55 protein-coding genes (1 of these 55 only partly in view) are annotated in these 56316 nt (G+C 72.3%); 26 read left to right on the top strand and 29 right to left on the bottom strand.

The window, feature by feature from the left end:
- Positions 1-291 carry the 3' portion of a (d)CMP kinase gene (gene cmk, locus NYZ98_RS32020; RefSeq protein WP_262847341.1) on the top strand. It extends 345 nt beyond the left edge of the window, so only the last 291 of its 636 coding nucleotides appear in the window; its start codon lies beyond the left edge, outside the window; it ends in the stop codon at positions 289-291.
- A 156-nt stretch (positions 292-447) separates the two neighbouring features.
- Positions 448-1839, top strand: a complete 1392-nt coding sequence (der, locus tag NYZ98_RS32015; RefSeq protein WP_380706368.1) for a ribosome biogenesis GTPase Der — start codon at positions 448-450, stop codon at positions 1837-1839.
- 44 nt (positions 1840-1883) lie between these two features.
- Here the strand turns inward: der and NYZ98_RS32010 are convergent, their stop codons facing one another.
- The 3 genes from NYZ98_RS32010 to NYZ98_RS32000 form a co-directional block, all read right to left on the bottom strand.
- Entirely contained in the window at positions 1884-3434 is a 1551-nt protein-coding gene (locus tag NYZ98_RS32010) for an MFS transporter (RefSeq protein ID WP_262847329.1), read from the bottom strand.
- Between the two features lie 5 nt (positions 3435-3439).
- Positions 3440-4129 (bottom strand): LppX_LprAFG lipoprotein, encoded by a 690-nt coding sequence (locus NYZ98_RS32005; protein WP_262847328.1) that lies wholly within the window; start codon positions 4127-4129, stop codon positions 3440-3442.
- A gap of 159 nt (positions 4130-4288) precedes the next feature.
- Positions 4289-4783 (bottom strand): MarR family winged helix-turn-helix transcriptional regulator, encoded by a 495-nt coding sequence (locus NYZ98_RS32000; protein WP_262847327.1) that lies wholly within the window; start codon positions 4781-4783, stop codon positions 4289-4291.
- A gap of 137 nt (positions 4784-4920) precedes the next feature.
- On the opposite strand from NYZ98_RS32000, the gene NYZ98_RS31995 reads away from it, so the two are divergent.
- Positions 4921-5955 (top strand): cation diffusion facilitator family transporter, encoded by a 1035-nt coding sequence (locus NYZ98_RS31995; RefSeq protein ID WP_262847326.1) that lies wholly within the window; start codon positions 4921-4923, stop codon positions 5953-5955.
- Here NYZ98_RS31995 and NYZ98_RS31990 read toward each other — a convergent pair.
- Entirely contained in the window at positions 5888-7285 is a 1398-nt protein-coding gene (locus NYZ98_RS31990; RefSeq protein ID WP_262847325.1) for an aminopeptidase P family protein, read from the bottom strand. The genes NYZ98_RS31995 and NYZ98_RS31990 overlap by 68 nt on opposite strands.
- A 181-nt stretch (positions 7286-7466) precedes the next feature.
- Here NYZ98_RS31990 and NYZ98_RS31985 point away from each other — a divergent pair, with 181 nt between their 5' ends.
- The 3 genes from NYZ98_RS31985 (at position 7467) to NYZ98_RS31975 (ending at position 9072) form a co-directional block, all read left to right on the top strand.
- On the top strand, positions 7467-7895 hold the full coding sequence (locus NYZ98_RS31985; RefSeq protein ID WP_262847324.1) for a CBS domain-containing protein: 429 nt from the start codon (positions 7467-7469) through the stop codon (positions 7893-7895).
- Between the two features lie 51 nt (positions 7896-7946).
- Positions 7947-8135: a hypothetical protein gene (locus NYZ98_RS31980; protein ID WP_262847323.1), complete on the top strand. Its 189-nt coding sequence runs from the start codon at positions 7947-7949 to the stop codon at positions 8133-8135.
- A gap of 379 nt (positions 8136-8514) precedes the next feature.
- The gene (locus tag NYZ98_RS31975) at positions 8515-9072 is read left to right on the top strand and encodes an ATP-binding protein (RefSeq protein WP_262847322.1); all 558 of its coding nucleotides are present in this window, start codon (positions 8515-8517) and stop codon (positions 9070-9072) included.
- A 68-nt stretch (positions 9073-9140) separates the two neighbouring features.
- On the opposite strand, the gene NYZ98_RS31970 is transcribed toward NYZ98_RS31975, so the two are convergent.
- The gene (locus NYZ98_RS31970; RefSeq protein WP_262847321.1) at positions 9141-12422 is read right to left on the bottom strand and encodes a S8 family serine peptidase; all 3282 of its coding nucleotides are present in this window, start codon (positions 12420-12422) and stop codon (positions 9141-9143) included.
- A 380-nt stretch (positions 12423-12802) separates the two neighbouring features.
- On the opposite strand from NYZ98_RS31970, the gene NYZ98_RS31965 reads away from it, so the two are divergent.
- On the top strand, positions 12803-13057 hold the full coding sequence (locus tag NYZ98_RS31965; protein WP_262847320.1) for a Smr/MutS family protein: 255 nt from the start codon (positions 12803-12805) through the stop codon (positions 13055-13057).
- A gap of 68 nt (positions 13058-13125) precedes the next feature.
- Here NYZ98_RS31965 and NYZ98_RS31960 read toward each other — a convergent pair whose 3' ends face one another.
- Positions 13126-13857: a class I SAM-dependent methyltransferase gene (locus tag NYZ98_RS31960; RefSeq protein ID WP_262847319.1), complete on the bottom strand. Its 732-nt coding sequence runs from the start codon at positions 13855-13857 to the stop codon at positions 13126-13128.
- 133 nt (positions 13858-13990) lie between these two features.
- Here NYZ98_RS31960 and NYZ98_RS31955 point away from each other — a divergent pair, with 133 nt between their 5' ends.
- Positions 13991-14620 carry a pyridoxamine 5'-phosphate oxidase family protein gene (locus NYZ98_RS31955; protein WP_262847318.1) on the top strand — a complete coding sequence of 210 codons (630 nt, stop codon included), beginning with the start codon at positions 13991-13993 and terminating at the stop codon, positions 14618-14620.
- Between the two features lie 123 nt (positions 14621-14743).
- Entirely contained in the window at positions 14744-15436 is a 693-nt protein-coding gene (locus NYZ98_RS31950) for a siderophore-interacting protein (protein ID WP_262847317.1), read from the top strand.
- Positions 15437-15494: 58 nt separating this feature from the next.
- Here the strand turns inward: NYZ98_RS31950 and NYZ98_RS31945 are convergent, their stop codons facing one another.
- The 4 genes from NYZ98_RS31945 to NYZ98_RS31930 form a co-directional block, all read right to left on the bottom strand.
- A complete protein-coding gene (locus NYZ98_RS31945) occupies positions 15495-17918 on the bottom strand; it encodes an FtsX-like permease family protein (RefSeq protein WP_262847316.1) in 2424 nt (807 codons plus the stop codon).
- Entirely contained in the window at positions 17915-18619 is a 705-nt protein-coding gene (locus NYZ98_RS31940; protein ID WP_262847315.1) for an ABC transporter ATP-binding protein, read from the bottom strand. The genes NYZ98_RS31945 and NYZ98_RS31940 overlap by 4 nt, the downstream gene beginning before the upstream one ends.
- Complete coding sequence (locus NYZ98_RS31935) at positions 18616-19140, bottom strand: PadR family transcriptional regulator (RefSeq protein WP_262847314.1); 525 nt, start codon at positions 19138-19140, stop codon at positions 18616-18618. Before NYZ98_RS31935 ends, NYZ98_RS31940 begins: the two co-directional genes overlap by 4 nt.
- Positions 19141-19261: 121 nt before the next feature.
- Positions 19262-19966 (bottom strand): GntR family transcriptional regulator, encoded by a 705-nt coding sequence (locus NYZ98_RS31930; RefSeq protein WP_262847313.1) that lies wholly within the window; start codon positions 19964-19966, stop codon positions 19262-19264.
- A gap of 204 nt (positions 19967-20170) precedes the next feature.
- On the opposite strand from NYZ98_RS31930, the gene NYZ98_RS31925 reads away from it, so the two are divergent.
- From NYZ98_RS31925 to NYZ98_RS31910, 4 genes are read left to right on the top strand one after another with little or no spacing between them, the layout of a single operon-like run.
- Complete coding sequence (locus NYZ98_RS31925) at positions 20171-20971, top strand: N-acyl homoserine lactonase family protein (RefSeq protein ID WP_262847312.1); 801 nt, start codon at positions 20171-20173, stop codon at positions 20969-20971.
- A 13-nt stretch (positions 20972-20984) separates the two neighbouring features.
- Complete coding sequence (locus NYZ98_RS31920) at positions 20985-22271, top strand: hydroxyacid-oxoacid transhydrogenase (RefSeq protein ID WP_262847311.1); 1287 nt, start codon at positions 20985-20987, stop codon at positions 22269-22271.
- Positions 22272-22280: 9 nt separating this feature from the next.
- Entirely contained in the window at positions 22281-22688 is a 408-nt protein-coding gene (locus tag NYZ98_RS31915; RefSeq protein WP_262847310.1) for an FmdB family zinc ribbon protein, read from the top strand.
- A complete protein-coding gene (locus NYZ98_RS31910) occupies positions 22685-25630 on the top strand; it encodes an FAD-binding and (Fe-S)-binding domain-containing protein (RefSeq protein WP_262847339.1) in 2946 nt (981 codons plus the stop codon). Before NYZ98_RS31915 ends, NYZ98_RS31910 begins: the two co-directional genes overlap by 4 nt.
- Positions 25631-25739: 109 nt before the next feature.
- Here NYZ98_RS31910 and dhaM read toward each other — a convergent pair whose 3' ends face one another.
- The 3 genes from dhaM to dhaK all read right to left on the bottom strand — a co-directional run bounded on the left by dhaM (position 25740) and on the right by dhaK (position 27876).
- Positions 25740-26132 carry a dihydroxyacetone kinase phosphoryl donor subunit DhaM gene (gene dhaM / locus NYZ98_RS31905; protein WP_262847309.1) on the bottom strand — a complete coding sequence of 131 codons (393 nt, stop codon included), beginning with the start codon at positions 26130-26132 and terminating at the stop codon, positions 25740-25742.
- 70 nt (positions 26133-26202) lie between these two features.
- Complete coding sequence (gene dhaL / locus NYZ98_RS31900) at positions 26203-26832, bottom strand: dihydroxyacetone kinase subunit DhaL (RefSeq protein ID WP_262847308.1); 630 nt, start codon at positions 26830-26832, stop codon at positions 26203-26205.
- A 51-nt stretch (positions 26833-26883) separates the two neighbouring features.
- Positions 26884-27876: a dihydroxyacetone kinase subunit DhaK gene (gene dhaK / locus NYZ98_RS31895; RefSeq protein WP_262847307.1), complete on the bottom strand. Its 993-nt coding sequence runs from the start codon at positions 27874-27876 to the stop codon at positions 26884-26886.
- Between the two features lie 210 nt (positions 27877-28086).
- Between dhaK and NYZ98_RS31890 the strand changes: the two genes are divergently transcribed.
- The 8 genes from NYZ98_RS31890 (at position 28087) to NYZ98_RS31855 (ending at position 37058) form a co-directional block, all read left to right on the top strand.
- Positions 28087-29028 carry a carbohydrate kinase family protein gene (locus NYZ98_RS31890; protein ID WP_262847306.1) on the top strand — a complete coding sequence of 314 codons (942 nt, stop codon included), beginning with the start codon at positions 28087-28089 and terminating at the stop codon, positions 29026-29028.
- Positions 29025-30335: an alpha-glucosidase/alpha-galactosidase gene (melA, locus tag NYZ98_RS31885; RefSeq protein ID WP_262847305.1), complete on the top strand. Its 1311-nt coding sequence runs from the start codon at positions 29025-29027 to the stop codon at positions 30333-30335. The genes NYZ98_RS31890 and melA overlap by 4 nt, the downstream gene beginning before the upstream one ends.
- A 99-nt stretch (positions 30336-30434) precedes the next feature.
- Entirely contained in the window at positions 30435-31739 is a 1305-nt protein-coding gene (locus tag NYZ98_RS31880) for an ABC transporter substrate-binding protein (protein ID WP_262847304.1), read from the top strand.
- A 2-nt stretch (positions 31740-31741) separates the two neighbouring features.
- Positions 31742-32650, top strand: coding sequence for a carbohydrate ABC transporter permease (locus NYZ98_RS31875; protein WP_262847338.1), 909 nt, complete (start codon positions 31742-31744; stop codon positions 32648-32650).
- Positions 32647-33552: a carbohydrate ABC transporter permease gene (locus NYZ98_RS31870; RefSeq protein WP_262847303.1), complete on the top strand. Its 906-nt coding sequence runs from the start codon at positions 32647-32649 to the stop codon at positions 33550-33552. Before NYZ98_RS31875 ends, NYZ98_RS31870 begins: the two co-directional genes overlap by 4 nt.
- A 170-nt stretch (positions 33553-33722) precedes the next feature.
- Positions 33723-34496 (top strand): cyclase family protein, encoded by a 774-nt coding sequence (locus NYZ98_RS31865; protein WP_262847302.1) that lies wholly within the window; start codon positions 33723-33725, stop codon positions 34494-34496.
- Positions 34493-36208 (top strand): thiamine pyrophosphate-binding protein, encoded by a 1716-nt coding sequence (locus NYZ98_RS31860; RefSeq protein ID WP_262847301.1) that lies wholly within the window; start codon positions 34493-34495, stop codon positions 36206-36208. The genes NYZ98_RS31865 and NYZ98_RS31860 overlap by 4 nt, the downstream gene beginning before the upstream one ends.
- A gap of 115 nt (positions 36209-36323) precedes the next feature.
- Positions 36324-37058 (top strand): lysophospholipid acyltransferase family protein, encoded by a 735-nt coding sequence (locus NYZ98_RS31855; RefSeq protein ID WP_262847300.1) that lies wholly within the window; start codon positions 36324-36326, stop codon positions 37056-37058.
- Here the strand turns inward: NYZ98_RS31855 and NYZ98_RS31850 are convergent.
- The 4 genes from NYZ98_RS31850 to NYZ98_RS31835 are packed head-to-tail and all read right to left on the bottom strand — an operon-like array spanning position 37055 to position 40225.
- Positions 37055-37339: a type II toxin-antitoxin system RelE family toxin gene (locus tag NYZ98_RS31850; protein WP_262847299.1), complete on the bottom strand. Its 285-nt coding sequence runs from the start codon at positions 37337-37339 to the stop codon at positions 37055-37057. The two genes, NYZ98_RS31855 and NYZ98_RS31850, sit on opposite strands and share 4 nt — an antisense overlap.
- Complete coding sequence (locus tag NYZ98_RS31845; protein WP_262847298.1) at positions 37336-37623, bottom strand: type II toxin-antitoxin system Phd/YefM family antitoxin; 288 nt, start codon at positions 37621-37623, stop codon at positions 37336-37338. The genes NYZ98_RS31850 and NYZ98_RS31845 overlap by 4 nt, the downstream gene beginning before the upstream one ends.
- 50 nt (positions 37624-37673) lie before the next feature.
- Positions 37674-39299: an L-glutamate gamma-semialdehyde dehydrogenase gene (pruA, locus tag NYZ98_RS31840; RefSeq protein ID WP_262847297.1), complete on the bottom strand. Its 1626-nt coding sequence runs from the start codon at positions 39297-39299 to the stop codon at positions 37674-37676.
- A gap of 8 nt (positions 39300-39307) precedes the next feature.
- The gene (locus tag NYZ98_RS31835; RefSeq protein WP_262847296.1) at positions 39308-40225 is read right to left on the bottom strand and encodes a proline dehydrogenase family protein; all 918 of its coding nucleotides are present in this window, start codon (positions 40223-40225) and stop codon (positions 39308-39310) included.
- A gap of 94 nt (positions 40226-40319) precedes the next feature.
- Here NYZ98_RS31835 and NYZ98_RS31830 point away from each other — a divergent pair, with 94 nt between their 5' ends.
- Positions 40320-41393, top strand: coding sequence for a PucR family transcriptional regulator (locus NYZ98_RS31830; RefSeq protein ID WP_262847295.1), 1074 nt, complete (start codon positions 40320-40322; stop codon positions 41391-41393).
- On the opposite strand, the gene NYZ98_RS31825 is transcribed toward NYZ98_RS31830, so the two are convergent.
- Positions 41378-42475, bottom strand: coding sequence for a family 16 glycosylhydrolase (locus NYZ98_RS31825; protein WP_262847294.1), 1098 nt, complete (start codon positions 42473-42475; stop codon positions 41378-41380). The genes NYZ98_RS31830 and NYZ98_RS31825 overlap by 16 nt on opposite strands.
- Positions 42476-42585: 110 nt before the next feature.
- On the opposite strand from NYZ98_RS31825, the gene sthA reads away from it, so the two are divergent.
- Entirely contained in the window at positions 42586-43989 is a 1404-nt protein-coding gene (gene sthA, locus NYZ98_RS31820) for a Si-specific NAD(P)(+) transhydrogenase (protein WP_262847293.1), read from the top strand.
- A 49-nt stretch (positions 43990-44038) separates the two neighbouring features.
- Here sthA and NYZ98_RS31815 read toward each other — a convergent pair whose 3' ends face one another.
- From NYZ98_RS31815 to NYZ98_RS31795, 5 genes are all read right to left on the bottom strand, one after another.
- Positions 44039-44737: a hypothetical protein gene (locus tag NYZ98_RS31815; protein WP_262847292.1), complete on the bottom strand. Its 699-nt coding sequence runs from the start codon at positions 44735-44737 to the stop codon at positions 44039-44041.
- A 25-nt stretch (positions 44738-44762) separates the two neighbouring features.
- Positions 44763-45095, bottom strand: coding sequence for a hypothetical protein (locus NYZ98_RS31810; RefSeq protein ID WP_262847291.1), 333 nt, complete (start codon positions 45093-45095; stop codon positions 44763-44765).
- 250 nt (positions 45096-45345) lie between these two features.
- The gene (locus tag NYZ98_RS31805) at positions 45346-46527 is read right to left on the bottom strand and encodes a glycosyltransferase (protein ID WP_262847290.1); all 1182 of its coding nucleotides are present in this window, start codon (positions 46525-46527) and stop codon (positions 45346-45348) included.
- A 438-nt stretch (positions 46528-46965) separates the two neighbouring features.
- Positions 46966-47295, bottom strand: a complete 330-nt coding sequence (locus NYZ98_RS31800) for an STAS domain-containing protein (protein ID WP_262847289.1) — start codon at positions 47293-47295, stop codon at positions 46966-46968.
- A gap of 199 nt (positions 47296-47494) precedes the next feature.
- Entirely contained in the window at positions 47495-49390 is a 1896-nt protein-coding gene (locus NYZ98_RS31795; RefSeq protein ID WP_262847288.1) for a SpoIIE family protein phosphatase, read from the bottom strand.
- Between the two features lie 140 nt (positions 49391-49530).
- Between NYZ98_RS31795 and NYZ98_RS31790 the strand changes: the two genes are divergently transcribed.
- Positions 49531-50253 carry a GAF and ANTAR domain-containing protein gene (locus tag NYZ98_RS31790; RefSeq protein ID WP_262847287.1) on the top strand — a complete coding sequence of 241 codons (723 nt, stop codon included), beginning with the start codon at positions 49531-49533 and terminating at the stop codon, positions 50251-50253.
- 202 nt (positions 50254-50455) lie between these two features.
- On the opposite strand, the gene NYZ98_RS31785 is transcribed toward NYZ98_RS31790, so the two are convergent.
- The gene (locus NYZ98_RS31785; protein WP_262847286.1) at positions 50456-50869 is read right to left on the bottom strand and encodes an STAS domain-containing protein; all 414 of its coding nucleotides are present in this window, start codon (positions 50867-50869) and stop codon (positions 50456-50458) included.
- Between the two features lie 179 nt (positions 50870-51048).
- Here NYZ98_RS31785 and NYZ98_RS31780 point away from each other — a divergent pair, with 179 nt between their 5' ends.
- Positions 51049-51831 (top strand): SigB/SigF/SigG family RNA polymerase sigma factor, encoded by a 783-nt coding sequence (locus tag NYZ98_RS31780; RefSeq protein ID WP_262847285.1) that lies wholly within the window; start codon positions 51049-51051, stop codon positions 51829-51831.
- A gap of 163 nt (positions 51832-51994) precedes the next feature.
- The gene (locus tag NYZ98_RS31775) at positions 51995-52495 is read left to right on the top strand and encodes an ATP-binding protein (protein ID WP_262847284.1); all 501 of its coding nucleotides are present in this window, start codon (positions 51995-51997) and stop codon (positions 52493-52495) included.
- 323 nt (positions 52496-52818) lie between these two features.
- Here the strand turns inward: NYZ98_RS31775 and NYZ98_RS31770 are convergent, their stop codons facing one another.
- The 5 genes from NYZ98_RS31770 to NYZ98_RS31750 form a co-directional block, all read right to left on the bottom strand.
- A complete protein-coding gene (locus NYZ98_RS31770; RefSeq protein ID WP_262847283.1) occupies positions 52819-53238 on the bottom strand; it encodes a CBS domain-containing protein in 420 nt (139 codons plus the stop codon).
- A 38-nt stretch (positions 53239-53276) separates the two neighbouring features.
- Positions 53277-53468 carry a hypothetical protein gene (locus NYZ98_RS31765; RefSeq protein WP_262847282.1) on the bottom strand — a complete coding sequence of 64 codons (192 nt, stop codon included), beginning with the start codon at positions 53466-53468 and terminating at the stop codon, positions 53277-53279.
- A 3-nt stretch (positions 53469-53471) separates the two neighbouring features.
- Positions 53472-54626 (bottom strand): hypothetical protein, encoded by a 1155-nt coding sequence (locus NYZ98_RS31760; RefSeq protein WP_262847281.1) that lies wholly within the window; start codon positions 54624-54626, stop codon positions 53472-53474.
- Between the two features lie 6 nt (positions 54627-54632).
- On the bottom strand, positions 54633-55580 hold the full coding sequence (locus NYZ98_RS31755) for a hypothetical protein (RefSeq protein WP_262847280.1): 948 nt from the start codon (positions 55578-55580) through the stop codon (positions 54633-54635).
- 250 nt (positions 55581-55830) lie between these two features.
- On the bottom strand, positions 55831-56262 hold the full coding sequence (locus NYZ98_RS31750; RefSeq protein ID WP_262847279.1) for a hypothetical protein: 432 nt from the start codon (positions 56260-56262) through the stop codon (positions 55831-55833).
- Positions 56263-56316 lie beyond the last annotated feature (54 nt).

Below are 56316 nucleotides of genomic sequence, written 5' to 3'. Positions count from 1 at the left end.
GACATAGTGGTGGAGGGCCGCGACATCGGCACGGTGGTGGCCCCCGGCGCGCCGGTCAAGGTCTACCTCACCGCGAGCCCCGAGGCCCGCGCCCGGCGGCGCAACGCCGAGCTGGCCGGCACCACCGTCGAGGCGCAGCGGGCCGAGATGGCCCGCCGTGACACGCTGGACTCGACGCGCAAGGCCGATCCCCTGGTGATGGCGGCCGACGCGGTGGAGCTGGACACCACGGAGCTCAACCTCGACGAGGTGATCTCCGAAGTGCTGAGACTTGTGAAAGAACGCACCTGAACCGGGTGCCGGTATTTGTGGAAAAGCGCACCTGAATCGGTGACGCCGCGGGGCGGGTGGAGACGCCACCACCCCGCCGAGCCGCCGAAAGGGTGGGCACCAATGGAAACGGACGTGCGTGACGTGACGGGGGACTACGGCGACGAGGCCGGCTGGATCGAGGCCCACATCGCGGAATTCGACGACGACGGGGCGGCCCTGGAAGAGGAGCCGGACTCCGGCCCGCTGCCGGTGGTCGCCGTCGTCGGCCGGCCCAACGTGGGCAAGTCCACGCTGGTCAACCGCATCATCGGCCGCCGCGAGGCGGTCGTGGAGGACGTGCCGGGCGTGACCCGCGACCGCGTCACCTACGAGGGCACCTGGCGGGGCCGCCGGTTCACCCTGGTCGACACCGGCGGGTGGGACCCCGACGCCACGGGCATGGCGCTGCGCATCGCCGAGCAGGCCCAGGTCGCGGTCGAGCTGGCCGACGTGATCCTTTTCGTCGTGGACGCGACGGTCGGGGTCACCGACGCCGACGAGACCGTGGCGGCCGTGCTGCGCCGCTCGGGCAAGCCGCTGGTGCTGGCCGCCAACAAGGTGGACGACCAGCGCATGGAACTGGAGGCCGCCAGCCTCTGGTCACTCGGCCTCGGCGAGCCGCAGCCGGTCTCGGCCCTGCACGGCCGTTCCAGCGGCGACCTGCTCGACATCCTGCTGAACATCATGCCCGAGGCGCCGCCGCAGCGGTTCGGCGTCGAGCGCGGCCCCCGCAGGATCGCGCTGGTCGGCAAGCCCAACGTCGGTAAGTCCTCCCTGCTGAACAAGCTGGCGGGCGAGGAGCGGGTGCTGGTCGACCCCATGGCCGGCACCACCCGCGACCCGGTCGACGAGCTGATCGAGCTGGGCGGCAAACCCTGGCGTTTCGTGGACACCGCCGGTATCCGGCGCCGCGAGCGCGTGCTGCAGGGCGCCGACTTCTACGCCGGCATGCGCACCAAGGCCGCGCTCGAGCGCTCCGAGGTGGCCGTCGTGCTCATCGACGCCTCCGACGTGCTCACCGAGCAGGACCTGCGGATCATCAGCATGGTGATCGAGTCGGGCCGTTCCATGGTGGTGGCGTTCAACAAGTGGGACCTGGTCGACGAGGACCGGCGCTACTACCTGGAGCGCGAGATCGACCGCCAGCTCGTCCGCGTCCCGTGGGCGCTGCGGGTCAACATCTCCGCCAAGACCGGGCGGCACGTCGACCGGCTGGTCCCGGCGATCGAGCGCGCCCTGGACTCGTGGAGCACCCGTGTGCCGACCGCGCGGCTGAACACCTTCCTCGCCGAGCTGGTCGCGGCCACCCCGCCGCCGGTCCGCAGCGGCAAGCAGCCCAAGATCCTTTTCGCGACGCAGGCGTCGACCGAGCCGCCGAAGTTCGTGCTGTTCACCTCGGGCTTCCTTGAGGAGCCCTACCGCCGCTTCATCGAGCGCCGCATCCGCGAGGAGTGGGGCTTCGCCGGGTCCCCGGTCGAGGTCACGATGCGGATCCGCGAGAAGCGCGGCGCCCCGAAGAGGAAGTGACCGCACGGCCCGCCGCGCGATGACCGCCCCGGGTCCCCGGGGGGTCAGGACGCGGGCGGGGCCGCGCGTCCGGGGAGCGCCAGGGCGACGACGGCGCCGGCGGCGCACAGGATCGCCGTCAGCAGGAAGATCTCGGTGTACTCGGTGTGCAGCGCCGCGCTGACCTTGGCGGTGTACGCGGCCAGGAGCCGCGCGTACTCCGCGGGCTCCACGCCGAACGGCAGCGGGGTGTCCAGGTGGGCGGTCAGCGACTGGAAGCGGTGGAAGCCCCAGGCCGAGAGCCCGGCCAGCCCGAGCAGCATGCCCATCATGCGCGCCACCACGACCGAGGCCGAGCTCACCCCGTGCCGGTCGGGCGGGGTCACGCGCAGCACGGCCGAGGAGATCGGCGCGATGACGGCGCCGAGGCCGAGCCCGGCGATGATCAGGTCGGCGTCCACGCGGGGGATGCCCAGCGGGTAGGTGGCCGAGGCCAGGTCGAGGGGCCAGCGCGAGATCAGCAGGTACCCGGCGAAGGCGAGCGCCAGGCCGGCGACCGCGACGGCGCGCTCGCCGAGACGTCGGGCCAGCACGCCGCCGGCGAACGCCGCGACGGCCAGCGCCACCAGGAACCTCGACAGCACCAGCGCCCCGCCCACGGTGTCCTTCCCGAGCAGCGTCTGCGCGGTGAACTGCACGTCGACCAGGGTGACCAGCAGCGCGGCGCCGGTGAGGAAGGCGGCGGTCAGCGACGCGGCGAACGGGCCCCTGCGCACGCCGGTCATGTCCATCAGCCGCGTCGGCGAGCGCCGCTCCCACAGGACGAACACCACGATCGCCACCACTCCGGCCGCGAGGGCGGGCACGCCCCAGGCGGGCAGGACCGCCTTGTCGGGCTCGGGGTTGTACAGCCCGGCCACCAGCAGGCCGAGCGCCAGCGCGAGCAGCAGCCCGCCCACGACGTCGACGCGCGCCCGTGGGCCGTCCCCCGGCGCCTTGGGCGGCACCGTCCGGTGGACGGCGACCGCGGCGAGCAGTGCGAGCGGGATGTTCACCCAGAAGATGCCGCGCCAGCCGACGAGGGCGGCCACCCCGGCCCCGTACAGGGGCCCAAGGACGCTTCCCAGCTCCTGCGCGGCCCCCACCGCCCCGAGGGCCACCGGGCGGGCGTGCTCGTCCCACAGGTCCCCTACCAGGGCCATCGTGATGGGCAGCAGGGCGCCGCCCGCGATGCCCTGGAGGGTGCGGCCGGCGGTGAGCATCGGGACGGACGCGGCGACCGCGGTCAGCGCCGAGCCGGCCGCGAAGCCGGCCAGGCACGCGTGGATCAGCGGGCGGCGGCCGTACCGGTCGGAGAGCTGGCCGAGCAGCGGCATCGCCGCGATGTAGCCGAGCAGGAAGCCGGTGACGATCGGGGTGGCCCGTTCGAGGTGGTTGAGCGGCACCCCCACGTCCTCGGCGATGTCGATCAGGACTGTGACCACGACGTAGGCGTCCAGCGCGGCCAGCAGCACGGCGGTGCCGCCGACGCCCAGCGCCACCCGCCGGGCGGCCTCCGGGGAGCGGACGGGCGCGGCGGTCCGGTCGGAGGGGCCGGTGCGGCCGGACGCGGTCATCGGGCTCACTTCGCCGGGGCGGTGATCGTCACGGGCGCGTCGTAGTCGGCGAAGGTGACGATCACCGTGCCGCTGTTGGCGCCGCCTCCGAGGGGCAGGCTGGCCTTCAGCAGGCGAGCGGTCGCCTTGTCGACCCACACCTTGCCGTTCACCCCCTGGTTCACCCCCGGCACCAGGGTGACGACGACCTGCTGGGGCAGGGTGACCGCGACGCGGTAGGCGTCCACGCCGCCGACGGCCTCCTCGGCCTCGGTCTTGGCCTCGGAGGCGCTGGACAGCAGCCGCGCCACCCCCCGGTCGGGGTCCAGGATGGCCGAGGGGTCGTAGATGGCGGCCAGTTCCTTGCGGGTCATCGTCTGGTAGCCGCCGGTGGGGCCCTTGAAGTAGACGGTGTCACCGGTCAGGACGAAGGCGAGCTCCTGGAGGCTGCCGAGGACGTCGATCTGGATGGTGCCCTTGGCGTCGGCCTGCCGGGTGAGGGAGCCTTCTGCGTGCTTGACCGGCACGGGGGGCTTGCCCTCGGTCGCGATCGTGAAGGCGACGGTCTTGACCGCCCGTGTCGCCTCCGCGGACCTTTTCATCAGGTCCGGCCCGCCGGGCAGGGCCGCCGCGCCGGGCGCGGAGGTGCACGCCACGACGACGCAGAGGGGGACGAGGAGCTGCGCGAGGATCCACGGCACCCGGGAACGGGGCATTCCCGTAACGGGTAGGCGGAAGCGGGGCAGCCACGAGGGGAGCGACCTTTTCACCACAGCCCGGATGCTAGCGACCGTTGGCCGGGCCGCAGCACTGTTCCGGGTATCGGTTTGGGGTCGTCCCCCGCCAGGGCCTCGGCGTCCGCCCTCACCGGAGGGCTAGGCCCGTTCCTCGGCCCGCAGGCGCATGAGGTGGTCCACGACGGGCGCGTACGCCGTCTCCAGCGCGTCGATCAGCTCGGGGGCCAGCCGGTCGATGAAGTGGTAGCGGACGTTGGCGACGTGCATGGGGGCGACCCGCTGGATGGTCTCCCAGCCGTGCTCGGTCAGCACGGCGAAGGTGCCCCGGCGGTCGTCGGAGCAGCTCTCCCGGCTCACCAGGCGGGTGGCCTCCATGCGGGCGATCTGGTGGGACAGCCGGCTGCGTGACTGGATCGTCGCCTCGGCGAGATCGCTCATCCGCAGGCGGTGCCCGGGGCTCTCGGACAGGTTGACCAGGATCTCGTAGTCGTTCAGCGACAACCCGAACTCCTGGAGCTCGCGGTCGAGCCGGTGCTCCAGCAGTTTGTGCGAGGCCAGGTGGGCACGCCAGGCACGCTGCTCACCGCTGCTCAGCCAGTTGGGGTCGAGGTCGTCGGATTCAGCCGTGCTCATGCATGTGAATCTATATCTCCCGGAGGTCAACCACGTGCATCCCGCTGGCCAAACGCCGTGATTGCCGGGATATGTCCGGGAACAAACTTTCCCCCGTACAACTGGTACGGAAGGGCATGGGAGGGAAGACGGGCGGAATGAGCGACAAGGCGGAGGCGGGTGACGGGGGCGGCAGCTTCCTCACGGTTCTGGTGGCGGCCGGGATCAATCTCGCGATAGCGATGGCCAAGCTGGTGGCCGGGCTGCTCAGCGGCTCCTCCGCGATGCTGTCCGAGGCGGCGCACTCCGCCGCCGACACGGTGACCGAGGTGCTGCTGCTGGTCGCCGTCAAGCGCGGCGAGCAGCCCGCCGACGGCCGGCACCCCTTCGGGTACGGCAAGGCCGGGTTCTTCTGGGCGCTGATGGCGGCGGGCGCGACGCTGGTGATCGGCGCCGGCTTCTCGATCACCCACGGCGTGCAGACCATCAGGAACGGGGAGGAGCTGGGCGACCTCGTCGTCTCCTACATCGTCCTGGCGATCTCCTTCGTGCTGGAGGGCATCTCGTTCTTCCGCGCGGTCCACCAGGTGCGCGCCGAGGCCAGGCGCTGGAGCGTCACCCCGCGGCGGTACGTCGCCCACACGCCCGACACGGCGGTCAAGGCGGTCGTCTTCGAGGACTCCGCGGCCCTGGTGGGCATCGTCATCGCCGCGTTCGGGCTCCTGGGCTTCCAGCTCACCGGCTCGCCGCTGTGGGACGGGGTGGCGTCGGTGCTGATCGGCGTGCTGCTGCTCGGCGTCGCCCTGCACCTGATCGCCGCGAACGCCTCGCTGCTCATCGGCCAGGCGGCGCCGCCGGTCATCCAGCGCGAGGTGCGCGAGGAGCTGGAGTCCCGCCCGGAGGTCAGCGGGGTCGAGGAGCTGCTGACCATGATGCTCGGCCCCAACGACGTGCTGGTGGCCGCGAAGGTCGACTTCGTGGACGAGTGCACCGGCGAGCGGCTGGAGCAGGTGGCCGACCAGATCGAACACCGGCTCACCGAGCGCTTCCCGGAGATCTCCCACGTGTTCCTCGACCCCACCCCCGGGCGCGACGCGGGGCGGGCGAACGGCGGGCCGCCCGAGGTCAGCCCAGCAGGCCGCCCATCCACGACTCGACCTCGCCGGGACGGCGAGGCAGGGCCGACGACATGAGCCGGGCGCCGTCCTCGGTGACGACCAGGTCGTCCTCGATGCGCACGCCGATGCCCCGGAACTCCGGCGGCAGCGTGAGGTCGTCCGGCTGGAGGTACAGGCCGGGCTCGACGGTGAGCACCTGGCCGGCCGCGAGGACGCCGTCGAGGTAGACCGACGAGCGGGCCTTGGCGCAGTCGTGCACGTCCAGGCCGAGCATGTGCCCGCTGCTGCACAGCGTGTAGCGGCGGTGCAGGTCGTCGCCGGTGGACTTCAGCACCCCCCACTCGCGCAGTCCTTCGGCGATCACGGCCATCGCGGCCCGGTGGAAGTCGCGGAACCGGGCCCCGGGGCGCAGGGTGGCGATGGCGGCCGTCTGCGCCTCGTACACCAGCTCGTAGACCTGCCGGTGGATCGGGCCGAACCGGCCGGAGACCGGCAGGGTGCGGGTGACGTCGGCGGTGTACAGGCCGTCGCTCTCCACGCCCGCGTCGAGCAGCAGCATCTCGCCGGGGGACAGGCGGCCGTCGTTGCGGATCCAGTGCAGCACGCAGGCGTGCGCCCCGGAGGCGGCGATCGAGTCGTAGCCGGTCGCGTTCCCCTCCAGCCGGGCCCGCAGCCCGAAGATCCCCTCGACGTACCGCTCGCCACGGGGGTGCGCCAGGGCCTGCGGGAGGGCCCGCACCACGTCCTCGAAGCCGCGCGCGGTCGCGTCCACCGCGTGCTGGAGCTCGGCGATCTCCCACTCGTCCTTGACCAGCCGCGTCTCCGACAGGAACGAGGCGAGCTCGTCGTCGCCGTCGTGCGGGGCCATCAGGGCGTCCACCGTGGCGTCGACGCCCCGCAGCACCCGCGCCGGGCCGGTGAGCGCCTCCGGCAGGCGGCCGATCGGGGCGCACCCGATCTGGTAGAGCGCCTCGGCCTCCTCCAGCGTGGGCCGGGCGCCCACCCAGAACTCGCCGTACCTGCGGTCGCGGTAGAACTCCTGCCCGGCGGTGCCCTCGGCCGAGCGGGGCGAGCGGGGGCGGGTGAACAGTGTGGCCTCGCCCGAGGGGGCGATGACGAGCACGTCGTCAGGCTCCCTGGCCCCGGTGAGGTAGGCGAAGGCGCTGTGGGCGCGGAAGCGGTGGTCGGAGTCGTTGCTGCGCGTCTTGAGCGTCCCCGAGGGGACGACGAGCCGCTCCCCGGGGAAGCGCCGGACGAGCGCGGCCCGGCGCTCGGCGGTGTAGGCGGCCAGCGGCGGCCGTGCCGGGGCGGGGAGGGGGGTGTCCTCCCAGCCGTCCTTCATGAACGCGGCCAGGGCCTCGGAGACGGGCAGGTCGTGGCTTCCGGTGTTCAGTTCGTGGCGCATCGCGGTCCTCGTGCGGGGAAGTGGCCTGAGGCATGCTACTCATCGCCTCCCGGCACGGAACCGCCCGCCCGGCCGTCTCTGATCAAAACGGTCTTTATCGCTACATGTGCTTAGCGGCGGCGTTAGGTGGGGAAGTCAGAGGTACTCTAGCCCGGCCTCCGAGTTTGACGAGGTGGTGTCGATGCTCATCAGCGCGATCCTGCGAGGTAAGGGAACAACGGTGGCCACGGTCCGGCCGCAGGCCACCGTGACCGAGCTGCTGGCGGCTCTGTCCAAGCACAACGTCGGCGCCGTCGTGGTGTCCGAGGACGGGATGACCATCGTCGGCATCGCCTCCGAACGCGACGTGGTCCGCCAGTTGCACCTGCGCGGCCCCGGCGTCCTCGACGAGCCGGTGTCCACGATCATGACCACGGCCGTGCGGACCTGCCCGCCCGACGCCGACGTCGAGGACCTGCGCAGGACCATGACCGACCACCGGATCCGGCACCTGCCCGTCGTCAGCGAGGGGCGGCTGGCGGGCATCGTCAGCATCGGCGACGTGGTCAAGAGCGCCATCGAGGAACTGGAGACCGAGAAGGCGGCCCTCGTCGACTACCTGCACAGGTAACCCCCCATCGGCCCCGAGAGGAACACCGGTCCCGGCGGGCGGGCCTACATCGTGTCGATATCGGTCCCCGCCGAGGAGTTCCGGGAGCGGCTCGCCGCGATCCCCGGCGCGGTCCTGGTCCAGGAGCTGCCGCGCCACGCTGTGGTCGTCGTGCTCGGATCCCGGTCGCAGGCCCGCGCCCTGTGGGCCCTGCCCGGGGTCACCGCCGTCCGGGAGGACCGCCCGGAACATCTCGCCTGAACGGCCCCCGTGCCGTGGACCGGGGGCCGGTAGGGGTGGAGGACCGGCCCGCCGGGGGGTCATGGTGGTCGGAAAGAGGTCCGCCGCTCCCGCGGGCGGACGTCCCGGCACCGGAGCGCGCGCGGGATCATGAACCGGGCGAAGGCCCGGTGCCCATCGCGTCCCGCGAGAAAAAAATTGAAACGGGCTTTTTACCTTGTTCGGTAATGCCGGTCACGGGTATCGATAAACCAGTGCCTGTCATTTACCGGTCATCTTCCGGGTTGCCGGACCGGTCGAAGAGCACTCGGTCACGGGGGCGATATCAGCACGTGCCTGGTTTCTCTGGCAGGCCGAAAAGAAAGTGGCTGGTCCATAATTCCACGGACGGGGACGAGTAATGCGTGATCGAAGCGGCGGCCCTCCACAGCCGGGAGGCCTGTACCGAATGGTGGTGCCGGGTGGGGGCCCGTCGTACCCCGAAAGCCTGCGGCGGGCGGTCGTCTCGGGCGGCGGCCAGACGAGATCGGACGAGCACGCGCCACGGCACGGTGAGCCGCCCTCGGGCGAATGGCGCCGGCGGTTCCCCGGGGAGGCCGCCTCCGTACCGGCGGCCCGGGCCTGGGTGCGCGAGTTGTTAGCCGGGCACGTCGCGGGCGCTGCCCTCGACGACGTCCAGCTCCTGTTGTGCGAAGTGGTGACCAACGCGGTGGCGCACTCGACGTCGGGGCGGGCGGCGGGCGGGCAGGTGACCATATGGGTGGCCTGCGCCTCCCGCGCGGTCCACGTGGAGGTCGCCGACGCCGGGTCGGCCACGAGCGCGCCGGTCGCCGGCATCGCGGCGGCCGACAGCGACGGCGGCAGGGGCCTGTGGCTGGTCGACATGATCGCGACCGCGTGGGGGTCGCGTCACGACGGGGAAATGGGCAGGACGGTCTGGTTTCAGGTCACGGCGTAGCCGGCGGGCCGTCCGGATGGGTACCGGACGGCCCGTTGATCAGTTCACGGTCGTGAGGCGGATCGGGATCACTGGACGGTGATCTTGTCCACCTCGATGGTGATGCCCTTCACCTCAGGGGTCGAGGTGGCCGTGGTGACCGAGCCGGTCCCCGTGCTGACCCCCTTGAGTTTCAGGGTGTAGGTGAGCTTGCCGCCGGGCGCGCCCGGGGTGCTGCTCACGCGGTAGTCCTGGGTCGGCGGCCCGGAGATCTGGCCGCCGGCGGTGCCGTCGGCGTTCTCCGCGCCCACGGTCAGCCCGAACGAGGGCCCCGGGTCACCGGGCAGGTTGGACGGGTCGTAGGCGTAGGTGATGTCCTCGGCGCCGTTGACGCCGATCCACTGCTGGAACACCTTCAGCCCGGTCTCGCCGAACAGGTGCACACGCCACTCGATGACGAGCCAGGTGTCCACGCCATCGGTGAGCGTACTGGCGTAGATGCCCGGCGCCCCGGTGCCGTCCAGGTCCGTCCAGTAACCGGCCAGGACGTTGTTGGGCGGGTCCACGTCCGGCAGCGTCTGCGGCTGGAAGTTGACGTCGGCCGACCCGTTGGTCCCGCCCACGACGCTGTAGCCGTCGGAGACGATGCCGATCCGGGTGTAGCTCTTGCCGGCGTAGGTGAAGGCGGGGACGGTGAAGTTGACCGACTCCTCGTCGCCGATCGGGGTCGGCGTGATGCCGAAGGCGTCCAGCGGCAGGTAGCCCGCGGGGCCGGTGCCCGGGGCGATGCCCGGCTTGTCGGGCTGGCGCGCGGCCAGCGTGGTCTTGGTCGTCGCGATCTGGGTGCCGATCTTGGTGGCCCCGGTCACGCTGTTGAGCCGCAGCCTGCCGTCGAGCGTGGTGAGCGCGGTGACCTCGGCGTCCTTCAGGGTCGTGTTCTCCACCGAGACCGTGCAGGTGGACTCACCGGTGTTCTTGACGATCGTGCTCGGCGTGCAGGTCTGGTCGACCGGCACCGCGCCCTCCTGGCGGAAGAACGCGACGGGCAGGTGCAGGTTGTGGCTGCCGCCGGTCTGCTTCAGGTTCACCTGGCCGAAGTACTGACCGTCGGGCAGCTCCGGCGCGGTGATCACGATGGTCAGCTTGACGCTCTTGCCCGCCTTGACGCTGAAGATCGGGGGCAGCACCGCGATGCCGGCCCCGCTGGGCGCGGTCCCGGTGGCGGTGTAGGTGAGCGTCTTGCTGGTGACGTTGGTGAAGGTGCGCTTGGCCGTGATGATCCCCGGCATGGTCGGCGCGTTCACCGACGGGATGTTGAGGTCGATCCGGTTCAGCGGGTCGGTCGCGGAGGCGAGGTAGTTCGCGGCGGTCTCGTCCAGGGTGAGCCCCGGGTCGCCCGCCTTGGTGAGGTCGATCCGGCCGCCGCCGTAGTCGAACGGGTCGGCCGGGGTGACCCGGTCCTCCTTGGTGACCGAGGTCTTGGCCGTGGTCTCCAGCGCCGACTTGACCTGGCCGGGCGACCAGGTCGGGTGCAGCGCGAACAGCAGCGCGCCGGCCCCGGCCACGTGCGGTGAGGACATCGACGTGCCGGCGATCACCTGGTAGAGGTTGCCCGGAGGGCCTTCCAGGGGGGACTCGGGCGTCGGGGTCTGGCCCGCCAGGATGTGCAGGCCGGGCGCGGTGACGTCCGGCTTGAGGAAGTCGCCGCCCGGTCCCCGCGAGGAGAACGAGGTCATGGCGTCGCCCTGCCAGGTCGTCTTGGTGCCCTGGGTGAACTTCGCCTTGGCGCCCGGGTTGGCGGTGAGGAAGTTCAGCAGGGTCGTGCTGTCGGGCTGATCGATGTGGACCGTGGGGAGCCAGTGGTTGTCGGTCATCACGTCGAGCGGCGTCGCGTTGTAAAGGATCATGCCCGCCGCGCCGCCCTGCTTGACGGCGAAGCCCTTCAGCACGCGGTTGGGGCCGCGCTGGCAGACGACGATCTTGCCGGCGAACAGGCCAGGGGGGGCCGGGTTCACGCACAGCGGGTCGGAGTACGGCGGGGCGGCGGCCGACACCACCGGCAGCGGCGAGGCGATGCCCGCCGTGATCGAGGCGCCCGAGACGGTGGCGGTGGCGCCGCCGGTCCCGGTCAGCGTCACGGTCGAGCGGAACGTACGGGTCTGGGTGGAGGCGGCGACGGTCGTCACCCACGGGCTGCGGTGGTCGGTGGTGGCGGCGCCGGGGCCGGAGTTGCCCGCCGACGCCGACACGAACACGCCCGCCGCGTACGCGTCGAGGAAGGCCAGCTCGACCGGGTCGCTGTAGGGGTCGCTGCCGCCCGAGATCGAGAAGTTGATCACGCGAACGCCGTCGATGATCGCGCGGGCGACGGCGGCGGCGGAGTCGGAGGGGAAGCAGCCCTCGGCGCCGCAGACCTTGTACACCGACACGGCGGCCGCCGGGGCGATGCCGTGGATCGGTCCCCGGCTGATGCCGAGCGGGTTGGCGTCGGCCACCGGGCCGCCGGCGGAGGTGGACGCGGTGTGGGTGCCGTGCCCGTTGGAGTCACGGGCGCTGTCGGGGTAGACCTCGCCGCCGAACACGACGTTGTACGTCGCGAGGAACGGCTGGCCGCCCACCAGCTTGCGGTTGCACACGAACGTGTCGCTCGCGGGCGTCAGCGGGTTGTCCCCGAAGTTGCACACGCGGGGGCTGCCGTCTGTGGTCGGCGGGGGAGCGGGCAGGTTGCCCGGGTCGGCGAAGGAGGGGTGCTCGGGCCAGACGCCCGAGTCGAGGCTGCCGAAGATCACGCCCTTGCCCGAGGAGGAGCTGCCGCCGAGCTGGTTGTAGATCGTGGGGGCGCCGATGAAGTCCGAGCTCGCGTCGGTGAGCGGCTGCTGGAGCTTGTCCTCCTGGACGGCGGCCACTCCCGGCAGCTTGAGCAGCTCCGCCGCCTTGTCGGCGGGCAGGCTGAGGGCGATGCCGCCGTAGACCGTGCGGAGCTTCTGGCCCGCCTTGGCGCCGGGGATCCGCTTGGCCAGCTCACCGAGGAAGGTGTTCTCGATGCCCTCGATGTGCTTGGTGTACTGCTTGGCGGGCGCGCTGGTGACGTCGAGGCTCTTGCCGGTGACCTGCGGGCTGGTGCCCGGGAGCCCCGTGAGCCCGCCCTTGTAGGCCGCGAGCGAGTCGTAGTCGAGCTTGACGACCACGTTGACGGGCTTGCCGGTCGTCGCCTTGAAAAGCGCCTCGTCGCTCTTGGCCAGCTTGCCGCTCGGGGACTTGGCCCCCTGGACGCGGCCGGCGACGGTGAGGGGGGTCGCCTTCCACTTGCTGGTCGAGCCGGTCGCGGGGGAGGGAGTGGGGGCCGCGGACGCGGGGACGGCGGGACTCATCACACTGATGACCGCGAGACTCGCGCCGACCGCCGCGATGCGGCGCGCTCGGGATAAGAGGGTGGGCGGGGGCTTACTTGGCACGACACCTCCAGAAGAACCACGTGGACGGCCGCCCAGCGGGCATGGAGGAGCCGCGTCACCCGCCGAGGCGCACGGGAAGGGACCCCACCCTCCCCGTTGGGCGACACGTGCCTGATCACCCGTGTCGGGGTGACCAAACACAGACGGAGTCTAGGCGCGGACTACAGGTCCGCCTAGATCGGTCCATGCTTGGATCTGCGGCAATATGTGACCAAATACAGACCCGATCCGGTTAATTGGTGTGATCGCCGCAGTTAGGAGAACGTTCCAAACTCCAGGGACGTACAATCGCGGGCGTGAAGCTGAAATTGGATCTCCACGACATCTACAACAAGGGCGGCGAGATCGACAAGGCGCTGCGCGGGATCATCCAGGAGGCGCTGCAGAAGAAGGCGACCGAGGTGGAGATCATTCCCGGCAAGGGATCGGGCCAGCTCAAGAAGAAGGTCCTGCGCTTCCTCGACCAGAAGGAAATCAAGGCGCTTTACCACCGCATCGACAAGGACGCCAAGAACCACGGCCGCCTGTTCGTCTATTTCCGCTACAAGTGAGGCGGGCGCCCGGCCTGCCTGCGGCCGTACCCCCCTAACCCGGCCTCTCGCCTGACGCCGGCCCCCGCTCAGCGGCGACGCGCGCGGTAGACCCTGGCGACGTACGGCAGGTCGAAGGACGGCGGGAGGTCATCGGTGATCGACCGGACGGCGTCGTCGATCTCCCGGCGGCGGTCCTGCTCCGCGGTGAGGTACCAGGATCGGGAGTGCACGAGGGCGAGCAGCGAGGACGCCGTGTGGGGCTGGCTGTGCCGGAACTCGCGGCGTTCGACCGGGCCGAAGGCGTCGCCGAACGCCGTGTCCGACAGGACGGCGCCCATCGTGGACCCGTCCCGATACTCGTCGACGAGCCGGGAGAGCCGGGCCACCCAGGCGACGGACTCGTCGCGGAGGTTCCACAGCGGCGCGAACACGCCACCGGGCCTGAGCACCCGGGCGATCTCGGCGTGCGCGGGCTCGGGATCGAACCAGTGATAGGCCTGACCGGCGACGACGGCGTCCGCCTCGCCGGCGGCCAGGGGGATCTCCTCCGCCGACCCCGCGACGACGACGCGTCCCGGCAGCCGCTCCGCCAGCTTCTCCCGCATCAGCGGATCGGGCTCGACGGCCGTCACCTCATGACCCGCCTCGGCCAGCAGGCGGGTCAGCAGCCCGGTCCCCGCGCCCAGGTCGACGACCTTGAGGGGCGAGACGCCCAGCGACCACTCCAGCGCCCGCACCGGGTAGGACGGCCGGACCTTCTCGTAGGCGTCCGCGGCCGCCCCGAACGACAGACGCTGACGATGGAATGTCTCACTCACCAGGTCAGCTTATGCGGCGGGTCCGGCGATCGCGGCCGGCACCTGGGATGGCACCGGCGGGGGCGGGCCGGAAAGGCGCCGGTTACGCTGGACGGCGGCGGACGTGGGCGTGTGACGGTGAGGAGACCCGGAGATGGCGGACCTGGTGGAGATCACTTCCAAGGACGAACTGCGTGAACTGCTCGGCGCGCCGATGCCGAGGGCGCTGTCCAAGGAGCGGGTGGTGCTGCACGACCGCGACCGGGAGTGGCTCGCGTCCTCGCCGTTCTGCCTCATCGCCACCTCCGGCGCGGACGGCTCGTGCGACGTCTCGCCCAAGGGCGACCCGCCCGGGTTCACCCACGTCGTGGACGAGGTCACGATCGCCATCCCCGACCGGCCCGGCAACCGCCGCGTGGACGGCTTCCGCAACGTCCTGGAGAACCCGCACGTCGGGCTCGTGTACGTCGTCCCCGGGCGCACCGAGACGCTGCGGATCAACGGCAGGGCCCGGCTGGTGCGCGAGGCGCCGTTCTTCGACCAGATGATCGTCAAGGGCCACCGGCCCGTGCTGGCCCTGCTCGTGGAGATCGAGCAGATCTTCTTCCACTGCGGCAAGTCGTTCCTGCGGTCGGCCCTGTGGAAGCCGGAGACCTGGAACCCCGAGGCGCTGCCGTCCCACGCGCAGATCGTGAAGAGCGTCCAGGAGACCGAGGAGAGCCTGGAGCAGCTCGAACGCTACTACGGCCCCGAATACGCCACCCGCCTGTACCGCACCCCCTGACCCGGCCCGCGCGCTCCCGATCCCGCCGCCTCCCGCCCACCCTGATCCCCGAGAGGATCACCCGCTTCCTTTCCGTCCGGGAAACACCCTACAATCGCGATATATCGTGAAAGGGAGGGTGGGATGGCCACCGCACGGGCACGCACCATCGGCAGGACCATGATCGACCGCCTGTTCGTCCACGGCGTGGTCGAGGAGGTCGGGCACCTCACCCCGCGCACACGCATGATCGCGATCACCGCGCCGGGGCTGTCCTGGACGCCCGGCCAGCAGGTCCGCGTCGCCGTGGACGGGCCGATGACCCGCCGCACGTACTCGATCTGGGAGTACGACGGGTCGGTGCTGCGTCTGTGCGTCCTCGACCACGGGGACGGGCCGGGCGCCCGCTGGGCCCGCGACGTGCGGCCCGGCCAGGAGGTGGCCTTCAGGAAGCCCGAGGGCTCCTTCGTGACCCGGCCCTCCTCCTACCACCTTTTCGCCGGTGAGGAGACCGCCGCCGTGGCCTTCGGCCCGATGATCCGGGCGGTCGGCGAGGCCCCGGTGTACGGCGTCGTCGAGGTGGACGGCCCGGCGGACCGGCTGCCCCTGGACCTCACCTGGCGCCACCGCGACGGCGCGCCTGCGGCCTCCTCGGCGTCGCTCGTCGAGGCGGTGCGCGCCCTGAGACTGCCGGACGAGCCCGGCACCGCGTACGTGGCGGGGGAGGCGCGGACCGTCCAGGCCGTCCGCGAGCACCTGGTACGCGAGCGCGGCTGGCCCCGCCGCTTGGTGCTCACCAAGCCCTTCTGGACCCCCGGCAAGAAGGGCATGGAATGACGCCCTGACGGCGCCGTTCTTCCTGCCCGGCCGGCGGCGCCGCTCCCAGCGTCCGGTGTCACTCGGCGCGCAGGCCGTCCGGGCGGGTCAGGCGCCACAGGGCCGGCAGGCTCAGCCCGGTGACCAGCAGCACCACCGCCGCGCCGATCCCCGCCGACAGGCCGACCACCGTCCAGTCGACCGACAACGGCATCGAGACCACGCGCAGCAGCACCAGCCCCAGGCCCAGCCCGAAGACCACGGCGAGCACCAGGCCGATCAGCACCGGGATGACGGTCTGCCAGATCACCGACCAGGTCAGCGAACCGCGGCGGGTGCCGACCGCGACGAGCATCGCCAGCAGCCTGCGCTGCTCGCGGAGCTGCTCCAGGATCCCGACCAGCATGCTCGCGCTGATCAGCAGCAGGGTCACCACGATCCCCGCGTACAGGCCGCGCCGGATGCCGGTGAACCTGGTCGCCTCCTCGGTGGCGCTCAGGGTGCTGACGGACGCGAGCGGATCGGCCCGCGCCACCGTGTTGCGCACCCGCTCCACCGCGTCGGTGTCCTTGGGGTCGAGCCGGACGAACGTGACAGAGGTGAGATCGGGCAGCCCGGCCGCGTCGATCGCCCCCGGAGTGACCAGGATGGCGTCCCCGATCGAGCCGGAGGCGTCCTCGCGGGCCGCGACCGTCCGGGTGCCGCGCGGCAGCGCCCACCGAGGGCCGCCGTCCCCGACCGACACCCGCGTGCCCGGACGGAAGGCGTCCCGCGCCGCCGCGTCGCCGTCCCCGGCGCGCGTGAGGAACACGTCGCCGTCGGCGCACCTGCCGAGGGTGCCGAACTCGGCCAGTGAGGCGCAGTCGCCGATCCGCAGATCCGTGTAGACCGGCTCCCCGGCGGACGGGGACTTCGTGGTCGCCTGCGCCTGGAGCGTCCCGGCGGCGCCCGCCACCCCCGGGGTCGTCCGCAGCAGGCCGGCCATCGGCGCCGCGCCGGAGGACGGGCGCGCGTGCACCATCACCTGCGCCCGGGAGACGTCGTGCCCGGTCGCCGAGGTGGACAGGTCCTGCGCCCCCGCGAACAGCATCTGCAGGCCGATCGTGCCCGCGACCGCGACGGCGATGCCGTTGACCAGGCGGGCCGAGGTGGCGCTGTCGAGTTGCAACCGGCGGATGGCGAGCTGCCAGCCGACCGGGCCCCCGTGGATCCGGCCGACGACCAGCTCGATCAGCCACGGCAGCAGCGTGACCGCGCCCACGAGCAGCAGGACGGCACCCGCGGCGACCTGGTAGTCGATCCGCGCGGCGCCGTCCTGGCGGAGCCCGCCGAGCAGCGGGAGGAGCAGGGCCAGGCCGGCGCCGGGCAGGACCAGCCGCCACCAGAGCCGGCGGCGGGGCGCCACGGCCCGCCGGGTCACGCCCAGCGGCTCGACCGCGACGCCGCGCAACGTGGCCAGGCTCACCACGACCGCGAGCGCCGGCACCGCCAGCATGATCACCACGACGAGCGGGAGGGCGGGGCGCACGTCGCCGGCGAACACGCTGAGGTTCCAGAGGGTCACCAGCGGCACCAGCCGGCGGCCGGCGAGGAACAGCGCGCCGCCGACGGCGAGCCCGAGTACCGCGCCCACCGCCGCCTCCCCGGCGGCGATGCGCCGGGTCATCCGCCGGTCGGCGCCGACCAGCCGCAGGGCCGCGAGCCGCCGGTCGCGGCGCTCACCGCCGAACCGCACGGCCGCGCCGAGGAAGATCGCGATGGGCAGCAGGAGCACGACGAAGATGATCACGATGAGGACGTCGAGCACGGGCCCGTACTCGCTGCTGGGGGAGCCGCCCCCGCCGAACGCGTCGATCCGGGTCGCCCGGCCGGCGGGCAGTGTGCCGCTGCCGAGGTAGTACGCGAGCTCGTTCGGGCCGGCCAGGCCCGCGTCCCCGATCGTCCCGCTGACGCGCGCGCCGCCCAGCCGTGGGGCCAGCAGGCGGCCGTCGGGGGAGCCGAGCAGGTCCCTCAGCGCCGGGGAGACGACCACCTCACCGGGCAAGGGAAGCGCCGCGACACCCGGAGGGACCGGCGCCTTCGGCCCCTCCGCGCGCACGAGGCGTCCCCGGACCGGCGTGCCGCGGAAGGAGGTGTCGACCTGTGCGACCAGTACGGTGCCGGGGCCCGCGTGGAGCGGCGGCGCGCTGAACCGGGTGTCGTCGCGGGCGTCCCCTCTGTCGTGCCGTGCCTGCAACGCGCCGGGTACGGCGGCGGCGAGCAGCAGCAGCGCCACCCCGATCCCCACCCCGACGGCCGTGAGCACCGTACGCGTCCACCCGTCCCGCCCCCCGGCGAACGCCAGCCGCGCCCCCAGCACCAGGTCCGCCCCCCGCGAAACCCCCCGCCGCTTCCCGGGCATCGCATCCGCGCTCTCCGGGAATTCCCTGCGCCTCCCGCCATCCCGCGCCACGTCATCCCGGCGCGCGGTCATGTCCGCCCGATCCGTGTGCTTCTCGCTCATCGGGTGTGCTCCATGTGGCGGGTGCGGCCGTCGCGGACCACGACCTCGCGGTCGGAGTAGCCCGCCACCCGGGCCTCGTGGGTGACCAGCGCGACGGCGGCGCGGGTCTCGCGGGCCGCCTGGGTGAGCAGGCGCATCACCCGCTCGCCGTTGAGCGAGTCCAGCGCGCCGGTCGGCTCGTCGGCGAACACCACCTGCGGGCCGGTGACCAGGGCCCGGGCCACGGCGACCCGCTGCCCCTGGCCGCCGGAGATCTCGCCGGGCCGCTTCCCGGCCACGTCGGTCACCTCCAGCCGCTCCAGCCATTCGGCGGCCCGCCGCTCCGCCTCGCGCCTGCGGACCCGCTCCAGGCGCAACGGCAGCGCCACGTTCTCCAGGCAGGTCAGCTCGGGGACGAGCTGGCCGAACTGGAAGACGAACCCGAACCGCGTACGGCGCAGGGCGCTGCGCTCGGAGTCCGACATCGCCGACACCTCCTGGCCCTGGTAGAGCACGCGACCGGAGTCCGGCCGCGTGATCCCGGCCAGGCAGTGGAGCAACGTCGACTTCCCCGACCCCGACGGCCCCATGATCGCGACCACCTCCCCGGCCCGAATCGCCACCGAAGCCCCATCGAGCGCCGCCGTAGGCCCGAACGCCTTGCACAACCCCTCACCCACCAGCAACGGCGTCCCGCCGGCAGGCGTGTGCGGCGCGGTCATGGGCGCACGACCTTCGCCAGGTCGTCGAGGCGGGCGGCGGTCAGTTCGAGCCAGCGGAGGTCCGCCTCGAGGTGGAAGAGCGCGTGGTCGCAGATGAGCTGTTCGGCGAGGTCGCCGGTGATCTTGCGCTGGGTCAGCTCGCGCATGAGCCGGAGGTGCTCGGCGCGCTGGACGTCCAGCAGGCCGGCGGCGGGCCGCCCGGTCAGCACCGCGAGCACGACCTTGGTGTACAGGGTGTTCTGCAGGTACGGCTCGGGCTTCTCCGCGCTCCCGAGCCACTTCTCCACGTCGGTCACCCCGGCGGAGGTGACCGCGTACCGCTTGCGCTCAGGACCCCCGCCCGGCTCGACCCCGTCCAGCTCGACGAGCCCGTCCTTCAGCAGCCGCGACAACGTCGCGTACACCTGCCCGTAGTGCAACGGCCGGGCGTGCCCGAACCGATCGTCGTAGGTCTTCTTGAGGTCGTACCCATGCCGGGGCCCCGATTCGAGAAGCCCCAGAAACGCCTGTCCGACTGACATGCCAGAGACTATACACACCACGTATACATGCCGTGTCTACTCCCTGACCATGGCGTTCATCACAGATCATCGAAAGACGCCCGTCGCCTCCCGCGTCGCGGACCAGCAAGCGCGACGGGGGTCAGAGGCCGTGGATGAGGCTCAGGTCCTCGGGGGTGGGGGTGGTGCCGTTCTCGGTGGCGGACTGGGTGAGGAGGAGTTCGCCGGTGTGGGCGATGTGGGTGCGCATGGCCTCGGCGGCGGCGGCCGGGTCGCCGGACTCCACGGCGGTGAGGATGGGCTCGTGCTCGGCGGCGATGTCGGCCAGGGAGCGGGAGCGGTCGACGGTGGAGGCGCCCAGGGTGGTGGTGGCGTCGCGCAGGTTGCCGACGATGCCGACGAGCTTGCGGTTGGCGCCCGCGGCGAGGAGCAGGCCGTGGAAGGCGCGGTCGTGGCGCATGAAGGCGCGCTCGTCGTGCTCCTTGGCGGCCCCGCGCATGGCCTCGAGCTCGGCGCGCATCGCCTCGACCAGCGCGGGACCGGCCCGGCGGGCGGCCACGCGGGCGGCGGGCACCTCCAGCAGGAGCCGGAGCTGGAACACCTCGGCGATCTCCTTGGGGTCGCTCCGCAGCACACGGAAGCCCCGGCTGCGCTCGAACCGCACCATTCCGGCCTCGGCCAGCCGCAGCATGGCCTCCCGTACCGGGGTGCGGGACACGTTGAGCTGGGCGGAGAGCTGGTACACCGAGTAGAGCTCTCCGGGGCGGAGCTCGCCCGAGTGGATGGCCTCGCGGACGGCCTCGATGACCTGTTCCGTCAGGCTGGACGCGCCGCCGACCGCTCGCATCGTGGGTCTCCCCTCGCTTGGATTCCCGAGACCTGGATTCCTGTGGACCCGGCGGCCCGGTGGGGGGCGGGTTTTCGGAATCGACCTTGACTGAGAGGACCCTATCGCCGGGGGGACGCCTGCTCGCCGATCGTTGACATGCAGCATGCTACATGCCAGATTCTGAAATCTGCCGTCGGCCGGGGGTGAGAGGGAGGAATGGCCATGAAGTTGCACGTCCTCGACTGCGGGGCGATGAGCTGCGACCTGACCTGGCTGCTGCTGAAGCCGGGACGCACCATCAGGCCCAGGTCCGAGCGGGACAGGCCCGTCGAGTGGTACCCGTGCACGACGCACGCCGTCCTGGTGGAGACCGGCGAGGGCACCCTGCTGTGGGACACGAGCTGCCCGCGCGACTGGGAGACCCGCTGGATCCCGACCGGCCTGCAGGAGTTCTTCCCCTACGACCAGGTGACCGAGGAGCAGTACCTCGACAACCAGCTCGGTCGGCTCGGCGTGAGCCCGGAGAACCTCGACTACGTGGTGCTCTCCCACCTGCACTTCGACCACGCCGGCAACGTTCGGCAGTTCGCCGGCACCGGCGCCCGGCTGGTGTGCAACGACAAGGAGAAGGAGTTCGCCTTCGGGTTCGAGGGGGAGTTCGCCGGGGCGCATCTCAAGGCCGACTACGAGGGCCTCGACTTCGAGACCGTCTCCGGCGACACCGAGATCCTCCCGGGGGTCACCCTCATCGAGGCGCCCGGCCACACCCCCGGCACGATGGCCATGCGCGTCGACCTGCCCGAGTCCGGCACCATGATCTTCACCTCCGACGCCGTCTACCTGGGCGACTCCTACGGCCCGCCCGCCACCCCCGCCTCGATCGTGAACGACCTGAGCGCCTGGTACGGCTCCGTCGAGAAGATCCGCGCGATCGCGGAACGGTCCGGCGCGAACGTGGTCTTCGGGCACGACGCGGCCCAGCTGAGGTCCATGCGCACCGCCCCCGACGGTTTCTACGAGTGAGAGGCGGGCGACCGTGTACACCGCCCCGAGCAATCCCGAATCCGTCTTCACCTACGGGGCCCCGGCGCTGAAGTTCGGCCCTGGCGCCTCGGCCGAGATCGGCTTCGACCTCGCCCAGTACGGCGTCCATCGCGTCCTGGTCATCACCGACCCCGGGGTGGCGGCCACCGGCGCCCCCGAGCGGATCGCCGCGCACCTCGCCGGGTACGGCATGGAGGCGGCCGTGTACGACGGCGCGCACGTCGAGCCGACCGACGCCAGCCTGCTCGCGGCCATCGAGCACGCCCGCGCCACCGGCCCGTGGGACGCCTTCGTCGCCGTCGGCGGCGGGTCGAGCATCGACACCGCCAAGGCGGTCAACCTGCTCACCACCAACCCCGGCGAGCTGATGGACTACGTCAACGCCCCGGTGGGCGGCGGCCTGGCCCCCAACGCGCCGCTCAAGCCGCTGGTCGCGGTGCCCACGACCACGGGCACCGGCGCGGAGAGCACCACGATCTGCGTCCTCGACGTGCTGGACCAGAAGGTCAAGACCGGGATCAGCCACGTACGGCTGCGCCCGGTCCTCGCCGTCGTCGACCCCGATCTCACCCTCACCCAGCCCGCCGGGGTGACCGCCGCCGCCGGGATGGACATCCTGTGCCACGCCCTGGAGAGCTACACCGCCCGGCCGTACGCCTCCTACGAGCGCAAACGGCCCGAGGAACGGGTGCCGTACTGCGGCGCCAACCCCGTGGCCGACATGTTCTCCGAGCGCGCCCTGCACCTGCTCTCGCGGTCGTTCCGCAGGGCGGTGCGGCACGGGGACGACGCCGGGGCCAGGGGGGAGATGGCGCTGGCGGCGACGTTCGCCGGGCTCGGGTTCGGCAACGCCGGCGTCCACATCCCGCACGCCAACGCTTATCCCATCGCCGGGCGGGTCAGGGACTTCCACCCCGAGGGGTACCCGAAGGACGAGCCGATGGTGCCGCACGGCATGGCCGTCGCGCTGACCGCCCCCGAGGCGTTCCGCTTCACCTTCGAGGCCGGGCCGGAGCGGCACCTGCGGGCCGCCGAACTGCTCGACCCCGCCGCCGGCCGGCCGGACGACCTCGCCGGGTTCCTGCCCCGCGTGCTGCTGAGGCTGATGCGGGACATCGGCATCCCCAACGGCATCGGCGGCGTCGGGTACGGCGAGGCCGACGTCCCCGGGCTGGTGGAGGGCGCGATGAAGCAGCGGCGCCTGCTCGCCACCGCGCCCCGGCCGGTCACCGAGGACGACGTCGCCGGCATCCTGACCCGATCCATCCGGCTGTGGTGAGGTGAGAACGTGGCGATATACGAACTGCGCTGCCGCGAGGGACATCGTTTCGAGGTCGTCCAGTCCTTCACCGCGCCCCTGCCCGCCTGCCCCCGGTGCGGCACCGAGACCGGCAAGATCCCCAGCAGGTTCGCGCTGTCGGGACGGGCGGCCACGCCGCCGCCCTCGGACATGATGCCGCAGACCTGGCGGGGGACGTACGGGGCCGACCGCGAGTACGTCACCGCGCTGCGACGCACGGCCGAGGCCCGGCGCGACCTGGAGGAACGCCACCCCGAACTGGCGGGCGACCGCAGACCGATCCTCGCCCACGAGGGCCGCTACGAGGACGCGCCCTTGCGCGCGGGCGACCCCTCCCCGCCGCCCTCGGCTCCCGGCCACGGGCATGGTCGTGCGGGTGGGGAGGGGGTGTCCTGAGACCGTCCGAGCTCGCCGACGCGCTGCGCCGGGCCGGGGTACGCGACGTCGACGCCTCGCCGAGGCGCCGGGCCGAGTACTCCTCCGACGCCTCGCTCTACCGGGTGCCGCCGGCGGCGGTCGCCTTCCCCCGCGACGGGGAGGAGGTCGCCGCCGCACTCGCGCTCTGCCGGTCCGAGGGGGTCGCCCTGACCGCGCGGGGGGCGGGGACCTCCATCGCGGGCAACGCCGTCGGGCCGGGCCTCGTGCTGGACTTCTCCCGTCACATGGGACAGATCATCTCGCTGGACCCGGAGGCCCGCACCGCCTCCGTCCAGCCCGGGGTCGTGCTCGACGCGCTCCAGCGTCAGGCGGCGCCGTACGGGCTGCGCTTCGGCCCCGATCCCTCCACGCACAGCCGGTGCACCATCGGCGGGATGATCGGCAACAACGCCTGCGGATCCCGCGCCCTCGCCTACGGCCGCACCGCCGACAACGTCCTCACACTCGACATGCTGACCGGGACCGGCGAACGCCTCGTGACCAGGGGCGGCCGGGATCTTTTCGCCGGGACGGGAGGCGGGTCGCCGACGCTCGTCGCTTTGCGGCAGGTGGTCCAGGACAACCTCGCGGTGATCCGGACCGAAATGGGACGGTTCCGGCGCCAGATCTCGGGATACTCGCTGGAGCACCTGCTCCCCGAGCACGGCTTCGACGTGGCCAGGGCCACCGTCGGGACCGAGGGCACGTGGGGCGTGCTGCTGGAGGCGGGGGTCCGCCTCGTCGAGACGCCCGCGCGCACCCTGCTGGTCGTGCTCGGCTACCCGGACATGGCCGCGGCGGCCGACGCCGTCCCCGCTCTGCTGCCGCACCGGCCGATCACGCTCGAAGGCATCGACGCGCGCATGGTGGACGTGGTGCGCGCCAGGCACGGGACGGCCCGCGTGCCGCCCCTCCCGGCGGGCGGCGGCTGGCTCCTCGCCGAACTCGGCAGCGGCCCGGCGGCGAGATCGGTGTCGGCGGCGGAACTGGTGGCGGCGGCGGGCGCGTTGGTGGCGGACTCGGGTGCGGTCGCGAGTCTGCTGGTCACCGACCCGGCCCACGCCGCCGCCGTCTGGCGGATCAGGGAGGACGGCGCCGGGCTGGTCGCGCGCACGGTCGCGGGCGCGCCCGCGCACGCGGGCTGGGAGGACGCGGCCGTCCCGCCCGAGCGGCTCGGCGCCTACCTGCGCGACTTCGAGGCACTCCTGGCCGCCCACGGGCTGACCGGCGTTCCGTACGGGCACTTCGGGGACGGGTGCCTGCACGTCCGCGTCGACTTCCCCTTCGGGCGCGACGACGGCGCGAAGGTCTTCCGGCGCTTCCTGCTGGACGCCGCCCGCCTGGTCGCCTCGCACGGGGGCTCGATGTCGGGGGAGCACGGGGACGGGCGGGCGCGCGGCGAGCTGCTGCCGCTGATGTACTCACCCGCCGCGCTGGCGGCCTTCGCCGCCGCCAAGGCGGTGTTCGACCCCGGCGGGGTGCTCAACCCCGGCGTGATCGTACGACCCGCCGCGGTGGACGCCGACCTGCGGCTCCAGCCTCCGCCGCCGGTCACCAGGGGTACGGCCTTCCGCTACCCGCACGACGGCGGCGACCTCACGGCCGCCGTGCACCGCTGCACCGGCGTCGCGCGGTGCCGGTCCGACGTGCCCGGCAGCGACACCGTCATGTGCCCGTCGTACCTGGCGACGCGCGACGAGAAGGACTCGACCCGGGGCCGGGCCCGGGTGCTCCAGGAGGCGGTGAACGGGTCGCTGCCCGGCGGACTGCGCGCGCCGGAGGTACGCGAGGCGCTGGACCTGTGCCTGTCCTGCAAGGGGTGCCGGTCCGACTGTCCCACCGGGGTCGACATGGCCACCTACAAGGCCGAGGTGCTCCACCAGACCTACCGCCGCCGTCCGCGTCCCGTGGCGCACTACTCGCTCGGTTGGCTGCCGCGCTGGGCCCGGCTGGCCGCCCTGGCGCCCCGCGCCGTCAACGCGGCGCTGCGGATCGGACTGGTGGCCGCGCTGGTCAAGCGCCTGGGCGGCATCGACCCCCGCCGCCCCCTCCCACCCTTCGCCCCCCACCCCTTCCACACCACCCCCACGACCCCGGACACCATCACGACCCTGGGCGCGGCAAAGGACGTGACTGGGGTCCCGGGGGCAGCGATGAGTGCCGGGGTGGGCCCGGGGTCGGTTCCCGGTGCGGGTGTCGGCGCCGGAGGATCGCGGGATGTCGTGCTTTGGGTGGACACGTTCACCGGGTACTTCTCGCCTGATGTCGCGCGGGCCGCGGTGCGGGTGCTGACCAGGGCCGGGTTCTCGGTGACCTTCCCGCCCGCCGCCCTGTGCTGCGGGCTGACGTGGATCTCCACCGGTCAGCTCGACGCGGCCAGGCGCAGGCTCCGGCGGACCGTGGACGCGCTGGCCGCGCACGCCGAGGCGGGGACACCGATCGTCGCGCTGGAGCCGTCCTGCGCCGCCGTGCTCCGCTCCGACGCCGTCGAACTGCTCGGCGACGACGACCGCGCGGCGAAGCGGGTCGCCGGGTCCGTCCGCACGCTCGCCGAGTTCCTGACCGGGCTGCCGGACTGGACGCCGCCCGGCCTGGCCGGCGTGGAGGTGCTGGCGCAGCCGCACTGCCACCACCACGCTGTGATGGGCTGGGAGACCGACCGGGAGCTGCTCGCCCGCGCGGGCGCCACGGTCACCTCGGTCGGCGGCTGCTGCGGCCTGGCCGGGAACTTCGGTGTCGAGCGCGGACACTACGAGGTGTCGGTGGCGGTCGCGGAGACCCGGCTCCTGCCCGCGGTACGGCGGGCCCGCGAGGGCACCATCGTCCTCGCCGACGGCTTCTCCTGCCGCACGCAACTCGCCCAGCTCGCGGGCACACCATCCCTGCACCTGGCCGAACTCCTGGACCGCCCACCCGGCTGAGCGAGAGACCGGCGTCCAGGCTGATAGAGGCCGATGTCCGGGTACAGGCCAGCGTCCGGGCTGGGTGGCGGGCCGGTGTCCGGGCCGGGAGACGGAGTTTCGCGGGAGGTCAGAGTTTGCGGTAGGTCCTGGCGTCTTCGGCGGCGTCCAGGACGCCCTGGAGGGTGGCGCCCATGCCCGCCGCCACGGCCGCCGCGATGGCGCCCTCGACGAACGGCACGTCGGCGATCACCACCGAGCCGGGCTCTTCGAGCAGGCGCGCGGTGAGCACCGAGCTGCCCAGGTCGGGGATGAGGACGACCCCCGCCCCCTGGTCCACGGCCTCGACGGCCGAGGAGACCTTGTCCACGCTGGTGCCGAGCCCCCCGTCGTCGGTCCCGCCCGCGGCGGCCACCCGTACGTCCGCCCCGGCGATCTGGACGGCGAGTGCCACCGCCTCCCTCGCCAGCGCGTCGCTGTGCGAGATCAGGACGATGCCGACGAGCGCCCCCGGCTCGGTCATCAGCGCACCATCGCGGTGCTCGGTGACGGGGCCCGGCGGGGGCCGTGCGGGCCTGAGCGGGTCGCCCGGGTCATCGGCCGGCCACCGCGCGCAGGGCGCGGAACATCAGGGCGGTGGACGCGGCGCCAGGGTCCTCGTGGCCGACGCTGCGTTCGCCGAGGTAGCTGGCGCGCCCCTTGCGTGCCTGGAGCGGGATCGTCGCCCTGGCACCCTCCTCGGCGGCGTCGCGGGCGGCGTCGAGCGCCTCCTCGGCGTCCATCCCCTTGTCCGCCGCCTCCGCGAGCGCGCGCGTCGCGGGGCCGAGGGCGTCGACCATGGTCTTGTCGCCCTCGGTGGCGCCGCCGAGCTTGCGCACCCCGGCGAGGGCCTCGTCCAGGGCCGCCGCCAGCCCCGCCAGGGTGACGTCGGCGTCGCCCTGGCCGAGGGCCGCGCCCATCCGGCGGAACGCGGTGCCGTACAGGGGGCCGGAGGCGCCGCCGACCTTGCGGATCAGCGTCGTGCCGGTGAGCGTGAGTACGGCCCCCGGGGTCTCCGGCGGCGTGGCGGCCAGGGCCGCGAGGACGGCGGTGAAGCCCCGGTCGAGGTTGGAGCCGTGGTCGGCGTCCCCGATCGCGGCGTCGAGCCGCGTCAGGTGATCGCGGCCGTCGGCGACGGCACGCGCGATCTCCTCGATCCACGCGGTGAAGAACTGGACGTCCATGAGGCTACGGCTCCTCGATGATCACGGTGCGGGCCGGTGGGGCTGCCGGGGTCAGCGGCCCCAGCGTAGGCCGGGGGTCTCCACGGGGGCGTCCCACAGGCGGGTGAGTTCGTCGGTCAGGGCGCAGACCGTCACCGAGAACCCCTGCATGTCGAGGCTGGTGACGTAGTTCCCCACCAGGCTGCGCGTGAGCGTCGCGCCCTTGTCGCGGACGTAGGCGGCGACCTCGGCGAAGACCACGTACAGCTCGATGAGCGGGGTGCCGCCCATGCCGTTGACCATCACCAGGACGTCGCCGGTGAGCGGCATGTCGGCGTGGACGGCGTCCATGGCGATGCGCGCGATCTCGCGGGCGGGCGCGGCGGGCGCGCGGGTGCGCCCGGGTTCGCCGTGGATGCCGATGCCCAGCTCGATCTCGTCGTCGGCGAGGTCGAAGTTCGGCTTCCCGGCCGCCGGTACGGTGCCCGGGGACAGTGCCACGCCGAACGACCTGCTGCGGGCGTTGACCTCGGTGCCGACGCGCACGACCTCCGCGAGCGGTGCCCCGGTCTCGGCGAGCGCCCCGGCGATCTTCTCCACGAAGACGGTCGCGCCGGTGCCCCTGCGGCCGGCCGTGTACAGCGAGTCCTTGACGGCCACGTCGTCGTTGACGAGCACGACGGCGACCTCGATGCCCTCCTCGGCGCACAGCTCGGCCGCCATCTCGAAGTTCAGCACGTCGCCGGTGTAGTTCTTCACGATGTGCAGCACCCCGGCGCCGCCGTCGACGCCCTTGGTGGCCTCGATGACCTGGTCGGGGACGGGGGAGGTGAAGATCTCGCCCGGGCAGGCCGCGTCGAGCATCCCGTGGCCGACGAAGCCGCCGTGCAGCGGCTCGTGGCCGGAACCGCCGCCGGACACCAGCCCGACCTTGCCCGCGACCGGCGCGGACCTCCGATAAATGATCTTGTTGTCCACGTCCACCCGAAGGCTGGGGTGGGCTTCCGCCATTCCGGCGAGCGCGTCGGTCACGACGGAGTCGGCGCTGTTGATGAGCTTCTTCACGGCCGCTCCTCGGTCGGAGGTGATGGTCCCCAATCTCTCCCCCTTCGCGGGCGCGCGCAAGCGGACGCCGACCCCAGGTCCTGCGTAATCGACTCTTAATGCGCGAAAAGGTTGAACTTCGCGCAGAAACGCGCAAGTCTGAACCCGTTCGCGGTGGTCCAGGGAAGGAGACCTCGTCCATGCGTCCTCCCTTTTGCCGGGTCACGCCTCATGACGCCTGACTACGACCTGCTCGTCGTCGGTGACGCCAACCCCGACGTGGTGATCTCCGGAGCCCCGCGCCGGCCGGCGTACGGCCAGCGCGAGGAACTGGTCGACCGGGGCGAGCTGGTCCTCGGCGGGTCCGGCGCGATCACCGCGTGCGGCGCCGCGCGCCTCGGGCTGCGTACGGCGTTCGCCGGCCGGGTCGGCGACGACGCGGCCGGGCGCCTGGTACTCGGGATGCTCGCCGAGCGCGGCGTGGACACCCGCCACTGCGTCATCGATGAGCGCCCGACGGCGCTGACCGTGGTCCTGGTGGACGACGGCGACGCGACCGGCGGCGGCGGGCGGGCCATCCTCACCGCCCCGGGCTGCCTGCCCTACCTCACGGCCGGCGACGTCCCCGCCGCGCTCGTCCAGGCCTCCCGGCACGTGCACGTGTCGTCGTACTTCCTCCAGCCCGGCCTGGCCGCCGGCCTCCCCGCCCTGTTCCGCGAGGCGCGCCAGGCGGGCGCCACGACCTCCCTGGACACCAACGACGACCCGGCGGGGGAGTGGCGCGGGCTGGACGAGGTGCTCAAGGAGGCCGGCGTGCTGCTGCCGAACGCCGCCGAGGCGATGGCGATCACCGGTGAGCCCGGCATCGAGCGCGCGGTACGCGCCCTGGCCGCGCGGGGCGTGCTGCCCGTGGTCAAAGACGGCGCCGCCGGTGCTCTGACCTGGGAGAACGGTACTGTCGTACGGGTATCCCCGCCCCCCGCGCCCGCCGCCGAGTTCGCCGACACCGTCGGCGCCGGCGACTCCTTCAACGCCGGGTTCATCGCGGCCCGGCTGCGCGGCCTTGACCTCGCGCGCAGCCTCGGGGTCGCCGTGGCCTGCGGATCCCTGTCGACCCGTGCGCCGGGCGGAACCGCCGCCCAGCCCACCTGGAACGAGGTACGAACCCCGTGAAGATCACATTTCTCGGCGCCGGGAGCGTCGAGTTCACCCAGGGGCTGCTGGCCGACCTGCTCGGCTTCCCCGAGCTTCGCGAGGCCGGCGGGCTGGAGATCGCGCTCCACGACATCGACCCCGAGCGCCTGCGCACGGCCGAGGCGGCCGCGCACTACATCGCCGGGACCGGCCAGGGCGCCGGACCGGTGAAGATCACGGCGCACCTGGAGCGGCGGCCCGCCCTGGAGGGCGCCGCCTTCGTCATCAACATCATCCAGGTCGGGATGATCGGCGCCACCCGCACCGACTTCGAGATCCCCGCCCGGTACGGCCTGCGCCAGACGATCGGCGACACCCTCGGGGTCGGCGGGATCTTCCGTGCCCTGCGCACCTTCCCGGTGCTGGAGGCGATCGGCCGGGACATCGCGGAGGTGTGCCCCGACGCCTGGCTGCTCAACTACACCAACCCGATGGCCATGAACGTCTGGTACCTCAGCGCGGCCACCCCGGTCAAGAACGTCGTCGGGCTGTGCCACTCGGTGCACTGGACCATCCACGACCTGTCGGAGCTGGTCGGCGTGCCGATGGACGAGGTGTCGTTCCTGGCCGCCGGGGTCAACCACCAGGCGTGGGTGCTGCGGTTCGAGCGGGCGGGCGAGAGCCTGTACCCCCTGCTGGACGCGGCCATCGAGCGGGACCCCGGCCTGCTGCGGCGGGTGCGCGTCGACATGTACCGGCGGCTCGGCGTCTTCCCGACCGAGAGCAGCGAGCACTCCTCGGAGTACGTCCCCTGGTACCTGCACAGCGACGCGGAGATCGAGCGCCTGCGCATCCCGGTGGGCGACTACATCGGCATCAGCGAGGACAACGTGCGCCGGTACGAGGAGACCCGCGACGCGCTGCGCGCCGGGCGTCCCATCCCCGTCGAGGCCACCATGGAGTACGCGCCGCAGATCATCCACAGCGTCGCCACCGGCACCCGGCGGGTGATCCACGGCAACGTCGTGAACCGCGGCCTGATCGGCAACCTCCCGCCCGGGTGCGTGGTCGAGGTGCCGTGCGTGGCCGACGCGCTCGGCGTGACGCCGATGGCCGTGCCCGACCTGCCGCCCCAGCTCGCCGCGCTGAACCGCGCGTACGTCGCCGTCAACGAGCTGACCGTGCGCGCCGCCGTCGAGGGGCGGCCCGAGCACATCCGGCACGCCGTGATGGCCGACCCCAACGCCTCCGCGACGCTGACGGTCGAGCAGATCTGGGCGCTGTGCGACGACATGGTGCGGGCGCACGGCGACCTGCTTCCCGAATCGCTGAGGAGCCCGGTGTGAACGGGTCATATGAGCGGCGCAGTGTGAACGAGTCATCGAGGAGGTCCCGTTGAGCGAGCCGACGAGGAAGGTCGCCGTGAGCGAACCGAGGAGTGCCCGGTGAGGCGGGCCCGCTCGCGAGGGGCGAGGTACGCCGCGGCGGCGGCGCTGGTGGCCGCGCTCGCCGGGCTCACGGCCTGCGGCGGTGGCAAGGCCGAGGAGGCCACCGGCCCGGTGAAGGTGGTCTGGTGGCACGGCCAGGTGGAGAACCAGGCCAAGGTGATCCAGAACCTGGTCGCCGACTACAACCGCACCCACCCCGGCGTGCAGGTCGTCCCGGCGGTCGGCACCACGAACGTGGACGACATGCTGCAGAAGGTGCAGGCGGCGCTGGCCGGCGGGGACGCCCCCGACATCGCCTACATGTACGGCTCGTGGTCGGCGCACCTGGCCAAGAGCCCCAAGGTCGTCGACCTCACCAAGATCGTGAAGGACCCGGCGTTCGGCTGGGACGACTTCTGGCCCTCCGAGCGCGCCGTGGCCGAGGTGAACGGCAAGGTCATCGGCATCCCCGCGATCGTGGACAACCTGGCGGTGGTCTACAACAAGAAGCTGTTCGACGCGGCCGGCCTCGCGTACCCGTCCAAGGACTGGACGTGGGACGACTTCCGCGCCGCCGCCAAGAAGCTGACCTCGCCGGAGAAGGGCGTGTACGGCACCTCGTACCCGGTCACCGGGAGCGAGGACACCGTCTGGCGGTTCTGGCCCATGCTGTGGCAGCAGGGCGGCGCGATCGTGTCCCCCGACGGCAAGAAGTCCGCATTCGACACCCCGCAGGCCGCGCAGGCGCTGACCCTGTGGCAGCAGATGGCCCGCGAGGACAAGTCCGTCTACCTCGACCAGAACGGGGAGAAGTTCCTCCCGCTGTTCCAGAGCGGGAAGACCGGCATGGTCATCGCCGGGCCGTGGGCGCTCTTCGACTTCATCGACCACAAGATCGACTACGGCGTGCAGGTCCTGCCCGGGTACGGCGGCAACCACGAGACCATCGCCGGCCCCGACAACTGGGTGGTCTTCGACAACGGGGCGCGCCGCTCCAAGGCCGCCACCGACTTCCTGACCTGGCTCACCCGGCCCGAGCAGGACGCCCGCTGGACGCTCGGCCTCGGCAACCTGCCCGTGCGCAAGGCCACGATGGCGCTCCCGGCGTACAAGAAGTTCGTCCAGGACTTCCCCGACGTGGACGTCTTCACCGCCAACCTCGACAACGCCAAGCAGGCCCGCCCGGCGCTGGAGGCCTACCCGGAGTTCTCCGAGAAGGTCGGCGACGCCATCGCCCACGTGCTGATCGCCGGCGCCCCCGTCCAGCAGGCGCTGGACCAGGCGGTCAAGGACGGCGACCGGGTGCTCGCGAGGTCGCGTTGACCGTGTCCCTGGGCGTGCGGCGGGCGCCCGCCGCACGCCGGCGCCGGCTGCTCCCCGACCTCACCGGCTGGGGGTTCGTCCTGCCGGCCACGCTGGTGATCGTCGGGCTGTCGCTGTTCCCTGCGGTCTGGGCGCTGCTGCTGTCCCTGCGCGACGGCGACCTGATCACCGGCGGCGCGTTCGTGGGCCTGCAGAACTACCGGGACATGCTGGACGACCCGGACCTGCTCTCCGCCACCGGGCACACCCTGCTCTACACGGTCCTGTTCGTCCCCGGCTCTGTGGTCATCGGGCTGCCGCTGGCCCTCGCGCTCAACCAGCCGATCCGCCTCATCGGCTTCTACCGGACCTGCATCTTCGTCCCGTACGTGGTGTCGGCCGCCGCGACCGGCATCCTGGCCAACTTCGTCTTCGACCCGCAGTTCGGCGTCGCGAACACGCTGCTCCAGGCGGTCGGGCTGCCCCGGCTGGGCTTCCTCCAGGAACCCGGCCAGGCGATGATCGTGCTCGTCGTCATCTCGCTGTGGGGCGGCGTCGGCCTCCCCGCCGTGGTCTACCTCGCCGCGCTGCAGGACATCCCGCGCGAGCTGACCGAGGCCGCCCGGGTGGACGGGGCGTCGGGGTGGCACGTCTTCCGGCACGTCATCGTGCCGCAGCTCCGCCCGGCCACGGCCTTCCTGGTGATCTGGCAGACGATCGAGGCCCTGCAGCTGTTCGACCTCGTCTACACCACCACCAAGGGCCAGCCGCTCGACTCCACCACGGTGATCGTCTACTACCTGTACCAGCAGGCGTTCCAGCTCTTCCACTCCGGATACGGCGCGGCGGTGGCGTACGGGCTCTTCATCCTGACGCTCGTGGTCTCGTCGATCACCCTGTGGTACTCGCGCCGAGGGGAGGCGACCGCATGACCCTGTCCACCGTGACCGGCGCGCCGCCGGCCGGCGACACGACCGGGCGGCCGAAGGCGCCCAGGCCGAGGACGGCCGGCGTGTCGGGAGGGCCGAAGCGGCCGTGGCTGGCCCACCTCATCCTGATGCCCACCGCGCTGGTCTTCGCCGCGCCGCTGGTGTGGATGACGCTGACGGCGTTCATGCCGGACACCGACATCAACCGCTACCCGCCCCGCCTGTGGCCCTCGCACTTCACGCTCGACGGGTTCGTCCGCATCTTCACCGAGGACAACTACCCCCGCTGGCTGGCGAACACGGTCATCGTCTCGGCCGTCGCCCTGGCCGGGCACCTCGTCCTGTGCTCGCTGGCCGGGTACGGCTTCGCCCGCCTGCGGTTCCGGGGCAGGACGCTGACGTTCGCCCTCGTCATGGCGACGGTCATGGTGCCCACCCAGGTGCTGATGATCCCGACCTTCCTGATGTTCCGTAACCTCGGGCTGATCGACACCCTCGGCGCCGCGTTCGTCCCCTGGCTGGCCTCGGCGTTCGGCGTCTTCCTGATGCGGCAGTTCTTCCTGTCGCTGCCGCGCGAACTGGAGGAGGCCGCGACCATCGACGGGTGCTCGCGCCTCGGGGTGTTCTTCCGCATCGTGCTCCCGCTCGCCCGGCCGGCCCTGGCGACGCTCACGGTGTTCACGCTGCTCGGCGCGTGGAACGACCTGATCTGGCCGCTGATCGCCATCAGCTCAGAGGACACCTACACGATCCAGATGGGGCTGGCCACCTTCGCCGGGGCGCGGCACACCGAGTGGTCGGCGCTGATGGCCGGGAACCTGGTCGCCACCCTGCCCCTGGTGCTCGTCTTCCTGGTGGCCCAGCGGCACTTCGTGGCCACCATGAGTTTCTCGGGGCTGAAGTGACACGGGACGCTGGGTTTCTCGGCGCTGAAGTGACACGGGACGCTGGGTTTCTCGGCGCTGAAGTGATCGCGGGACGATGGGTTTCTCGAGGCTGAAGTGACACCGGAGATGGCGCCCGGCGCCCCAGGGCGGGAGGATCTGTCCGAACCACCATGAGCGGGAGGCGTCCGATGTCGGTGTTGAGCAGTCTGGTCGAGAGCATCCGGAACGGGGCGATCGAGGTGATCGACCTCACCGCGCCGCTGAGCGCCGAGACGCCGATCCTGATGCTCCCCGAGCCGTTCGGGAACACCGTGCCGTTCCGGCTCACCGAGATCAGCCGGTACGACGACCGGGGCCCGGCCTGGTACTGGAACGACATCACCACCGGCGAGCACACCGGCACCCACTTCGACGCCCCGGTCCACTGGGTCACCGGGCGCGACGGCGAGGACGTCTCCCAGGTGCCCGCCACCAGCCTGATCGGCCCCGCCGTCGTGCTCGACTTCGCCGCCCGCGCCGCCGCGGACCCCGACTTCCTGCTCCAGATCGAGCACGTCGAGGAGTGGCAGAAGGCGAACGGCCCGCTGCCCGGCGGCGGGTGGCTGCTGTACCGCACCGGGTGGGACGCGCGCGCCCCCGACCAGGCGAGCTTCCTCAACGCCGACGAGACCGGGCCGCACACGCCGGGCATCTCCGTCGAATGCGCCCGGTGGCTGGCCGAGGAGGCGCCGATCCTCGGCCTCGGCGTGGAGACCGTCGGCACCGACGCCGGGACCGCGCACTCCTTCGACCCCGCCTTCCCCTGCCACTCCTTCCTGCTCGGCGCCGGCAAGTACGGGCTCACCCAGCTCCGCAACCTCGACCGGCTCCCCGCCACCGGGGCCGTCCTGGTCGCCCCGCCGCTGCCCATCGTGGGCGGTTCCGGCAGCCCGGTCCGCGTGCTCGCGCTCGTCGAGCGATGATCGTCGCCCAGGCCGTCGGCAGGGCCCTCGCCGAGCTCGGCGCGCGCGTCGCGTTCGGCGTGGTCGGCAGTGGCAACTTCCACGTCACCAACGCCCTGGTGGAGCACGGCGTGCGGTTCGTCGCCGCCCGCCACGAGGGCGGCGCCGCCACCATGGCCGACGCCTACGCCCGGATGGGCGGCACGGTCGGCGTGCTCAGCGTCCACCAGGGGCCCGGCCTGACCAACGCGATGACCGGGATCACCGAGGCCGCCAAGAGCCGCACGCCGATGATCGTCCTGGCGGGGGAGGCGGCGGAGCCCCTCTCCAACTTCCACATCGACCAGGCGGCGCTGGCCGTGGCGGTGGGCGCGGTCGCGATGCGCGTGGAGTCGGCCGCCACCGCCGTCGCCGACACCGTACGGGCCTTCCACCTGGCCACCCGCGACCGGCGCACCGTCCTGCTCAACCTTCCCCTGGCCGTCCAGAACCAGCCCCTCGAAACCGACTTTCCCCTCCTCCTGGCGACCGCCGCCACGACCTCGCCCGAGCCCGCTTCCCAGGCGAGCGCCAGGCCCGTCCCCGGTGTGGCCTCCCTGCCCGGCCCCGGGACCGCTTCGCGGGTGGCCGCCGGGACGATCGCCGAGCTGGCAGAGGTGCTCGGCGGGGCGCGGCGGCCCATCTTCGTCGCCGGGCGCGGCGCACGGCACGCGCGCGCGGAACTGGAGGCGCTCGCCGGCCGCTGCGGCGCGCTCCTGGCCACCTCCGCCGTCGCCCGAGGCCTGTTCCGTGGCTCGCCGTGGGATCTGGACGTCAGCGGCGGGTTCGCCTCCCCACTGGCCGCCGAGCTGATCCGCGAGTCCGACGTCCTGGTCGGCTGGGGGTGCGCGCTCAACATGTGGACCATGCGGCACGGCGCGCTGATCGGCCCGTCCACCACCGTCGTCCAGGTTGACCTGGAGGCCGGCGCCATCGGCGCGCACCGCCCCGTCGGCCTCGGCGTCGTCGGCGACACCGCGGCCGTCGCCCGCGAGGTCACCGGCCTGCTCGCCGCCACCCAGGCGGCCCCGTCGCCCGGCAGGCGCACCCCCGAGACGGCGGACCGGATCGCGCGCGAGATCGCCTGGCGGGACGTGCCGTACACCGACGAGTCCGGCGGCGGGCGCGTCGACCCGCGCACGCTGTCCATCGGGCTGGACGACCTGCTGCCCGCCGAGCGCGTCGTCAGCGTCGACTCCGGCAACTTCCTCGGCTACCCGGCGATGTTCCTGTCGGTGCCCGACGAGTACGGCTTCTGTTTCACCCAGGGCTTCCAGTCCGTCGGGCTCGGCCTCGCCACCGCCGTCGGCGCCGCCCTGGCCCAGCCCGGCCGGCTGCCCGTGGCGGCCCTCGGGGACGGCGGCGCGCTCATGGCCGCCGCCGAGCTGGAGACCGTCGTCCGCCTCGGCCTGCCCATGGTGATCGTGGTCTACGACGACGAGGCGTACGGCGCCGAGGTGCACCATTTCCAACCGGGCGGGTACCCGCTGGACCAGGTGAGGTTCCCGCCCGTCGACATCGCCGCGATCGGGCGGGGGTTCGGCTGCGCGGCGGTGACCGTGCGCGAACGCGCCGACCTCGCGGCGGTGTCCACCTGGCTGGACGGCCCGCGCGACCGCCCGCTCCTCGTCCACGCCAAGGTGACCGCCGACCACGGCTCCTGGTGGCTGGAAGAAGCCTTCCACGGCCACTGACCGGTGACCGGCGGGTGAGGCGCCACGAGCCTGGTCGCGCGCGAAGCGGCGCTCGCGTTCCGGCCGTCGCTCCTTGGGCCGCGCGCGTCGTCTCCGCGCGGGTTACGGTGCTGGCATGGCTGAGATCGTGTATCCGCTGGTGATCGCGACCGCGCGCGGGCTGTTCAAGGCGCTCGACATCCGGCTCGACGTGCGCGGGTCCGCGCGGGTGCCCGTCACCGGCGGCGCCGTGCTCGTGAGCAACCACGTCAGCTACCTCGACTTCGTCTTCGTCGGCTACGGCGCCTACGCGTCGCGCCGCAAGGTGCGGTTCATGGCCAAGCACGAGGTGTTCGCCCACCCGGTCTCCGGGCCGCTGATGCGGGGCATGCGCCACATCCCGGTGGACCGGTCGGCGGGCTCGGGGGCGTACGACAGGGCGGTGGCCGACCTGCGGGCGGGGGAGGTGGTCGGCGTGTTCGCCGAGGCCACCATCAGCCGGTCCTTCACCATCAAGGAGATCAAGAACGGCGCCGTGCGCATGGCCGCCGAGGCCGAGGTGCCGCTGATCCCGGTCACCGTCTGGGGCACGCAACGCATGTGGACCAAGGGCCGTCCCCGCCGCCTGACCCAGCGGCACGTGCCCGTCACGATCGACGTCGGCGAGCCCCTGTTCCCCAAACCCGGCCAGGACATCGCCGAGCTGACGGCGACTCTGCGCGCCCGGATGTCGGAACGACTCGACGCCGTCCAGCGAAGCTACCCCGACCCCGGCGAAGGCGCATGGTGGCACCCCGCCCACCTCGGCGGCACCGCCCCCACCCCCACCCAGGCCACCACCCTCGACACCCCCGGCCCCCGCGGCGACTAAGGCCGGTACGCGTCCCGCCGATGCTTCACCGTCAGAACCGTCACGGTGTACTTGTCGTCGTCGATGCGGTAGACCACGCGGTAGGTGCCGCGCCGGGCGACGTGCAGTCCCTCGTACGGCTCGCTGAGGGGTTTCCCCACCCGCCACGGATCGCGGGCGAGCGCGCCGGTGATCAGCTCCCAGGCCGCCGCGGCGACGGCCTCGGGCAGGCCGGACGCCAGCGCGCGGCGCGCGGGAGGGGCGAGCAGGACGGTGTGGCGGTCGCTTTCGCGCTCGCTCACGCGCTCGCCTTGCCGAAGCGGGCGGCGATCGCGGCCGCCATCTCCTCCTCGGTGGTCACGTCGCCGCGCGCCTCGGCCGCGGCGGCCTCGACCAGGTCGGCGCGCATCTCCGGGTCGGTGAGGATCTCCAGCGTCTCCTGCAGGGAGTCCCACTCGGCCACGGACAGGATGACGGCGTGCGGCCGGCCGTTACGGGTCAGGGTGAAATGGTCATGCTCCCGGGCGGCCCGGTCGGCCAGCTCGGTCAGCCGGTCCTTGGCTTCGCTGATCGGTATGAGCTCCATGACACCAGGCTACCCTCTGGCCGGAATACCGGCCAAAGGTCCGGCCAATGTCAGCCCATGTGGGGGTAGCGGTGGTCGGTGGGGGGGACGAAGGTCTCCTTGATGGTGCGGGCGGTGACCCAGCGGATCAGGTTGAGGATGGAGCCGGCCTTGTCGTCGGTGCCGGAGGCGCGGGCGCCGCCGAAGGGCTGCTGGCCGACGACGGCGCCGGTCGGCTTGTCGTTGATGTAGAAGTTGCCGGCGGCGAAGCGCAGCTTCTCGGTGGCCGAGGCGATGGCGTACCGGTCGCGCGCGATGATCGAGCCGGTCAGGGCGTACGGTGACACGCTCTCCATCTGGTCGAGCACCGTGTCGAAGCGGTTGTCGTCGTAGACGTGCACCGCCAGGATCGGGCCGAAGTACTCCTTGACGAAGATCTCGTCGGCCGGGTCGGAGCCTTCGAGGATCGTCGGCCTGACGAAGTAGCCGGTGGAGTCGTCGCAGGAGCCGGTGAGCACGTCGATCGAGCCGGTGGCGCGCGCCCGGTCGATGGCGTCCCTGTGCTTGGCGAAGGCGCGGGCGTCGATGACGGCGCCCATGAACGTCGACAGGTCGGCGGACACGTCGCCCACGGTCAGCGACTCGGCGGTGGACACCAGGTCGTCGCGGATCGCCGACCAGACCGAGCGCGGGACGTACGCGCGGGAGGCCGCCGAGCACTTCTGCCCCTGGTACTCGAACGCGCCGCGGATCAGCGCCGTCGTCAGCACGGCCGGGTCGGCGGAGGGGTGGGCGAGCACGAAGTCCTTGCCGCCGGTCTCGCCGACCAGCCGGGGGTAGCCCCGGTAGGTGCCGATGTTGGCGCCGACCGTGCTCCACAGGTGCTGGAAGGTAGCGGTGGAACCGGTGAAGTGGATGCCGGCGAGGTGCGGGTCGGCCAGCGCGACGTCGGACACGGCGGTCCCGTTGCCGGTCACCATGTTGATGACGCCCGGCGGCAGCCCGGCCTCCTCCAGCAGCCGCATGGTGAAGTGCGCCGCGAGCTGCTGCGTCGGCGACGGCTTCCACACCACGACATTCCCCATCAAAGCCGCAGAAGTCGGCAAATTTCCGGCGATGGCGGTGAAGTTGAACGGGGTGATCGCCAGCACGAAGCCTTCCAGCGGCCGGTACTCCATCCGGTTCCACACCCCGGGCGAGGACACCGGCTGCTCGGTCAGCAGCTGGCGGGCGAAGGACACGTTGAAACGCAGGAAGTCGATCAGCTCGCACGCCGCGTCGATCTCGGCCTGCTGCGCCGACTTCGACTGCCCGAGGATCGTGGCCGCGTTCAGCGTCGCGCGGTACGGCCCCGCGAGCAGGTCGGCGGCCCGCAGGAAGATCGCGGCCCGCTCGTCGAACGGCAGCGCCCGCCACGCCGGCGCGGCACGCAGCGCCGCGTCGATGGCCGCCCGCACGTCGCCCGCCGAGGCGTCCGCCGTACGGCCGAGCACGTGGGCGTGGTTGTGCGGCTGCACCACGTCGATCGAGGCGCCGGACGCCATGCGCCGCTCGCCGCCGATCGTCATGGTCAGGTCGATCGCCGGGCCGGACAGCTCCTTGACGCGGGCCTCCAGCGCCGACCGCTCGGCGCTGCCGGGGGCGTAGCCGTGCACCGGCTCGTTGGCCGGGACCGGGACGTTGCTGACGGCATCCATACAAGACCTCACTTGGAGCGGAGTGAACGCAGGAAGAAGGCGACGTTGGCCGGGCGCTCGGCGAGGCGGCGCATGAAGTAGCCGTACCAGTCGTCACCGTAGGGAACGTAGACGCGGACCGAGGATCCGGCGCGGGCGAGCGCCTCCTGCTTGTCGGTCCTGATGCCGTAGAGCATCTGGAACTCGAAGGTGTCGCTCCCGCGCCCGGTGCGCCCGGCCAGCGCCTCGGTGATGGAGATCAGCCGGTCGTCGTGCGTGGCCACCATGGGGTACCCCTTCCCCTCCATGAGGATCCGCAGGCACCGCACGTACGCCTTGTCCACCTCGCCCCTGCTCTGGTGGGCCACCGAGGCCGGCTCGGCGTACGCGCCCTTGACCAGGCGGACCCGGGACCCCTCGTCGGACAGGTCCCGCAGGTCGGACTCGCTGCGGAACAGGTAGGCCTGGACGGCGACGCCCGTCGAGGGGAAGTCGCCGCGCAGCTCGCGAAGGATCTTCAGCGTGGAGTCGACCGTGGTGTGGTCCTCCATGTCCAGGGTCACGGTCGTGCCCGCGTCCCGCGCGGCGGCGCAGATCTCCCGCGCGTGCTCCAGGGCGATGTCGTGGCCGAGCACCTGGCCGACCGCCGACAGCTTGACCGATACCTCGGCGCGCCCGCCGAGCCCGAGGGGGCGCAGCGCGTCGAGCATCGTCACGTACGCCTTGACGGTCGCGGCGGCGGCCCTGGCGTCCTTGGTCTCCTCGCCCAGGTGGTCGAGGGTGACCGCGAGCCGGGCGTCGGTGAGGCGCTGGACGGCCGACAGCGCGTCCCCGGCGTCCTCACCGGCGACGAACCGGTCGACCACGTGCCGGGTCACCGGGAAACCGGAGACGGTACGGCGCGCGAGCGGGCTTCGCGACACCGCGAGAAGTACAGAACCGAGCATGTTCACCACCATAAATCCGCAGTTCAGTGGCTTCCATGGACATCCGCCACGGCCTACGGCTACCCCCTTCATACAGATGTATGACAATGAGCGGGTGGACCTGCAGGAAATCGTCGACGACATCGCCCGCGTCCTGGACGCCTCGGCCACCCTGGAGGACCGGACCTTCCAGCTCCTGGCCTACGCGGCGCAGAGCGGCGACATCGACACGGTCCGCCGCGAGTCGATCCTGCGCCGCCGCGCCTCCGACGAGGTCCGCTCCTACTTCGAGGGCTACGGCATCGCCACGGCCACCGGCCCGGTCCGCATCCCCGCCGACGACGGCCTCGGCGTGCTGGCCCGGGTCTGCGTCCCGCTCCGGCACCGCGAGGTGACCTACGGGTACCTGTGGCTGCTCGACTCGGGCGACCTGGACGACGGGCGCCTCGCGACCGTGGCCCCTCTGGTCGGCCGGGCCGCCACCGCGCTCGCCCAGGAGGCGCGCAGCCGCCAGGACCTCGGCGCGCGGCTGCGCGACCTGCTGTCGGCCGACCCCGAGGTCCGCGCGGGGGCCGGCCTCGACCTGCCGGGCCCGGTCGCGGCGATCGCCGTCCAGAGCGCCTCGGGCCAGGTCGTGCCCCTGTGGACGCTGCCGCGCGGCGTGCTCGCCGGCGCGGGCGACCCGCTCACCGCCGTCCTGGCCCCCGCCGCCCAGGCCAGGTCCGTCGCCACCCGCGTCCAGGAGATGTACGGCACGGCCGCCGGCGTCGGGGGCGCGCGGGAGGACCCGGGCGAGGCGTGGCGAAGCTGGCGGGAGGCCACGCTGGCCCTGCGCGCCGCCCAGCGGGTGCCGAGGTTCGCCCCGGTCGCCGACTGGTCCGCGCTCGGCGCGTACCGCCTGCTGGTGCGGCTGTCGGCCGCCGAGCTGGCCGACCTCGCCGCCGAGGTGTCCGCGCTGGACGCGGAACTGTCCCGCACCGTCGAGACCTACCTCGACCGGGGCGGCCAGGCACGCGAGACCGCCGCACGGCTCGGCGTGCACCGCCAGACGCTCTACTACCGGCTGGCCAAGGCCGGGCGGCTCACCGGGCTCGACCTCGCCGACGGCGAGAGCCGCCTCGCGCTGCACCTCGGGCTGAAGGCGGCCGAGCTCCTGCGGCCTCCCGGAGGAGGTCAGGGCGCCCGGTAGATCTTGACCCAGTCGATGAACATCGACACCGTGGCGGGCGTCGAGGCGTTACGGCACGGCGACCACTGGTTGCACACCACGTCGTTCTGCAACGTCAGGTGCATCGGCCGGCTGGAGGGGACGCGCGGCCCGGTGTAGTCCCAGGTCTGCTTGCCGTCGAGCCAGAACGTCAGTCGTCCGGGCAGCCAGTCGACGGCCACGGTGTGCCACTGGGTGAAGTCGGCGCGCATCTGGCTCTGCGCCTGCTCGGCCTCGCCACGGTGGATGTAGATGCCGCCGGTCTGCCGGGTCGCGTCGATCACCTCGGCGAAGTCGACCTCGGCGTACTCGCCGGCCTGGCTGCTCGGCCACAGCAGCGTGACCAGTGAGTACCCGGCGCCCTTCTCGCCACGGAACCGCACCTCCCACCGGCCGTAGGCCTGGGACAGGTGACTGGCGACGCCGCCGGACAGGTCCTTGCCGCCGTAGAAGCCGCCCTTCATGTGGAGCATGCCGTCGTGGACCGTGGTGGCCTGGGCGGTGCGCGGGTTCACCTGGGCGTCGGGGGAGTCGTACACCTCCCACTTGCCCCGGTCGATCTGGGTGCCGTCGAAGTCCTCCACCAGCACCGGGGTGCCCCAGCGCGCGTCGGGCGCGGTGAGCGCCGAGGGCGTGGCCCCGGGCCGGGACGCCGGCGGCTCGCTCGCGGCGGGCGGCGTCCGGTCATCCGAGGGCGGGGCGGGCGGGGTGCCCTGGCCCGAGGGCGGGACGGGCGTACGGCCGCCCGGGGGCGGGGGCGAGCCGGGACCGAAGGACGTGCCGTCGCCGGTCGGGGAGGGGGAGACGCGCCCGTAACGGTGGTCGTAGACCGGCGGCGGCGGGACCGCGGGGGCGTCCCCGCGCCCGTACGGGCCCGCGCCGGGCGGCCGGCTGGAGACCGGGCCGGCGTGCGGAGGGTAGCCCTGGGCCCCGGCCGACGGGGAGGCGCCGGCGTGCACGCCGGGCGGGCGCGCCTCGGCGCTGGGGCGGCCGTCGTGCCCCGGGCCGGGACACAGGCCTAACGTCGTCGCCGCTACGATCATGTATGCGTTACGAATCGACATGCGCCCATGAAAGCAAGCATCGTGCGCGGTTCACAGGGTTATAGCGATTTGGCGTCCCCGGCCTCTCGCACCGCTTCACGGATCCGCCTGTTAGCTGCACACTTGGCGTTGTGTCGGATTATGAGCTTCTTGTTCTCGGTTCCGGGCCCGGTGGCCAGAAGGCCGCCATCGCGGCCGCCAAGATGGAACGCCGCGTGGCGATCGTCGAACGCCGCAACATGATCGGCGGGGTGTGCATCAACACCGGCACGATCCCCTCCAAGACCATGCGCGAGGCCGTGCTCTACCTCACGGGCCTGAACCAGCGCGAGATGTACGGCCAGAGCTACCGGCTCAAGGAGGACGTCACCGTCGCCGACCTCACCATGCGCACCTCCCACGTGGTGGGGCGCGAGGTCGACGTGATCAGGAGCCAGCTCTCCCGCAACCACGTCACGGTGCTGACCGGGCTCGGCCGCTTCCTCGACCCGCACACCATCGAGGTCGTCGACGAGCACGGCAAGGGCACCAAGGTCACCGCAGACAAGGTCATCATCGCCACGGGGACCCGCCCCGCCCGCCCGGCCACCGTCGAGTTCGACGACCGCACCGTCATCGACTCCGACGGCATGATCCGGCTGGAGCGCGTGCCCGACTCGATGGTCGTGGTCGGCGCCGGGGTGATCGGCATCGAGTACGCCTCCATGTTCGCCGCGCTCGGCACCAAGGTCACCGTGGTCGAGCGCCGCGAGCGCATGCTGGACTTCTGCGACCTGGAGGTCGTCGAGGCCCTGAAGTACCACCTTCGCGACCTCGCGGTCACCTTCCGGTTCGGCGAGACCGTCGCCGCCGTCGAGCGCCGGGCGCGCGGCTGCGTCACGGTGCTGGAGAGCGGCAAGAAGATCCCCGCCGAGACCGTCATGTACTCGGCGGGCCGGCACGGCGTCACCGAGGGCCTCGAACTCGCGGCGGCCGGCCTGTCCGCCGACGACCGGGGCCGCATCCCCGTCGACGAGCACTACCGGACGGCGGCGCCGCACATCTACGCGGTGGGCGACGTCATCGGCTTCCCGTCCCTGGCCGCGACCTCCATGGAGCAGGGGCGCATCGCCGCGCACCACGCCTGCGACGAGCCGCTGCACGCCATGTCGCACCTCCAGCCCATCGGCATCTACACCATCCCGGAGATCAGTTTCATCGGGAAGACCGAGGACGAGCTCACCAAGTCGCTCATCCCGTTCGAGGTGGGGATCTCCCGCTACCGCGAGCTGGCCAGGGGCCAGATCATCGGCGACACCTACGGCATGCTCAAGCTGCTGGTGTCACCCGAGGACCGCGCCCTGCTCGGGGTGCACGTCTTCGGCACCGGGGCCACCGAGCTGATCCACATCGGCCAGGCGGTCATCGGCTGCGGCGGCACCGTGGACTACCTGGTCGACGCGGTGTTCAACTACCCGACCCTGGCCGAGTCCTACAAGGTCGCGGCGCTGGACGCCATGAACAAGATCCGCCGCATGGCCCGCTTCGCCGAATGACCGCCCGGGCGGCGACGTACCCCGCCGGCGCGGGGTACGTCCCGCCGGCTCAGTTCTCCTGGCCGGTCCTCTTCAGTTCGGCCTCCGCGCGCCTCTGCCGCGCGGCCTGCTCGCTGACCTCCCTGCGGGCGGCCTCCTCCAGCTTGCGGGCCCGCACCGCGGCCTGCCCCTGGTCGTAAAGGGCCACCTGGTCCGCGACGCCCTTGGCCGTCGCGCTCGGTTCACCCTTCTTGGCGACCCAGCCGTCCTTCTTGCCCATGGTCATGAGGGCGTTGCCGGGTTTCTCGGCCCCGCCGAGAAGATGGGCCAGCCGCTTGGCGGCGGCGTTGGTCATCCCGCTGGCCCGGGTCTGGAAGGCGAGCAGCCGTGCGACGCCCGCTCCCGGGCCGAGGAAACTGGCCGCGACCACGGCGGTGGTGCCGACCAGCACGACCGCCCTGATCGCGCGCACCGCGTTCGCGTGCAACCGGAGGCCGTTGGCGAGCCGGTCGGCCCGTGCGGCGGCGTGCAGCAGGTTCTCGGCGTGCCCTCCCGAGCCGGCCGACACCTGCTGCACGGTACGCGCCGCGGGCCCGCTGTTGCCGGACACCGCCGTGCGTGCCGCGTTCTGGACCGCGTCCGCCGCGCGGCGCAGCGACTCCGCGTGCGCCCGCACCTGGGTCTCCCGTTCCTCCAGCCGGGGCACGTCCGCCGTCGGCCAGTAGGTGAGCAGGAGTGAGGCCAGGGCGTTCCCCGTCAGCTCCACCATGTCGAATCCCCGTCCCGGCCCGTACCTACGCGCGAAGGTGGCGTCGGACGTCATCGACGTCCGCGAGGACGGCGTCCTCGGTGGTGACCTGCCGTGCGGCCATCGTCAGCAGGCCGTCGGTGTGATCGCTCACCGCCGCCGTCAGACAGGTCAGGTCGTCGGCGAGGTGCCCCGCCTTACGCTCGTAGAGGGTGCGCATCAGCGTCCCCAGCAGGTCGTCGCCGAACTCCGCCGCGCCCGTCCAGCGGTCGCCGCCGGCCATCCCGCCGACCTGGCGGGTCACTCCGTCGAGTTCCGCGGCGGCTCGCCGCAGATCACCCGGAGACCATTCGACGACTCCGTCGGTCTGTTCTGGCACCGTGCATCCTTCCCAGGCTCCCCTGGCTCACGGAGATCGGACGACGTCCCGCCACCCGCCGATCGTCCCCGATGCCGCCTTTGTCCCCTGAACGGCGGGTTCGCCGGACATGAGACAAAGATCAGGGTACTGGCAGCGTTCATGAACACTCAACACGCCTCCGGCCACCCCCTCGGGCGAACTTTCGTCAGGAATGGCGAGAGCCCGTGCCACCGGAGGCGGCACGGGCTCGGGGCCTGGTGAGCGGGGCTCAGGCGGCTTCGGCCTCGGACTCCTCGGCCTCCACCGGCTGCAGGCGGCCGGTCACGTTGTCGTACACGCGGACCAGCTCGCGGCTGATGCGCTCCATGGAGTAGCGGGAGCTGGCACGGTCGGCGGCGGCGAAGCCGAGCGCGGTCCTGCGGGTCAGGTCGCCGAGGAGCTGGCGGGTGCGCAGGGCGAGCGCGGCGGCGTTGTCGGACCGGACCAGCAGGCCGGTCACCCCGTCCACCACCGAGTCGATGTGGGCGCCGACGGCGGAGGCGATCACCGGGGTGCCGCAGGCCATGGCCTCCAGGGCCACCTTGCCGTTGGGGACGGCCACCGGCAGCGACAGCACGATGTCCGCGCTGCGCATCAGCTTGGCGATCGAGTTGTGCGGGACGTGGCCGAGCAGCGTGACGCGGTCCTCGACACCGGCCTCCTTGGCCACGATGCGCAGGCGCTCGAGGTCGGCCTCGGTGTCCGGGGAGCCCGCGACCGGGCCGCCGGCGATCAGCAGCTCGGCGCCGGGGATGCCGTCCAGGGCGCGGATCGCGGTGTACGCGCCGCCGCCGGGCGTGATGTGGCCGACGTGGACCAGGCGCGGGCGGTCGGTGCGGGGGAGGGACGGGCCCTGGCGGCGGAAGCGCTCGACGTCGACGCCGTGCGGGACCACCGCGATCTTCTTGCGCGGCACGCCCATGCGGATCAGCTCGTCGGCCTCGTCGTCGCAGGAGGCGATGACCGCGTCGGCCCTGCGGCCGATCGCGCGCTCCAGCCGGATCCTGGCCGCACGGCCCTGGTCGGCGCCGGGGCGGATGCGGGAGGAGCCGAGGTTGTGGAAGGTCTGGACGATCGGCACGTCGTCGAGGTCGGCGGCCCCGGCGATCGCGGCCAGGCCGCCGGTCCAGGAGTGCGCGTGGACGACGTCGGGGCGGTCCTTGCCCCACCGCTGCTTGAGCTGCTCACTGAACTCGGCGATGTGCGGCATGAGCTCGTTCTCCGCCAGCGACTCGGCCGGGCCCGCCGTGAGGTACTCGATCGTCACGCCGGTGGCCACCTTGACCTTGGGCTTGCGGTCGGCGGCGTTGCGACGGGTGTAGACCGTTACTCGGTGGGTACCGCTCAACTCACGGGCGATGGCCGGAAGGTCGGCGGGAAGTTCGTGCACGGAGACGATGGCGATGTTCATGGCACACCTCAGGGGAGTCGGGCCACGAAAGGGCCCAAAGACGTACTGAGTTGTGCCTGCGTCTTAGGCACGGGATCTGTAACTGAGTGTACCGACCTGACGAACCAGGGAAACCCCTTGGGGCAAAGAAATCTTAAACAAGCTTGTACCGGAGCCGTTCACCAGCCCCTGACCTGGGCGATCTCGGGCGGCCCAGGGAACAAGTCGTGGTGGAATGCCTCCCCATATGGTCAAAAATCCGGCGTGACGGCCACGGCCGGTCACCATCCGCCCTACCCCGCGAGCCGCGATCCAGGCCTCCGGCGACCGTCCACATCACCCGCCGAGCCGCGATCCAGGTCCCCGCCGAGCGTCCACCTCACCCGCCGAGCCGCGATCCAGGTCCCCGCCGAGCGTTCGCATCAGCCTGCCAAGCCGTGACCCAGGCGACCGTCCGCCCTACCCGGCGAGCCGCAGTCCTGGCGCGGTGTCCCAGCCCACGAGGCGGATGAGGTGCTCGACATGGCCGGCCATCGGGCCGAGGACCAGGGCGCGGCCCGGCCCCAGCTCCGCCGCCGTGTCCGCCAGCACCCGCAGCCCCGCGAGGTCGATGAACGTCACGCCCGCCAGGTCCACGCGGACGTCGCCGTCGCAGCACCGCACCACGGCCGCGAGCGCCTCACCGAACTCGCCGGCGGTCGTCGTGTCGACCTCCCCGCCGACGCGAAGGCCGGGCGGGTCGGCGATGCGGCGAACGCTCAGGCTCGCACCGTCGGACTCGAGGTCCATATGGTCTCTTCCTCGGCGGCGTGATGTCTCCGGCGGAGCCCGCCGGGAACGGCGGGCGGCCCTCGGTGCCATTGTGAAACACAACCATGCCTCATGGACAGCCGCAGGTCACGACCGTCTCACCGGGTGCGCCGCAGCTTCACCGGGTGCCCCACAGCCTTATCGGGTGCCCCACAGCCTCATCGGGTGCGTCACAGCTTCATCGGGTGCGGCGCAGCGCCAGGATCGTGGTCTCGTCCAGCACGCGGCCGCCGCTGAAAGCCTGGTGATCCTCCTCGACCGCCTTGACCACCGCCGTGGCCGACTGGCCCGTGCAGCGCGCCAGGACCTCGGTGAGCCGGCCCTCGCCGTACGCCAGCTCGGCCTGCCCCGACCGGCCCCGCGACCCCGCCAGCCCGTCGGAGTACAGCACCAGGGTCTCGCCCAGGGCGACGCTGATCTCCTCGACGGGGACCTCCGCGCCGGTCTCGATGCCGAGCGGCATGCCGCCGCCGGAGGTGAAGCGCACCCCGCCGTCCGCCCTCAGCAGCGCGGGCGGATGGTTGCCCGCCGACGCCAGCCGGACGCGGCCCCCGCGCCTGCCGGGGGTGAGGAACCCGGCGGCCACCATGACGAACATGCCGGTGTCCTGCATCACCAGGGCGTCGTTGAGCTTGGCCACCACCTGGCCGGGGTCGTCCTCCCACACGCTGAGCGTGCGCAGGCCGCCGCGCACCATGGCGGTCACCGACGCGGCCTCCTCGCCCTGGCCGACCACCCCGCCGACGGCGAACCCCCAGCCGTCCTTCACCCGGAAGACGTCGTAGAACTCGCCGCCGATCGCCCTCGGCCCCGCCCCGGTGTGGTAGGCCGCCGCGGTGTCGTACCCCGGGACCTCCGGCAGCGTGCGCGGCAGGACGCCGGTCTGCAGGGTGTCGGCGGTCTGGGAACGGCCCTGGAAGATCCGCTGGGCCCGCAGCGCCAGCCCGATGTGGGCGCCGGCGTCCTCCAGGAGCGCCAGGTCGGCCATGCCGAACGGGGGCCGCTCACGCAGCCGCAGCAGGGTCAGGGCCCCGTGGGTCTCCTCGCCTGACTGGATGGGGACGCTCAGCACCGACCCGGCGCGCGTCGCGTGCAGGACGGCGGAGCCGTCGGGCAGGACGCCGAGCAGCGAGTCGTCCTCGACCATCTCGTGCACCACGCCGCCCGTGCCCGCGAGCACCCGCGCGACCAGCGGGGCCGCCGAGGGGTCCATGCGCTCCAGGGTCTGCAGCAGGCGGGACACCGGCTGGTTGGTGGGCCCGATCACCAGGGACCGCTGCGCCCTGCCGTCCCGCACGACGTCGGCGAACACCCAGTCGGCGGTCCGCGAGGCCAGCAGGCGCCCGGCCCGGATCAGGGCGACCGGCTCGCTCAGGCTCTCCTCGTCCAGCAGCAGGCGGGTGAGCTGCGACATCAGCTCCTGGCGGCGGGCGGTGCCCATGACGATCGACTCTTCGGGCGCGGACTCCGGCGCCGCCTCCTGCTCGGTCTCCGGCACGCGCACCTCGACGGGGAGCGCCACCGCGGCGATCATCTCCTGCGGCTCGCCGGGCATGCGGAGCTGGGTCAGCACCAGCCGCACGTTGTGGGCCCGGCCCTGGTGGGCCAGCCGCGTCGGGAAGGCCGCCGTCTCGCCGGTGTGCAGCACCGAGGTCAGGTGGGACCGGAAGGCGGCCCGCCGGGAGACGTCCACCAGCAGGGGGAACGCGCGGCCGGTCAGGTACCCGTCCGGGCTGCCGAGCAGGCGGGATGCCTCGGCGTTCACGCGGCGCACCGTGCCGGCCGTGTCCAGCACGATCACCGGGACCGGCATCGTACGGTAGATCGTGCGCAGCAGCTTGAGCTCGCGGTTGGAGCTGCTCTCCTTGCCGCCCGACCTGCGGCGCGACTTGCTCAGCTCGCCGATCGAGGCCCGCAGCAGGTCGCGGGCGGTCTCCAGCTCCACCAGGGCGGCGTCCAGCGTCGGCCCCGGGTCGCCGGGATACCCCGAGCGGGCGTCGCGCAGGGACGAGATGCGGGCCGTGAGCCCGCTCAGCGCCTGTTCGAGCGCGGGGACATCATTGGGGTCGGTCAATTGAGGTCCTTCGGATGGCCGAGGAGAACGTGAGTTCCCCTTGCTAGACCGTACGTCAAGAAGGCGCTCCCCAAGGATGAGCACCTCGTAGTTGGAATTAACCTGGCAATCAAGGGCAGCGGAAGGTCCATATGGAGACGATGAGCATGTTCAGCCCCGCGCTCGCGCGGGACCTCGCGGCCCTCGGCCGCGTCCACGAGGGCACCTCGATGGAGAGCGTGCTGCGCGGCATCACCGGCGCCGTCGCGGTCGGCGTGCCCGGATGCGCGGGCGGCACGGTCGAGCTGCGGCGGGGCGAGGAGCGGCTGATGCTGTCCGCCTCCCACAGCGACCTGATCGCCCTGGTCGACCGCGAGCAGGCCCTCGGCGAGGGGCCCTCGTCCGAGGCGCTGGCCACCGGCAGGAACGTGCTGGTCACCGACGTGCTGCTCGACGCCCGCTGGCCCCGCTACGCCGCCACCGCCGTCAAGCACGGGGTGCGCTCCACGCTGGTGCTGCCGATCGCCATCGAGGGCGCCACGCTCGTCCTCGGCCTGTACGCCGTGCGGCCGGGCGCGTTCTCCGGCGGCTCGGCCGACGCCCTGGCCACCCTGCTGACCGAGCAGCTCACCGTCGCGCTCGCCAACATCTCCGACTACGACGACGTGCTCACCGACGCCGCGCAGCTCCAGGAGGCCTTCGCGGGCCGCGCGGTGATCGACCAGGCCAAGGGCATCATCATGCACGCGAGCGGCTGCTCGGCCGAGGCGGCGTTCGACGAGCTGCGCCGGCTGTCGCAGCACCACCAGGTCAAGGTCGCCGATCTGGCGCGCCTGCTGGTCAGCGAGCACCAGAGCAAACACGGCGGTGCCGCGCCGTCCTGACCGGCGGGTCCGCCGCCACGAGCTTGTCCATAGTCCGCAGGACTCTAGCGGTAGCGGCGGGGCGGCGGGCGATCCGGGGCGTGTCCGGGTCCGGGACCTGGGTTCGGGTCTGGGTCCTGGTTCGGGTCTGGGTCCTGGGTTCGGGTCCCGGCTTCGCGTCCGGGGCGGGTTTCTGGTTCCGGGGCGCGTCCCCGGCGGCGGGTCAGGCGTTGAAGGCCGCGAGCGCCTCGTCGAGGGTGTCGTACAGGGGGAGCCGCTGCGCCAGCCCGGTCACCCACATCACCTTGGAGTTGGAGTACTGCACCCCGACCAGGGCGAAATGGCCCTGCGCCGCCATCGTGCGCTGCCAGTGGTGCACGATCAGCCCGAGCGCCCGTGAGTCCATGAAGGTGACCTCTGCCAGGTCGAGTACCAGGTCAGGGCCATGATCATCGGCGATCTCGGCGAGCCGGTCGGTGAACTGCTGCCGCGTGGTGGCATCGAGGATGCCTCCCACGCGCACGACCGGCACTCCTTCGGCAACCGCCGAAGTAAGGGTCAGGGCCGAATCTGCCCTATCTGGAACGGTCACCACGCGCCTCCTCGCCGCATCCCTGGCGCATGGCGCCAACCCCATCGGGGGGTCATTCGCAACATTACTGTTGCCTGGGGGGTAGCAATACTCTTGATTTCTGGGGAATACTGGAGCCGAGGTCCAGCAGAGGGCCTCGTCTCGACAGTAGTACGCGAGGCGTGGCGGCTCTGCATGCGCATTGCCGGTTCCGCCTCGCTTGCAAGGCATACGAGGGAGCAGCAATGGCTGCCGAGGACCGTACTTTCCCCCAGACCGACCTCACCGCCGAGGACCTTCTGCGTGAGCTCGCCGAGGCCGGCACCACCGAGGCCAGGCGCGCACGACTTCGCGAGATGATCGTCGAGATGCACCTCCCCATGGCCCGGGAGATCTCCCGCCGGTACCTCCACCGGGGCGAGCCCATGGAGGACCTGCTCCAGGCCGCGTACGTCGGCCTGATGAAGGCGATCAACGGATTCGACGCCGAGCTTGGGCACAGCTTCAGAGGCTATGCCATGGTGACCATGACCGGCGAGGTGAAGCGGCACTTCCGCGACAGGACCTGGGCGGTCAGGGTCCCGCGCCTCTACCAGGAGCGGCGCTCCGAGCTCAACCGTCTGGTCGCCGACTTCACCCAGGAGCTCGGCCGGTTCCCCACCGTCGCCGAGCTGGCCAAGCGGATGGGCATCTCCGAGGAGGACATGCTCCTCACCATGGACGCCTCCGCCGCCTACAGCACCCTGTCGCTGGACGCCCCGATGGGCGCCGACGACGACGCGGCCGCGCTGGGCGACCTGATCCCCGACGAGGACGACGAGCTGGCCACGCTGGTGGACCGCGAGGCCATCAAGCCGCTCATCGACCAGCTTCCCGAGCGGGAGCGCAACATCCTCCTCCTGCGCTACTACGGCAACATGACCCAGGCCGAGATCGCCGCCGAGTTCGGCATCTCCCAGATGCACGTATCCCGCATCCTGCGCAAGGTTCTCGACCAGCTCCGGGACCAGCTCGTCGCGACATGCTGATTAAGCCGCCCCTCCTGGGGCACTCAACCGCGGAGCAGATGTTACGTGCAGGGGCCACTTCCCTCACGAACCGGCAACCCGGGGTATCTTCATCGGTGTAAATCGGCAGCCCAGGTGCAGGGTGCATCCTCAACGGCTGATCGCTCTTGGAGGCGGTTATCGGGTGAAAGAGGACGAAGTCCCTCCTCCCCGCTTCCTCACGGACGGGAGCGGCTCCGTGCCGCTCTCGTCCAGCGCGGGCGACCCCGCCGCGACCCTGTCCGCCGGGCTGCCGCTCTCGCCCGGGGCGGCCGTCAGGGAGATGACCTTCTGCGTGGGCGACCTCCCGGACGTCCGGGACTTCGCCGCACTCCAGGCCCGCAGGGCCGGCATGGCGGAGGCGGAGATCGGCGACTACCTCGTCGCCGTGAACGAGGTCGCCACCAACGCGGTGACCCACGGAGCGGCCAAGGCGCGGCTGCGCGTGTGGTCCGACCGCGGCGACCTCATGGTCGACGTCCACGACGACGGCCAGTGGGCGCCGGACGGCCCCCAGGGCATGATCGCCCCCCATGACTACTCGACCAGCGGCATGGGCCTATGGGTGGCCCGCCGCCTGGCCAGCGCGCTGAGCCTGCGCACCGGCCTGTCCGGTACGAACGTGACCATGCGCTTCCCCCTCTGACCCTCGCCCCCTGGTGCACACCTCCCAGGGGGTTTCGCGCGTCCTGGGGGACTACCTCCCAGGGGGTTTCGCACGTCCTGGGGGACTCCGGCATGCGAGAGGGCGCCCGCCCGGGGGGGCGGCGCCCGCGCGATCCAAACCGGGGGGACCCCAGGGCCGAGGGGGGGCCCCCGCGCTGGGGCGCGGCCGCCGGCCGGGGGGCCCGCCCCCCTCTCTCTCAAAACCGTGTGGACCCGAGGCCCGAGGGGGCGCACACGGCGTCTGGTGGAGCTCCCGGCCGCCCGGTCCCCGCGGATCCCCGGCGGGGCCGCGTACGAACCGGCTCAGCCGTTCGGCGGAGCCCCGCTGATCTCGGACAGGGGCGACATGGGCTCGCGTTCGAGCGCCATGTCCCCCAGGGAGACGATGCCGACGGGCCGGCCGTCCTCGACGACCGGGACCCGGCGGACCGCCTTCTCCCGCATCAGACGGACGACCTCGTCGGCGCTCTGATCGGGCCGGACGGTGAACAGATCGGAACTGCAGAGCGATCCGAGGGGCGTCGACTCGGCGTCCCGGCCCTCGGCGACCGCGCGCACGACGATGTCGCGGTCGGTGACCACACCGCACAGCCGGTCGTCCTTGGTCACCAGCACGTCCCCGATGGCCTGGTCGCGCATGAGGCGAGCCGCCTTGGCCACCGACGCGTCGGCCGGCAGGCAGATCGGCCGGTGCGTCATGACGTCGCGGACCTTCTGGCTCATCGTGGACACCCCTTCTCGTTCTCCGCCGGGCCGCAGGCTCAGCGGCGCGTACGCCGGCTGCTGCGCCAGTTGCCGCCGCTGACACTCCTGGTGCCGATCCCGCCCTGGTGCAGGGCGAGCAGGCACAGGCCGAGCGCGAGCAGCGCCGTGGTCGAGATGCCGATACTGGTGCCGATGAGACTGAACAGGAAGGCGATCCCGAAAACGATCGCCGCGGCGATGGCGAGCATCGATTACCTCGTTTCGTTTCGAGCCGAGAAGCTCTCGTGCCCGGGGGTGGCGTAGGAGAGTCCCACGAGCTCCTGGAGCAGGGAACGGTAGTCGCGCAGCGCCAGCCGGAGCTGCTCGGTGTCGCCGTGGTCGCTGTTCTTCCAGCGGTCGACGAGCGCCTGCCTGCGGGTCGTGAGGGCCGTCACGGCCTCCTCGACGAGCTGGTCGGCCTGCTCGACGGCGTCCCTCGGGTCGTCCACGAACCCGGCCTGCACCTCGCGCCAGCGCTGCTGGTAGTCGATCGAACCGGCGTCCTCGCCGGTCGTGGTGCCGGGCACGTCGTGGTCGTTCGTGGCGAGCACGTCGTTGTGGTGGTCGTTCGTGGCGAGCACGGGCTCCGGCTCCAGGCCGGGGACGCCGGCCGTCAGGCTCGAATCGTCACTCGACCGGGTCGGGTAGTCCGCTTCCTCCGGGTACACGATGAGGTCCGACTGCTCGTCCGCCTTGACCCGCTCGGCCGCCCCGTCCCGCTCGTCCCCGTCGGACAGGTCGTCCCGCAGGTCGTCCCGCTCGGCGGAGTGCAGGGGATCGGCGGCGTGGATCGGCTCGGAGGCGTCCGGAGAGCCCAGCGTGCCTGAGGTGTGCGCCACATCGGGGGTCGCGGTGAGCCCGCCCACGCCGTTCTCGTCCCGCTCGCGGGCCGCGGCGTCATCCGGGTCGGCATGATTCAGATCATCCCGCCCGAACCCCGGCCGCCCGAATCCCGGCCGCTCGCCGCCGGGGGAGCCCAGCACCCCGCCGGTGTCCTGACCATGAACCACCGCATCGGTGTCCTGACCATGAACCACAGCGCCGGTGTCCGGATCCCTGAGCACGTCACCGTCGTCCGTTCCGCGCGCAACGTCACGCTCGTCCGATCCGTGGACCACGTCACCGTCGTTCGTTCCGTGCAGCACATCACGCTCATCCGGTCCGTGCACCACGTCGCCCGTCTCCGGGTTCAGGACCACGTCGCCGGTGTCCCGTCCGTGCACTGCCTCACCGGTCTCGGGGTCCCGGGCCACGCCATCGGCGTCCTGGCCCTGCACCACCTCACCGGTCTCCGGGTCCCGGAGCACCTCGCCCGTCTCCGGGTCACGGAGCGGTTCGCCATCGGTGTCGCGGCGATAGGATTCCATCGCGGGTCAGCCTCCCTGGGTGTTGCGACGCGAGGTACGGTCCTCGGCCAGACGAGCGTCATCGTTGTTCACGGGTCCCCGTCGATCGGGGTCCACGGTCTCTTCACGTTCAGCGTCCACAGCGGCCCGGCGCTCCGGGTCCACGACCGCCCCATCCGGGTCCACCACAGACCGGCGATCCGGCTCAGCGACCCCTCGACCGGTGTCCACGGCCGCCGAACCCTCAGGCCCGCTGACCGTTCCCCGACCGGTGTCGACGGCGGCCGTACCCTCAGGCCCGGTAATCGTCCCGCGGCCAGAGCCGCCCACGGTCCGCCCATCGTCGGTCAGCGTCCGCCCGTCATCGGTCACGGTCCGCCCGTCGTGGGTCACGGTCCGCCCGTCGTCGGTCGCCGTCCGGCCATCGTCGTCGTTCACGGACTCCGTGTGGTCGTGCCGCCCGTGGCCGTTCTCCCGCTCACGGCCGGAGCCGGTGGTGTCCTCGAGCAGCTCCTCGAACAGGGCGCGGTAGTGCACCATCGCCTGCCGCAGCTCCTCGGTCGACGCCTCCTGCCTGGCCGCGCGGCTGCTGATCTCGTGCGCCTTGCGGTAGTGGTCCAGCGTCGGAGCGTAGGAGACAGACAGGTCGGACACCTGCTGCTCGAACCCCTCGGTCGGGTAACCCCGGTCCGCCATGACGGCGGTCACGAGGTGGTCGGCCTCGGTCACGGCGAAGCCCGGAGCGTCGACGAACCGCTCCTGGACCTCGGCCCACTTCTTCGTATAGGTAGATCGGACCTCCGGGGCGAGCGTCTTGATGTCCAGCGTGGCGTGACGCTGCTCTCGCTCGCGCAGCTCCTGCTCCGCCGCACGACGGTTCTCGCGTTCACCCACGGTCCGCTCGTACTCGGGGCCGAAGCGCTCCTGAAGCCGGCGCCTGCGCTGTTGCTGCGTCACGAGGTAGCCGACGGCCAAGATCGCCACCACCGCGGCTACAACGACGGCCACCCAGGTGATGGTCATGTCTGCCTCCGGTTATGTGTGCCTTTGTAATTGGCCGACTGCCCTGGATGACGACCCCAAAACAGCAACCAGGCACACGTTTGGTCAAACCCCCACCACCCCCTCCCTCCACCCCAAGCCTCAAACCACCTGCGACCCAGCACCGGCCCGGTCATCCACAAGGCTTCGACCCACCCACAGGACCACGCGCCCGGTTGGCCGTTTACTGGGGTTCTCTCTCGCGCAACGCCTCAAGAGCGTCTTCGAGGACGGACCGCACGTGGGAGGTCTCGGCGGCGGGCGTCTCGTGGAACCCGGTCTCGTGGTCGTAGGCGATGTCCAGACCCCCGTCCACCAGCCGCCGCGCCCAGCGCAGAGCCGTGTTGACCTTCGTCGGGGGTACGTCCCCACCCTGGGCGATCGCCGACAGGTTCCGCAGGTTGGTCGCCGGCCCCGTCTGGTTGTGAGCCCGGTTCAGCTTCCACGGGATGGCCCTGCCGTGGTCGAGCATCGGCTTGGCCAGCCCGGCCGTCCGTTTCGCCTGCAGGATCCCGGACTCGGTCACCCCGAAGTGCGCGGCCAGCTCCGCGTTGGACCGCCCCTTCCCGACGAGCCGCCGCAGCTCATCCCGGTCGATATGAGCCTTCCGTCCCATGCGCCCACCTCGCCTCCACCGCCCCACCAGTCACGGACCATGTTCCCGCCCGCC

The sequence above is a fragment of the Sphaerisporangium corydalis genome (assembly GCF_025506355.1).
Classification (GTDB): domain Bacteria; phylum Actinomycetota; class Actinomycetes; order Streptosporangiales; family Streptosporangiaceae; genus Sphaerisporangium; species Sphaerisporangium corydalis.
This window is presented reverse-complemented; position numbering and strand designations above follow the sequence as displayed.

Coding starts and splice junctions, on each gene's coding strand:
- NYZ98_RS31760 (WP_262847281.1), bottom strand. CDS start 54,626: ATGGAATCCTATCGCCGCGACACCGATGGCGAACCGCTCCGTGACCCG.
- NYZ98_RS31890 (WP_262847306.1), top strand. CDS start 28,087: ATGACGCCTGACTACGACCTGCTCGTCGTCGGTGACGCCAACCCCGAC.
- NYZ98_RS31765 (WP_262847282.1), bottom strand. CDS start 53,468: ATGCTCGCCATCGCCGCGGCGATCGTTTTCGGGATCGCCTTCCTGTTC.
- pruA (WP_262847297.1), bottom strand. CDS start 39,299: ATGGATGCCGTCAGCAACGTCCCGGTCCCGGCCAACGAGCCGGTGCAC.
- NYZ98_RS31870 (WP_262847303.1), top strand. CDS start 32,647: ATGACCCTGTCCACCGTGACCGGCGCGCCGCCGGCCGGCGACACGACC.
- NYZ98_RS31995 (WP_262847326.1), top strand. CDS start 4,921: ATGAGCGACAAGGCGGAGGCGGGTGACGGGGGCGGCAGCTTCCTCACG.
- NYZ98_RS31845 (WP_262847298.1), bottom strand. CDS start 37,623: ATGGAGCTCATACCGATCAGCGAAGCCAAGGACCGGCTGACCGAGCTG.
- dhaL (WP_262847308.1), bottom strand. CDS start 26,832: ATGGACGTCCAGTTCTTCACCGCGTGGATCGAGGAGATCGCGCGTGCC.
- NYZ98_RS31790 (WP_262847287.1), top strand. CDS start 49,531: ATGAGCATGTTCAGCCCCGCGCTCGCGCGGGACCTCGCGGCCCTCGGC.
- NYZ98_RS31800 (WP_262847289.1), bottom strand. CDS start 47,295: ATGGACCTCGAGTCCGACGGTGCGAGCCTGAGCGTTCGCCGCATCGCC.
- NYZ98_RS31770 (WP_262847283.1), bottom strand. CDS start 53,238: ATGAGCCAGAAGGTCCGCGACGTCATGACGCACCGGCCGATCTGCCTG.
- NYZ98_RS31930 (WP_262847313.1), bottom strand. CDS start 19,966: ATGCGAGCGGTCGGCGGCGCGTCCAGCCTGACGGAACAGGTCATCGAG.
- NYZ98_RS31835 (WP_262847296.1), bottom strand. CDS start 40,225: ATGCTCGGTTCTGTACTTCTCGCGGTGTCGCGAAGCCCGCTCGCGCGC.
- NYZ98_RS31865 (WP_262847302.1), top strand. CDS start 33,723: ATGTCGGTGTTGAGCAGTCTGGTCGAGAGCATCCGGAACGGGGCGATC.
- NYZ98_RS31815 (WP_262847292.1), bottom strand. CDS start 44,737: ATGGTGGAGCTGACGGGGAACGCCCTGGCCTCACTCCTGCTCACCTAC.
- NYZ98_RS32010 (WP_262847329.1), bottom strand. CDS start 3,434: ATGACCGCGTCCGGCCGCACCGGCCCCTCCGACCGGACCGCCGCGCCC.
- NYZ98_RS31860 (WP_262847301.1), top strand. CDS start 34,493: ATGATCGTCGCCCAGGCCGTCGGCAGGGCCCTCGCCGAGCTCGGCGCG.
- NYZ98_RS31970 (WP_262847321.1), bottom strand. CDS start 12,422: ATGAGTCCCGCCGTCCCCGCGTCCGCGGCCCCCACTCCCTCCCCCGCG.
- NYZ98_RS32005 (WP_262847328.1), bottom strand. CDS start 4,129: ATGCCCCGTTCCCGGGTGCCGTGGATCCTCGCGCAGCTCCTCGTCCCC.
- NYZ98_RS31780 (WP_262847285.1), top strand. CDS start 51,049: ATGGCTGCCGAGGACCGTACTTTCCCCCAGACCGACCTCACCGCCGAG.
- NYZ98_RS31750 (WP_262847279.1), bottom strand. CDS start 56,262: ATGGGACGGAAGGCTCATATCGACCGGGATGAGCTGCGGCGGCTCGTC.
- NYZ98_RS31955 (WP_262847318.1), top strand. CDS start 13,991: ATGGCGGACCTGGTGGAGATCACTTCCAAGGACGAACTGCGTGAACTG.
- NYZ98_RS31805 (WP_262847290.1), bottom strand. CDS start 46,527: ATGAACATCGCCATCGTCTCCGTGCACGAACTTCCCGCCGACCTTCCG.
- NYZ98_RS31785 (WP_262847286.1), bottom strand. CDS start 50,869: ATGGGGTTGGCGCCATGCGCCAGGGATGCGGCGAGGAGGCGCGTGGTG.
- NYZ98_RS31935 (WP_262847314.1), bottom strand. CDS start 19,140: ATGTCAGTCGGACAGGCGTTTCTGGGGCTTCTCGAATCGGGGCCCCGG.
- NYZ98_RS31985 (WP_262847324.1), top strand. CDS start 7,467: ATGCTCATCAGCGCGATCCTGCGAGGTAAGGGAACAACGGTGGCCACG.
- NYZ98_RS31825 (WP_262847294.1), bottom strand. CDS start 42,475: ATGTCGATTCGTAACGCATACATGATCGTAGCGGCGACGACGTTAGGC.
- NYZ98_RS31940 (WP_262847315.1), bottom strand. CDS start 18,619: ATGACCGCGCCGCACACGCCTGCCGGCGGGACGCCGTTGCTGGTGGGT.
- NYZ98_RS32000 (WP_262847327.1), bottom strand. CDS start 4,783: ATGAGCACGGCTGAATCCGACGACCTCGACCCCAACTGGCTGAGCAGC.
- NYZ98_RS31925 (WP_262847312.1), top strand. CDS start 20,171: ATGAAGTTGCACGTCCTCGACTGCGGGGCGATGAGCTGCGACCTGACC.
- NYZ98_RS31855 (WP_262847300.1), top strand. CDS start 36,324: ATGGCTGAGATCGTGTATCCGCTGGTGATCGCGACCGCGCGCGGGCTG.
- dhaM (WP_262847309.1), bottom strand. CDS start 26,132: ATGACCGAGCCGGGGGCGCTCGTCGGCATCGTCCTGATCTCGCACAGC.
- NYZ98_RS31950 (WP_262847317.1), top strand. CDS start 14,744: ATGGCCACCGCACGGGCACGCACCATCGGCAGGACCATGATCGACCGC.
- NYZ98_RS31990 (WP_262847325.1), bottom strand. CDS start 7,285: ATGCGCCACGAACTGAACACCGGAAGCCACGACCTGCCCGTCTCCGAG.
- NYZ98_RS31975 (WP_262847322.1), top strand. CDS start 8,515: ATGCGTGATCGAAGCGGCGGCCCTCCACAGCCGGGAGGCCTGTACCGA.
- NYZ98_RS31945 (WP_262847316.1), bottom strand. CDS start 17,918: ATGAGCGAGAAGCACACGGATCGGGCGGACATGACCGCGCGCCGGGAT.